The following is a 57,205-nucleotide window of genomic DNA, read 5'->3' on the forward strand; positions in this document are numbered from 1 at the left end:
GCAGACAACCGACGCGCACGCGAGCACGCTGACAACAGAACCACACGAACGGAACTTCACGGCGCTGCTCCTCGGAACGGAGTGACTCGGATGCCGCGACGCCCTCCGGGGGTGCGGCCTGTGCCGCCGCAATGTACAGGAAACACTGGCGGATTGGAAGGTCTGAGAACCGGAAAGTTGCGAAATTCTGGGTGCCACTGTCGGCTTGCCGACAGTGCTACCCCTTCTTCCCATTCCCGGTCTGCTGTTCGTGCATCAAACTCGAATGTGCATCACTGCACCTCGAGGCTTGGAGGACACGGAGCACTGTCGGCAAGCCGACAGTGGCACCCGGATCATCTCGCTCTCTCTCCGGTGCCACCACACAAAGTGTGGTGCTACACCTTCTTGGGGCTTCACTTTCCTTCTCCCTGTCTTTCTCAGATCGAGGAAAGGAGGAGGGGTAGGCACCACACTTGTGTGGTGGCGCCGGAGGGGGAGAGAGAAGATGAGAAGAGAAAGGCAGAGGGTGGGGAGGGAAGCCCGGAGTTCGGGTAGCCCCCACCTGGCCTCCCCCACGCTGCGCGTAGGGGAAGGAGCGGATCAGAGCCGGGGCCAGGGGGACGCGGGGCGCGAACATTCCCGCCCGCTCGCCCGATACCATCCGTCCATGCGCGCCGAGACCACCCTCCACGATCCGTCCGACGCTCTCCCCCCGCCGCCCAGGTGGGCGATGCTGCTCGCCGCCCTCGCGTGCGTGGGGCTGGCGTTGTTGTCGCTGCTGCGCGGGTTCCATGGGGTGACCGCCTCGCCCCCCCTGCCCTTCACGATCGCGTTCGACTCGCTGGGCGTGCTGGCGGCCGTCTTCGGCGTGCTGGCCGGGCTGGGGCGGTTCAATCTGGCGCCGGCGATGGCGCTGGCGTGCGTCGCCGGGGCGTCGGTGGTGGCGGCGGTGCTGGGCTATGACATCGCCGCGGGCGGCGGGCTCTCGGGCGCGCTGCGCGACCCCTTCGTGCTGGCGCGCGGCGCGATGAGCGCCGCGATCGTCGCCCTCGCCGGGGTGATCGTGCTGCTGCGCACGCCGGGTCAGTCGTTCAAGCGTCTGGGCGTGGGCGTCGTGCTGCTGATCGCGACCGCCGCGGTCTCGGCGGTCTGGGCCCTGCCCCCGATGCGCGCGTGGCTCGGGTCCGGCAATGTGATGGGGCTCGCCAGCGCCGTGGTCGCGCTGATCGCGACGGCGGTCGTCGGCGTCGGGCTGGTGTCGGCGGCGGGGCACAACCTCATCCGCGCGTTCGAGCTCGGCTCCGCCAAGGACGCCCCACGCCCACCGGTCATCAAGTGAGCGAACGCCCCCTCATCGCCAACGAGTTCTTCGCCGGCATGGGCCTGGTGCGCCTCGCGCTCGAGCGCGCCGGGGTGCGCGTCGCGTACGCCAACGACATCGACGCGCTCAAGGAGCGCCTCTACAACGCGGTGTTCGCGGATGGCGGGCCCTCGCACTTCGACCGGCGCGACATCGCGCAGGTGCGCGCCGAGGACCTGCCCCACGCCGACCTGTGGACCGCGTCGTTCCCGTGCACCGACCTCTCGCTCGCCGGTGGGCGCGCCGGCATCCACGCCGGGCAGTCGGGCGCGGTCTGGGAACTGCTGCGCCTGCTGGAAGAGACGCCGCTCGACAGGCGCCCGCGCCGGCTGCTGTTCGAGAATGTCATGGGGCTGCTCTCGTCCAACGGGGGCGGCGACCTGCGCGCGCTCGTGCTGGCGCTCAACCACCTCGGCTACGGCGTCGACGCGGTGAAGGCCGACGCCGCGTGGTTCACGGCGCAGAGCCGCCCCCGCCTGTTCCTCATCGCGTCGCCGATCGACGAACTCCCGCCCGCCGATCTCGACACGATCAGGGCCGACAAGGTGCGCCACCAGTCGATCCTTGACGCGATGCGCAAGCACGACGACCTGCGCTGGCACGCGCGCGAGACGCCCCCCCTGCCGCAACGCGCCGTCACGCTCGCGTTCATCGTCGAAGACCCCCCGGAGAGCGACCCGCTCTGGTGGGACGACGAGCGCACGGCGTACTTCCTCGCGCAGGTGCACCCCGGGCACGCGTCCGTGGTCGAGCGCATGCGCGAGGGCGACGCGTTCTCGTACGCGACCGCCTTCCGGCGCGTGCGCGCGATCGGCAAGGGCAAGGACGCCGAGAAGAAAAGTCTCGTCGAACTCCGCACCGATGGGCTTGCCGGCTGCCTGCGCCTGCCCAAGGGCGGCAGCGCGAAGCAGATGCTGCTGCGCGCCGGCAAGGGCGCGGCGAGGGTGCGCTATCTGACGCCGCGCGAGTGCGCGTCGCTGCAGGGCGTGCCCCTCGATCGCGTGCCGACCGGCTTTCGCGCCGCGGAGATCCTCACGGGCCTGGGCGACGCGGTGTGCGTGCCGGCGGTGGCGTGGGTGCTGCGCTCGTTCGTGCTCGACGCGAATCCGGCGCTCAGCGAGGGCGCGTCGCGGTGATGTTCACGCTCGTGATGTAGTCCGCAGCCGTGGCACCGGCGGGCAGCATCGCGATGATCTTCTGATACAGCGGGTCGCTGCTCGAGACGAGCGCGTCGACATAGCCGGGCTTTTCTTCCAGCGTGACATCGGTGAGACCGGCGGCCTTCGCGTCGCGCTCGAGTTCGCTGAGCAGGGACGCGCCGGAGACGCAGCCGATCCACGCCTCGACCATCTGCAGCACGCCCTCGGGCAGGGGCTTGCGCAGCGCGAGGTCGCTGATCGCGACGCGCCCGCCCGGCCTGAGCACGCGCGCGATCTCGTTCCACACCCGCCGCTTGTCGGGCGAGAGGTTGATCACGCAGTTGCTGATGACGACATCGGCGCTGGCGTCGGCGAGGGGGAGGTTCTCGATCTCGCCCAGGCGGAACTCGACGTTGTCGAGCCCGGTGCTCTGGCGGTAGTGCGCGAGGTTGGCGCGCGCCTTGTCAAGCATCTTGGGGGTCATGTCGACGCCGATGGCGCGTCCGATCGGGCCGACGCGAGGGCCGGCGAGGAAGCAGTCGAAGCCGGCGCCGCTGCCCAGGTCGACGACGACCTCCCCGGGGGTGAGGGAGGCGAGGGCGGTGGGGTTGCCGCAGGACAGCCCGAGGTTGGCGTCGGCCGGGAGTCCGGCGAGTTCGTCTTTGGAGTATCCGATCTGCTGGGCGAGTGAGTCGGCGTCGAGGGTGGTGACGCCGCAGCAGCCCCCGCCGCCGGAGGATGACGATGCTTCGGCGTCGGATCCGCCGCAGCAGGAGGAGACCTTGAGGGTGAGGCCCTTGCGCGGGGCGGGGGCGGGGGTGCAGCAGCCGGACTTGGCCTGAGTTTCGGGGGTGTTCTCGCCGAGCCAGACGCCGCGTTCGGCGATGGCGGCGTAGCCCTCGCGGACCTTCTCGCGAACGTCGTGCGCGGATTCCGGACGGTTGGGGGCGTCTGCCATAGCGGGGCTCCTTGGTGTTCGGCGACGCCTCATTATTTCGCTGATTGACGAAATGTCAACGCCCCGGAACGGTCGGTGCGAACCAAAGACTGGGCCGCCTGGACCATCCGAGGCGGCGCGAGACGGGCTGTCTCGGGCTCGGCGGTCGCGCTTCCAACGCCGCGGTCACGGGATGGTGATGGTCGTCAGGCGCGGGTGGCGGCGGTCACGCGCTCGCCGACCTCGACCTCGCGCGCCTCGCCGGTCTTGACGCTGGGAGACCAGCGGATCTCGACATCGACCTCGAAGAGCGACAGCAGCGAGGTCAGGTGCTTCTCGATGGCGCGCTGCGCCTCCTGCTGGTACTTCGCGTCGTAGCGCCGGTAGAGCTCGGCCGCCTGCTCCTGGGCGCGCTTGATCAGTTCTTTCTGCGTCGTCGCGTTCAACTGGATCACGTCGAGGAGCATGAGCATGCGACCCGCCTGGATGTCGTAGGGCTCCAGATCGGTCAGGCGCAGCGCGCCCTCGATCGGGGGGAGTTTGATCGCGAAGCGTCGGCGCCCGTTGGCGCTCGGGAGCTCCTCGACATCCTTCGCGTCCACGCGCGAGAGCTCGACGGCGTACTGCTTCTCGAAGTGGAAGATGAACGCGACCCGCGCCTGCGACATCAGGATCGGGGGCAGCCACCCCCACCCCTTGGTGCTCGTCGCGATCTCCTTGGCGTAGACCTCGAGCCCGACCAGCTTGCCCACGCTGCGCACCCGCTCGGCGATCGTGGTGAAGGTCGAGACCTCGGGGGCGCTCTTGCCGGCCCGCCGCAGGAGCAGGAACCCGCCCCCCACGAGCAGACCCCCGAGAACCAGCCCGAGCGAGATGAGGATCAGTTCGGTCATGTCCGTTCCATCGTAGAGAACCCGCGCCCGGGGCGTTGTTGGGGATCGCCCGGGGGGGATTCCTGCTCCCGCCTGGGCGTGGGGGCGGCGTGGGGGTCTTAATAGGCCCCGGTTCCCGTCCCCCCAGCGACGATCGCGACGCCCGACGAGCACCCCAGCCGGTCGGCGCCGGCGTCGAGCATGCGCAGCGCGTCGTCGCGCGTGCGGATGCCTCCGGACGCTTTGACCTTGAGCGCGCCCTCGCCCTGGCCGGCGTGTTTGCGCAGCAGGCGGACGGCGTCGACTGTGGCGCCGCCGGCGCTGTGGAAGCCGGTGGAGGTCTTGACGAAATCGCACCCGCTGCGTCGCGCGCCCTCGCAGCCGGCGGCGAGCATGGCTTCAAACTCGGCGTCGTTGCCGGCGAGGGCGCGCAGGGCGGCGGTCTCGAGGATGACCTTCACCACGATGGAGCGTGAAACGGCGCGCACCTGGCGCACGGTTTCGATGAGGTCGGACGCGAGGGAATCGGCGTCTTTGGCGAGCAGGTGCGGCAGGAAGGCGACGATGTCGATCTCCTGCGCGCCGAGCTTCGCGAGGTTGGTGCACTCGAGGGCGCGCCCGACGGGGGTCATCGCGCCGAGGGGGAAAGAGGCGACGACGCAGGCCTTGACGGCGTGCTTCTCGCCCTGCCGCTCGCCGGACAGAAGACCCTCCCCCTGCCCCCTCCCGCGAGCGGGAGGGGGGGATTCTGTCAGGCGCTGGACGACGCGTGGGAGGTAGTACCCGTTGACGCAGACGGAGGCGAAGCGGTGAGCGAGTGCCTCGTCGACGAGGCGGTCGATCTGGTCGGGGGTGGCTTCGGGCTTGAGGAGGGTGTGGTCGATGCGGGAAGCGAGGTCGTCGGGGATCGCGGCGTGGGGTTCTGGGGCCATGGCGCGATGGTAGAGCTGGGCGGATGGTTCGTGTCGGGCGACGCTTGCTTGTTGACCCGGGGGGTGAGGTCTACACTCACCGACTCACGGCGGAGCCGGGCGGGGAATCCGTCCGGGACCGCTGGCGGGCGCCATCGTAGCTCAGTGGTAGAGCACACCCTTGGTAAGGGTGAGGTCAAGGGTTCAAATCCCTTCGATGGCTTTGGCTGGTGTCGCCCCGCGAGGGCTCCCGGCGCGTCTTCGGAGAAGGCGCGTGGTCGGAGCAAACGCGGGGCGTATCATGCCGGCTCATTGACCCCGTGTCTGACGGACGGGCGTCGCGGTCGCTGCCTTTCGCGCTGGTGCGAGGCGGCGGGGCGCGGCGCCGGCCCGAGAGTCGCGAGGGTCGTCCGACACCAGCGGTGGGCGCTGGATCGGTATGAGCACATGGCGCCGTTCGCGGAGAGTTCCGCGTGCGCCGAGCCGCGTGAGAGGGGAGGCCCTCTCGCACGGAACGATGTCCGGTCCGACGCAGGTCGGGGCCGGGGTTTGAGTAGGTTGCGCGCCGGCGCATGCTAGAGACCGCCCGGACGCGACTCGCTGGAGGTTCAGCACCATGGCCAAGGGCGTCTTTGCGCGTACGAAACCCCACGTCAACGTCGGCACGATCGGTCACATCGACCACGGCAAGAGCACGCTGACCGCGGCGCTCTCCGCCCGTTCGGCGGTCCGTCACGGCGGCACCCCGAAGTCGTACGCCGACATCACCAAGGGCGGCACGGTCCGTGACGCCTCCAAGACCGTCACCATCCACTCGTCGCACACCGAGTACGAGACCGACGCGCGTCACTACGCGCACGTCGACTGCCCGGGCCACGCCGACTACGTCAAGAACATGATCACCGGCGCCGCCCAGATGGACGGCGCGATCCTCGTCGTCTCCGCCGCCGACGGCCCCATGCCCCAGACCCGCGAGCACGTCCTGCTCGCCCGTCAGGTCGGCGTGCCCTACATCGTCGTCTTCCTGAACAAGGTCGACCTCGTCGACGACCCCGAGCTCCTCGACCTGGTCGAGATGGAAGTCCGCGAGCTCCTCAACAAGTACGACTTCCCCGGCGACGACATCCCCGTCGTTCGCGGCCAGGCCAAGGCCTGCATCGAGAACCCGCACGACGACGCCGCCTCCAAGGGCGTTGACGAGCTCCTCGCCGCCCTCGACTCCTACATCCCCGAGCCCCAGCGCGAGGCCGACAAGCCCTTCCTCATGTCCGTCGAGGACGTGTTCTCGATCAAGGGTCGCGGCACGGTCGCCACCGGTCGTATCGAGCGCGGCATGATGAAGGTCGGCGACGAAGTCGAGATCGTCGGTCTGCGCGAGGACAAGAAGAAGACCGTCGTCACCGGCGTCGAGATGTTCAACAAGACCCTCGACTCGGGCATCGCGGGCGACAACGTCGGCGCGCTCCTGCGCGGCGTCGAGAAGGCGGACATCGAGCGCGGGCAGGTCCTCTGCAAGCCCGGCTCGATCACCCCCCACACCAAGTTCAAGGGCGAGGTCTACGTCCTCACCAAGGAAGAGGGCGGGCGTCACACCCCGTTCTTCTCCGGCTACAAGCCCCAGTTCTACTTCCGCACCACCGACGTGACCGGCTCGGTCACCCTGGCCGGCGGCGTCGAGATGTGCATGCCCGGCGACAACATCGAGGTCGAGGTCGACCTGGGCGAGAAGCCCATCGCCATGGAGAAGGGCCTCCGCTTCGCCGTCCGCGAGGGCGGGCGCACGGTCGGCTCGGGCGTCGTCACCGAAATCATCGCGTGATCGCCCCCACTGAATGAACCCCCACGCGTCGGGGTCTCCCGGCCCCGACGCGTCTTCTGATCTTGTTCGAGCCGCGTGAGTGCACCCCCGTCGGGCGTCGGGGGGCCCCCAGCGCGACTCCGAAACGCCCCTCACTCGTCGAACCCGACGCTCACGCCGGAAGAACCTCCCATGGCAAAGAAAAAAGGCGAAGCCCGCGAGTCCGTGTGGCTCCAGTGCACCGAGACCGGGGCGCTCAACTACCGAACCAGCGTCAACGTGAAGGGCGGCATGCCCGAGAAGCTCAAGGCGGGCATGAACAAGTACTGCCCCGAGCTGCGCAAGCACACGCTCCATAAGATCAAGCGCAAGTAAACCGCCGTCGAAGCGCCGGTCGGCCCTCAGGGCTTCCCGTCCGACGACGCCCGGAACGCCGGTAGCTCAATTGGCAGAGCAGCGGATTCCAAATCCGCAGGTTGAGGGTTCGATTCCTTCCCGGCGTGCTTCTTTCCCCTGTCGCCCCCGACGCCTGCGTCGCGCGACGACCCCCTACGCGGAGTTCACCCAAGCGACATGGCCATCGGCGTTTACAAACCCGGTCAGGGATACTGGACTCGCGTCGGCACCGCCGTGGGCATCGCGATCGTCGGGCTGACCGGCGCGTTCTGGCTGTGGGGCGAGCTCGAGACGGTCCGCCTTGGCAACCTCGAGCCGGTGATCACCCAGGCCATCGCCGCGGGCGTGATCACGCTCTTCACCGCCCTGATCACCTACTACCTGGTCGGCCTCAAGCCTAAGACCAACGAGTTCCTGATCAGCGTCGACCAGGAGATGAAGAAGGTCAACTGGTCGACCCGGCGCGAGATCATCGGCTCGACCTATGTCGTGATCTTCATCGCCGCCGCCCTCGCGGTGATCATCTACACGATCGACCTGCTGCTCGCCGCGTTCTTCAACGCGATCGATCTGCTCCAGCTGGGCTGACGCCCCGGCCCAGGCCCATGCCCACGCCGGGCGCGCCCGTTCCGGCGCGACCCGACACACACCCTCGAGACGCCCGGCGCCACCGGGAAAAAGGGCGCGCACCATGCCCGAAGACACGACCCACGAGCACGAGACCTCCACCCAGCCCGAAGCCCCGGCCGAGCGCTCCGGCGTGATCGCCGCCGGCGAGGAGGTCACGCAGGCAGGGATGAACTGGTTCGTCCTGCGCGTCGCGTCCAACAAAGAGAGCCACGTGCGCGACACCCTGCTCCGCAAGGTGCAGATCGAGGGCATGACCCACCTCGTCGGGCGCATCCTCGTGCCCACAGAGAAGACCAAGACCATCAAGGGCGGCAAGCAGCGCATCACCGAGACCAAGCTCTACCCGGGCTACATCTTCGTCGAGATGCAGCTCGAGGACGACGGGCGCATCCCCCAGGATGTGTTCTTCCTGATCAAAGAGACCACCGGCGTGGGCGACTTCGTCGGCACCTCGGGGCGCCCGGTCCCCATGCAGTCCCACGAGATCGAGAAGATGCTCCTCGACTCGCGCAAGCCCGAAGAGCTCCCGGTCGTCAAGATGGCCTGGAACAAGGGCGACCACGTGATGATCAAGGAAGGGCCCTTCGAGAACTACGAGGGCACCGTCGACGAGGTCTTCCCCGAGAAGGGAACCGTGCGCGTCCTGGTCACCATCTTCGGTCGTCAGGCGCCCATCGACCTCGAAGAGTGGCAGGTCGGCAAGGTGGATGAAGAGTAATTCACCGGCGGTTCGGGGTTTGCTTCATCTGCGCGCGGGATAGTTCGTTGTTCAACCACAACGGAGACTTTCCCATGTCTGCACGAATCATGAAACTTTGCTGCGTCTCGTTCGCCCTCGCCCTGTTCGCTGTCGCGTTCACCGGGTGCAACGCCGTCGACGGCGCCGGCAAGGACCTGCAGGAAGCCAGCGAGAACACCAAGAAGGCGTTCGACTAATCGCCCTCGCGCTCTTCGGGGCGCACCGATGACACTTTGACAGGCCGCGTGTTCTTCGTGAACGCGCGGCCTGTTGCGTTTTGACGGAAGAGAGATTTCAACGCGGAGGACGCAGAGGACGCGGAGGGGAGAGAGGGTGGGGGTGGCGTGGCACGGCGACGCCGTGCCACGCCACCCGTCTTCACTTTCTCTTCCTGCTCCCCACTCCCTGCTCCCTGCTCCCTATTCAAAAAGAAAACCGCCCTCGTTGCGAGGGCGGTCGGTGAATGCGTGGATGCGGGGTTGTCGATCAGCGCTTCGAGAACTGGAAGCGACGACGGGCGCCGGCCTGGCCGTACTTCTTACGCTCGACCTTGCGTGCGTCGCGGGTGAGGAAGCCCTCGTCGCGGAGCGCCTCGAAGGTGCTGGGGTCGTAGGCGACGAGCGCGCGGGCGATGGCGAGGCGGGCGGCCTGGGCCTGGCCCATGTAGCCGCCGCCGGCGAGGCGGAGCTTCACGTCCATCTTGGACTGCGTGCCGGTGATCTTGAGCGGGGCGACGATGTCGTTGCGATCGCGCTCTTCGGAGAACATCTCTTCGACCGGGCGGGCCTTCTTGCGCGAGACGATGATCTCGATGGTGCCGGTGCCGGGCTTGATGCGAGCGCGAGCGGTGGCGGTCTTGCGACGCCCGGTGCCGTGCCACCATCCCTGCGCGTCGGGCTCCTGGGCCTGACGGGCGGGGCGGGCCTCAACGACGGGCGTGCCGCTGGCGGCGGCGAGGGCAGCGGCCGCGGCGGTGGAGCCAAGCGAGCCGCCCAGTTCACCCGAGTTCATCTGAAAGTCAGCCATGATGCGTTGTCATCCTGCGGGAGAAGCGAGAGGCGGCGTTCTCGAAGGCGCCCATCGCGAGAGTGTTCGTTCGGTGGCGTGGAACCGGTGGAAGAGAATCAGACCTCGAGGGGCTGGGGCTGCTGCGCCTGGTGGGGGTGCTCGGCGCCCTTGTAGATCTTGAGCTTCTTGAGCATCTGACGCCCGAGGATGCCCTTGGGGAGCATGCGTCGGACGGCGTCCTCGACGAGCAGCTCGGGGCGACGGTCGCGGACCTGGTTGTAGGTCTCGGCCTTCAGCCCGCCGGGGTAGCGGCTGTAGCGCATCTTGAGACGCTGCTCGCCCTTGCGCCCGGTCATCTCCACCTTGTCGGCGTTCACGATGACGACGAAGTCGCCCGTGTCCACGTGCGCGGTGTAGGACGGCTTGTGCTTGCCCATGAGGACGGTCGCGACGCTGGAGGCCATGCGCCCGAGGCGCTGCCCGTCGGCGTCGACGATGTGCCAGCCCGCGGTGAGCTGGTCCTTGTTCGTGATGAATGTGGTCTGACGCATCGCGTCTGCCTTCCTGCGGTCAAATAGGTTCGGGCGCCGGGATCAGCCCCGAGCGCGAGAGCACAATTCGTCTCGCCTGTTCACCGGCGTCGTGCCGCATGAACCGCGATCTGAGGCGGCCTGAACAGGCGTCACACGCCTGCCCGCCTCGGCCCGTCGCCCTGTCCCTCTTCGCAGAGGGCGGCTCGACACGAGCGGTTGGTTTTGGATGTCGTCCGCCCCACCGACAGACCTCCCCTCAGGGGGCCCGCCAGGCGAACCGGGAAGAGTAGACCCCAGCCCCCGGATGTCAACGCCCGGAGCATCTCGCCCCGGCGCTGGCGACAACCGGCCCCCGAACGCCGAAGATAGGAGCGATGCCCACCGACCACGAGCGCCCGACCCCTTTCCAGCACCCAACCGCCCAGCCCGAGTCGCCCCTGGCCGGCTTCGACGCGACCAAACCCCTGGGCGTCCCTCGCGACCCCGGCACCGGGCTGTCGCGACTCGTCGCGACGCTGGCCGCCCTCGCGCTCATCGTGGGCGTGGTCGCGATGCAGCGCCTGGGGGCAGAGCAGAGCGCCGCGACGGCGTCGGTGGTCGAAACGGTGCCAGAGCCCGACCTGCAGGTGCTCCTGATGGGGCGCATGGCGATGGGCGTGCGCTGGCTCAGCGTCACGGGCGGGCAGCCCGTCGGGCCCAACGGCGTCGGCGTCGTGTCGCAGCTGGACGAGCTGGCGAAGTCGTCGGTGCGCGACCGGCTTCGGGCCGCGATCATCGCCGGCGAGATCCTCGGCGCGGACGAGGCCCTCTCGCGCCTCGACAACGCGTCGATCGCCGCCGACGAGATCGACCGGGACATCATCCTGCGCGCCGCGCTGCCCGAGACCGACGCGACCGAGCGCGAGCGCCGGCGCGACGAGGTCAACCTCAAGCGACTGCCCCTGCTGCGCGCCGACATCGCGGCGCTGCGCGCGATCTATTCGTCCGACTCCGCCGCCGATGCGCCCCTGACCCCCCAGCAGCGCGAGGCGCTGCGCGATCACCACGCGTGGTTCGCCGACGTCGCCTTCGCCTGGAACCTGCCCGATGCGGAGCCCGCGCGCTCGTCGGTGCTCTCCGACGGAGCGCGCACCCTTGTCACGCTCGTGAGCGCGTTCAGCGTGGGCGTGCTCGCGCTCCTCGCCGGGTTCGTGCTCTTCATCATCGCCCTCGTCAGGATCATGACCCGGGGATTCCGTCGCGCGTACGCGCCGGCGTCGCCGGGGGGCAGCGTGTACCTCGAGACGCTCGCGCTCTTTCTCATGGGGTTCATCGTCATCAGTCTCAGCGCGGGCGCGCTCCAGCGCCTCACCGGCGCGGACCTGTCCTTCGCGCTGGTCTGGCTGCTGCTGCTCGTGCCCTTCTGGCCGCTCCTGCGCGGGCAGCCCTGGACGCACCACCGCTTCGCGCTGGGCTGGACGAGCGGTCGCGGCGTCGTTCGCGAGGTCGGCGCGGGCGTCGTCGGGTATCTCGCATGCCTGCCCATCTTCATCACGGGCGTCCTGTGCACGCTCGTGCTCAGTCTCGTGATCTCGCAGGTCCAGTCCATGCTCGGGGGCGACCCCGATGGTTCGCCCATGAGCCACCCCATCATGGACCAGCTCGCCGGCGGATCGGTCGTCACGCTCGTCGTGCTGCTCGCGCTGGCCGCGATCTGGGCGCCGCTCGCCGAAGAGACCGTGTTCCGCGGCGCGTTCTACCACCACCTGCGCGGCGCCCGGGGCGTGATCCTCGCGTCGCTGCTGACGGGGTTCGTCTTCGCGGTGATCCACCCCCAGGGCTTCGCCGCCGTCCCGGCGCTGATGTCGCTGGGCGTCTCGTTCGCGCTGCTGCGCGAGTGGCGCGGCTCGCTGATCGCGCCCATCACGGCGCACGCGCTGCACAACGGCTTCCTCGTGACAATGCTCTGGCTGGCGCTGAGCTGATTCAGAGCCCCGGGCGGCATCACGGGGCTCGAACCGTCGGAGTCCATTGATCGTTGTTTCGCAGGCCTCTCACGGGGACGCGTGCGTGATCGGCATCGCCGTGCGCGCCGCGTCGCTGGCCCCGTGCTCCCGCCCGGGGCTCTGATCAGCGAGGCAACCCCTCCGGGTGCAGGAAGCTGAGGTGCATCGAGCAGTGCCCGAGTTGCAGTCGCAGCCACTCGTCGTGCGTCAGCGGGCCGAAGAGCGGGCTGGCGTGGGTGAACCGCTCGCCCGAACGGACGCGCCCCACCGCCGCGCGCATCGCGCTCATTCCCTCGTCGAACGACGCGCCGATCTTCGGGCCGAACGCGTCTTCCAGTCCCTTGGGGAACTTGATCCCGATGGGCGCCGGCTTGCCCGACACCGCCATCTTCTTGAAGAAGGTCTTGACGACAAACTTCACGATGGCGGGCGGCTTCGCGTCGGGCGGGAAGCCGTCGATCGAGAGCAGCCAGGTCTTGGCGCAGTGGTGCAGGTTCTCGCCGGGCGTCCAGTTGCCGCTGGTGACGAGCGTGCCGGCGCGATGCCCGGCCTCGATGGCGTCGAGGTCGCGCGAGAGGTCGTCGAGGGAGTCGTACCGCAGCGCCCGCCGAGGCGCCGCCTTGAGTTCCTTCGGGGTCTTCTGCGCCGCCATGGTGGCACGCTCCTTTCGGGGAAGCGTATCGCGTGCGAACGCAACGGTTGACTCCTGAGAGCACGCTCAACAAATGCGCACTTCCGGATAGAAAAAACCCCCGCTCATCGCGGGGGCTGTAAATCTCTTTCCTGCTGCCTGCTGCCTCTTCCCTGCTGCCTTCTTCGATCAGCCCTTCGCCATGCGCTCGGCCTTGGCCTTCGCATCGTCGAGGGTGCCGACGTACATGAAGGCGCCTTCGGGGAGGTCGTCGCCCTCGCCGGCGACCAGGCGCTCGAAGGAGTCGATCATCGCGTCGAGCGAGGTGTAGACGCCGGGGAAGCCGGTGAAGACTTCGGCGACGTAGAAGGGCTGGGAAAGGAAGCGCTCGATCTTGCGGGCGCGAGAGACGGTGAGCTTGTCGTCCTCGCTGAGTTCATCGACGCCGAGGATGGCGATGATGTCCTGGAGGTCCTTGTAGCGTTGCAGGATCTGCTGCACGCGCCGGGCGACCTTGTAGTGGCGCTCGCCGATGATGCCGGGGTCGAGGATTCGCGAGGTGGACGCGAGGGGGTCGACCGCCGGGAAGATGCCCTTCTCGGCGATGCCGCGGGCCAGCACGACGAACGCGTCGAGGTGGCTGAACGCCGTGGCCGGCGCCGGGTCGGTGAGGTCGTCGGCCGGCACATAGATGGCCTGCACCGAGGTGATCGCGCCGCGGCTGGTGGAGGTGATGCGCTCCTGGAGTTCGCCCATTTCCGTCGACAGGGTGGGCTGGTAACCGACGGCGCTGGGCATGCGCCCCAGCAGCGCCGACACCTCGGAGCCCGCCTGCGTGAAGCGGAAGATGTTGTCGACGAAGATCATGGTTTCCTTGCCGGACTCGTCGCGGAACTCCTCGGCCATGGTGAGGCCCGAGAGCGCGACGCGCAGACGAGAGCCCGGGGGCTCGTTCATCTGGCCGAACACCATGGCCACCTTGTCGATGACATGGGCGGTCTTGCCGTTCTCGTCGGTGTACTCGGCGTGCTGCATTTCCAGCCAGAGGTCGTTGCCCTCGCGGGTGCGCTCGCCGACGCCGCAGAACACGGAGTAGCCGCCGAACTCGCGGGCGACGCGCGCGATCATCTCCTGGATGATGACGGTCTTGCCGACGCCCGCGCCGCCGAAGAGGCCGATCTTGCCGCCTCGGACGAAGGGGCAGAGGAGGTCGATGACCTTGATGCCGGTGACGAGGATCTCGGTGCGCGGGTTGAGCTGCTCGAGGGGCGGCGCGCCGCGGTGGATCGATCGCTTGTGGGGCGTGGAAACGGGCCCGCGCTTGTCGATGGGCTCGCCCAGCAGGTTGAACACGCGACCGAGGACGTTCTCGCCGACGGGGACCTGGACGGAGTCGCCGGTGTCGCGGCAGGCCATGCCGCGGGAGACGCCGTCGGTCGAGCCCAGCGCGACGGCGCGGACGCGCCCGCCGCCGAGGTGCTGCGCGACCTCGCCGAAGAGGTTGATCGCGCCCGCCTTGGTTTCGCCCTCGATCTGGACCGCGTTATAGATCGACGGGATGTCGTCCTCGGGGAACTGCGCGTCGAAGGTCGAACCGATGACCTGGGTGACCACGCCGGTGGAAGCCATCGCGTGTCCTCTTCTAAAGGGGGGGCGCGGCAGGGGCCGTCGCCGCCGAGTGAATGGATGGATGCGTCGCCCGCCCGTTCCCGACCCACGCCGACGCCGCGACGGGGACCGAGAGTTCGAACAGGGCGAGGAGCATAGCCCCGTGCCGGGCGAGGGGCTATCGCGGGAGAGGGAGGAGGGAGCAGGGAATAGGGAGCGGGGAGATGGGGTGGCGTGGGCGCCGCCGCGAATCCCGCCCCCTCGCCCCGCTTGCGGGGAGAGGGCTGGGGTGAGGGGCGGAGATGACTGCAGCGCACTTTCCCCTTCCATTCCCCGGACAACCCTGCTATTTGTAGAAACCATGGCAACATCCAAAGACAAACCGGGGAGGTTCGTCGTCCGCGCCCTGAAATGGCTCGGCGCCGGCGTCGTCACCCTCGCCCTCCTCGCCGGCGCCGGGTGGGGATACCTCGAATGGCGCTTCGGCATCCCCGAGGAGCCCGACGCCGTGGCCGCCCTCCTGCGACTGCAGGACGAGGCCGTCCCCCCGGGAGACGACGCCTGGCCCCTCTACCGCCAGATCATCCTCGAGGAGTACGCCATCCTCGATCTCGAGCCCAGATGGCAGCAGCGCGCCGGCGATCTCTACCAGCGCACCGAAGGGTTGATGAATACGCACCGCATCAACTTCGCAGGCGGCGAGTGGAGCGACCCAAGTTTCGAGCCGCTCCGCGAAGTGCTCGCCGATTCCCAGCGACTCCTCGCCTTGTTCGACGAGGCCGCCGCGCGCCCGGCCTGCCGCTTCCCGATCCACACCGAGGGTGACGAGCTCCACGGCACGCGCATCCCGGGCGTCACGAAGCCCTACTCCTCTTTCGCCATGTTCGGGCCGGCCGCCGCGCTGCTGCGAATCCAGACGATCGCGATGGCGTCGATGCGCGACCACGCGTCGCGGGGCGAGTGGGACACGGTGCGCCGACGCCTCGGTTCGCTCATCGCCTTCACGCATCACCTCCGGATGAACCGCGGCATTCTCGGAACGCTCTCGCTCAATCAGGAATCCGAGGTCCACCTGTGGGTCTGGCGTCTCGCGCACGAGTTCCAAGCCGACGCCGCCGAGGTCGACCGCCTGATCGCCTTCCTCGAAGACCTCGACCCGCCCGGCGCCATCACGCACCTGCTCAAAGAACAATCGCTGCTCGTGCCCGGGATCGTGTACATCTACACGCCAGAGTTCATCCTGACCGACCGCGAGACCTGGGCGGACGCGTGGGAAGCGCCGCGCGCGCGCAAGGTCACGAAACAACTGCGCCGCGCGCTGCGCCAGACCTACGCCGAGTTCGAGAAGCCCCGCCACGAGCGCACGCCGGTCGCGCACGAGATCCCCGAGGGGCTCGACCTGCCGCTGACCGCGTGCCAGATCCTGATCGACGACTGGGACTTCCTCGCGATGAACCGTCGCGCCGCGCTCGTGGGGCTGCATATCGAGCGCTTCCATCGCGAGCACGGGCGCTGGCCCGACACGCTCGACGAGGCGTTGCCCGACACGGCGCTCGCGCAGATCGGCCCGGGGATGACGCTGGAGTACGACCCCACGCCCTCTGCCTGGTGGCCCTACCAACTCTCCGGGCCCGAGGGGATGCCCTACCGGCGGATCCAATTACGGCTCCTCACCCGCGACCCGGGCCCGGCGATCATGCCGAAGTTCAAATGGGACGACGACGAGCCGCAGCCCGGGGCCCCGGCGAGCGATTAGACCGCAGCGATGACCACACCTCCCCCTACGCTCAAAGCACTCAACGCGCGCCGCGTGGTGCTGCTCGCGCTGGGCGCATCGGCGGCGTTAGGGCTGCTGATCGTCGTGAGCGTTGCTGTGTTCGCGTACGCGAAGGTGCGCGCGCCTCGCGACCAGCCCGACCGGTACGCGTTGTTTCTCGCGTTGATGGACGAGCGCCACCCGGGCGGCGACGACGCGCTCCGCTTCTACGAGTCGTTCCTGAGCGACGCGTCCAGCCCCCTCCTCCAACTCGGCGCCCCCGGCCAGACCGGCGACGAGATCATCAAGCACCTCCGGCACGCGACGCAGATGCTGGCGTACACCGGCTGGGACGACCCGACGCACGCGAGCGCGAGAGCGGCGCTCACAGGCGCCCTGCCCATGCTCGACGCGCTCTCGCCCCTCGTTGGCATGCCGCGTCTGCGCCCGCTCGACGAGCGTCGTGGCGACCCACAACCGGGCATGCTCGAGGCCCTGCACTACGGCAACCCATGGATAGAGACCGTGTCGGCGGTGTGGCGCCTCGCGGATATCAACACCTTCGCGATCGCGGACGCGGCGGAACGCGCCGACTGGGACGAGACACTCTCGCGCCTGCGCGTGTCGCGCGCGATCGCGGGGCACCTGGGGGGCGTGCCGCACTCCTCCACATCGATCACCGGCACGCACATCGAGATTCTCGCCGGTGTGGAGGCGGTCCGCGCCGCGCGAAACCCCAACGCCGACCTGCGCGCCGTCGAGGCGCTGATCCGCGAGATGGAGACCCCGCCGCGCTTCGACCCCGACGCCCAGCGGCTGTTCGAGGGCGAGACGCTCGTGATCCTCGACATCGCGCACGCGCGATACACGGGGCGCGCCATCTCCGTCGCGGCGGTGCTGCAGCCCGGGTTTGACGACTTCCGCGCGCGCGTCGAGCGATTCCGTGCCGCGACGGAAGCGTGGATGCGCCTCCCCCCGGCCAGCCGCGGCGAGGGCCCGGCGTTCGACGACTACTTCGAGAAACACGATCCCCACGCCTTCCCGCCGCCGGTGGTGGAGCACTGGATGGCGCCGGGCTTCCCGATGCTGGCCCGCCGGATGTGGAGCGTCGAGACATACCACGCCGCCACGCTCGCGAACCTGCGCCTCGAACGCTTCCGGCGAACGCACGGGCGCCTGCCCGCCACGCTCGAGGAAGCCATGACGCGCGACCAGACCCTCGACCCCGTCAGCGACGAACCGTTCGAGTACGAGATCAACTCCGACGGCAAGACCTATCGCCTGCTCGCCCCGCCCGGCGCGACGCACCTCAACGAGTCCGAACGCGATCTCTCGTTTGTCAGGCCCGAGATCCCCGCGTACATCACGGGCGTGCGCCCCGACCCGCTCGCGATCCCGGGTGAGCAGCCGCAGCCATGACGACGCGCGGGCGGCGTGCCGTGTGCGAGGCGACCGCCCTCACCCCCGCCCCATCCGCTCCGCGATCCGGAACGCCAACTCCATCGCCTGGTGGTAGTTGAGGCGCGGGTCGCAGGGGGACGCGTAGTTGCGCGTGAGGTCGGCTTCGGTCATGCCGCCGGCGCCGCCGACGCACTCGGTGACATCGTCGCCGGTGAGTTCGAAGTGGACGCCGGCCAGGGGGACGCCCGCGCCGTGGTGCAGGTCGAAGGACTGGTCGAGTTCGGCGCAGATGTCGTCGAACGAGCGGGTCTTCACGCCGCTGGCGGTGGTCATGGTGTTCGCGTGCATGGGGTCGCAGAGCCACAGCGCGCTCACGCCCGCGTCGCGGACCGCGGCGAGCAGGCCGGGCAGCGCGCCGGCGATGCGCGACGCGCCCATGCGCGCGATGAACGCGAGGCGCCCCGGCTCGTTGCGCGGGTTGAGGGCGCGGGCGAGCGCCAGCACCTCGTCGGGCGTCGTCTTGGGGCCGACCTTCACCCCCACGGGGTTGGCGATGCCGCGGAAGAACTCGATGTGGGCGCCGTCGAGGGCGCGGGTGCGTTCGCCGATCCAGGGCATGTGGGTGGAGAGGTCGTAGTAGCCCTCGCGCCGGGGCACGCGCCGGGTCTGTGCGCTCTCGTAGGGCAGGTGGAGCCCCTCGTGGCTGGTGAAGAACTCGACGCGCGACAACTCGTGGACGCTGTTCTCGCCGATGGCCTCCATGAAGCGGAGGGCGTTGGCGAGGTCGTCGCGCATCTTGACATACTTCGTGCGCAGCTCGGGGGTGAGGGCGGCGTGCGAGAAGAAGGAAAGGTCCCAGTATTCCGGGTGGTGGGCGTCGGCGAAGCCGCCGTCGACGAGGGAGCGGATGAAGTTGAGGGTGAGGGCGGCGTGCTGGTAGCCGGCGACGAGGAGCGCCGGGTCGGGGCGCCGGTCGTTCTCCGTGAAGGCCGCGTGGTTGATGAGGTCGCCGAAGTAGCTCGGGAGCGTTTCGGACCCTGCCGGGGTCATGCGGGTCTCGGTGAGACTGCTGCGCGGCTTGGCGTACTGGCCCGCGATGCGCCCGATGCGGACGACGGGCTTCTTGCCGCCGTGGACGAGGACGAGGGACATCTGCAGGAGGATCTTGAGCTTGTTGGTGATGACCGAGGGGGTGCAGTCGGCGAAGGTCTCGGCGCAGTCGCCCCCCATAAGAACGAATCTCCGGCCCTGCTGGGCCTGAGCGAGCTCGCTCTTGAGGCGCTCGATCTCCCACGAGGTGACCAGAGGCGGCAGGCGGCGCAGCGTCTCGACGGCTGCGTCGAACGCGCGCTCGTCGTCGTAGCGGGGGCCGGCGGGGGCGGGCGCGTTGCGCCACGACTCTGGCGTCCACGAGTGCGCCGGGTCGTCGTGATGGTGCTGGTCGCTGTCGTTCACGGGTGTTTCAGAGGGGTGAAGGCGCACGGCTCGCGTCGTGATCTCGGGGCAATCGGGCGGACAGGGCGGGAACTGTATGTTGTTCGGCGCGGCGGGCGCGCAGAGGGCGGCGCCGGGGGAGCGACGGGGTCGAACATGAGCAGAAAGTGAAGAAAATTCGTGCGCGGCGCTTCAGCGATTTATGTTGGACCTGGGACAAGCCGATGGGCATCGTCGGACGGGCGTTATTCGGCGGTGAGTAGGCCGGCGCCCCCAACTCGACCCGAGCACAGACGGGCCGAGGGCACCGCATTGTGGCTGTCGCTGCGCACTGAATATGCAGCCGGCCCCTCACCCAGACACGGAGCATCCCATGCCCACGACTTCTCGCAGATCGTCCAAGACCCGCTCGACCCGCAAATCGACCGCCCGCAAGACCACCAAGCGCAAGACCGCTTCGAAGACCGGCGCCCGCAAGAACACCGCCAAGAAGACCGCCAAGCGCAGCACCGCTCGCAAGACCGCGAAGCGCTCCACCGCCAAGCGCAGCACCGCGAAGCGCTCGACCGCCAAGAAGAGCACCCGCAAGCCCGCCCGCAAGACGGCCTCCAAGACCGGCGCCCGCAAGAGCACCGCCCGGAAGACCGCCAAGCGCACGACCGCGAAGCGCAGCACCGCGAAGCGCTCGACCGCCAAGCGCACGACCGCTCGCAAGAGCGCCCCGCGCACCAGCGCGACGAAGCGCACCACGACCACCAAGTCGTCGCGCCCGGCCGCCAAGCGCACCAGCGCGAAGCGCTCGACCGCCCGCAAGACCACGAGCCCGAACCTGCGCCTCGTCGGCTCGACCCGCTTCGGCGCGTCGCGCACGACCCGCTCGCGCACCTGGGCCCGTCGCGCCGCCTGATCGGCCAGCGACCCCTCTCTCACGAAACACCGGCCGCGTCGGAGAGCATCCGACGCGGCCTGTTTTTTCGCCCACGGGTGGCCGGGGGCTGATACGCTTGCGTCATGGCCCGCGCCGCGTCCAAACCAGCGTCTTCCGAGGTGGGCGCCCACACGCGCATCGCGGTGTACCACGGCTCCGACCCCTTCCTGCAGGGCGAGCGGGTGCGCCAGCTGCGTGAGGCGCTGCAGGCCGCCCACGGGCCCGACGGGGTGGATGTGTTCGGCTTCGACGCGCAGTCGGCGCAGATCGCGGACGTGCTGGACGAGTGCCGCTCGTTCGACCTGATGCAGCGCCAGAAGCTGGTGGTCGTCGAGAACGCGGACAAGCTGGTGGCGGGCGACAACCGCCCCCTGATGGAGCGCTACGCCGCGGCGCCGGCCGAGCACTCGACGCTGGCGCTGAAGGCCGGGAAGTGGAACCGGGGCAACCTCGACAAACTCATCGAGAAGGTGGGCGTGATCATCAAGTGCGAGCCCCCCACGGCGGCTGACGCGGCGAAGTGGGCGTATTTCCGCGCGCAGAAGCGTCACAGGGCGGAGCTCGATCGCGACGCGGCGGTGGCGCTCGTGGAGCGCGTGGGCGCGGACCTGGGGCGGATCGACACGGAGATCGCGAAGCTGGCGTCGGCGGCGAGCGGGGACGACGCCACGCCTCGGATCACGCTGGCGCTGGTGCACGAGCTGGTGGGGCGCACGCGCGAGGACGAGGTGTGGTCGATCCAGTCGGCGATCGCGACCGGGGACGCGTCGGTGGCGCTGGGGGCTGTCCGGGACGCGATCCGGATCGCGCGCCACCCAGAGACGCTGGTGGCCTTCGCGTGCGTGGACCTGGTGAAGAAGCTGCACTCGCTGGCGTGCCTGATGGAGCAGGGCGTGCCGGCGATGCCGGCGACGAAGCGCGCCGGGTTCTGGAAGGACGGCGACGCGTTCGTGCCCCTGGCGCGCCGGGCGGGCCCGGAGCGTCTCGCGGCGCTGCTGTCGGCGGTGGTCGAGGTGGACAGGCGGAGCAAGACGGGCCTGACGGACCCGGAGATCGGCTGCGAGGTGATGGCGGTGCGCATCGCGAGTTCGGGGGCGCGCGCCGGGGCGTGAGCCGGGCGGGCGGGGTCGATTTCTGCGCTGCGTCTGGGATTTCCGGGCGTTTTCTGCCGATGATGCGAGGAGACCACGGCGCGCGCGTTCCGCCGCGCCCCGACGACGAGGTGTGCCCGTGACGAGACTGCTCGGAATCGACGCTGACCGGACGACCCTGACGCGCGTGGGCGCTCTGGCGCTGTGCGCCGGGCTGACGCTGTCCCTGGTGGGCTGCGCGTCGGGCGGGGGCGATCTCGAGAGCCCCACGGTCGCGACGCCTTCGCGCGAGGGCGCGCCGCCCGACGACGACCTGGAGGCCCAGCTCGCGGAAGACGCGTCGATGCTGGAGCAGTGGTTCGAGCAGGGCTCGCGCGAGGCGCAGTCGCGCCGCGACGCGGAGCTTTTCAACGACGAGACCGCGCGGACGATCACGCGTGCGCCGGTCGACCCGGTGATCGACGACGCGCCGCCGCCCTCGGTGAACGCCGGGGTCGCGATCGCGGAGGACGAGGCCGAAGAGATGGAGATCAGCGTCCCGTCGCTGGAGCCCGAGCCGACGCTGGACCAGCGGATCGAGCGCCTGACGCTGGAGCTTGCGACGCGCCTGCGCGAGCGTGCCGACGCCGGAGAGCAGCCCCTTCGCACGCTGGCCTCGCTGGCTGCGCTGGAGCTGATCCGCCCCGGCGCGTTCGACAACCCGGCGGCGGCATCGCTGCTGACCACGCGCGAGCGCGACGCGCTGGCCCTGTGGCGCGACATGCTGCGCTACGCGGGTCGCACGCTGGAGGAACACGACTCGGCGACCTCGATCCTGCGCGCGCTGCGCGTCGCGAGCGAGCAGGCGCGCGAGTTCGCGACGCTCGAACTGCCGCGCGTCGCGCTGTGCTCGCGCGTCGACGGGTTCGGGCAGTTCACGCCGATCCAGAACCGGGCCCTGCTCGCGAACGCGCGCCACCGGCTCGGGCTGTACGTCGAGGTCGACGGCTTCGGCGCGCGCCAGACGCTCGACGTCGCGGGCGAGCCGGCCTTCTCGGTCGAGCTGTCGCGCGAGCTGTCGCTCTACCACGACGCCGACGGGCTGCTGGCCTGGCGTCGCCCGGCGAGCGACATCACCGATGTCTCGCGCAACCGGCGGCGCGACTTCTTCCTCTCCGAGGTCATCGAGCTTCCCCAGACGCTCACCGTCGGGTCGTACCGGCTGAAGATCACCGTCACGGACCGCGTGACGGGGGCGATCGCCGAAACGATCGTGCCGATCGACGTGGTCGCGGATGTCGCGCTGACCCGCGGCACGCGCTGATCGCGCCCGCCGGCGCGAACACAGTCCGAACAGGCCCGGGCCGATTGGAACCCGCGAAGGGTTCGGGCCGTTTACTATCGGGAAGGGAGCGCTCGCCCCGTGTCGGGGAGGGCGCGTCCAGGGCGTGCTGACGCCGGAGGGACGGGCCATGCGCGAGATTGAAACCGTGCTGCGAGGGGCCGCGTGGCGCCTGTTCACGACGCGCCTTCTGGCGTCGCTCGTGTGGGGCGCGACGGTAGCGTGCGCGGCGCTCGCGTTGCTGCTGGCGGCGCAGCGCGTGTTCGCGTTCACGGTTGACTGGTCAGTCGCGTGGGCGGCGACGGCGGCGGGCGTGCTGGTGTATGCGCTGGCGTCGGCGACGCTGCGCCGGCCCGACAAGCAGGGCGTGGCGCGTGTGGTCGACGAGGCCGCCGGCCTGCGTGAGTCGCTCTCGACGGCGCTGTGCGTCGCGGGTCGCGACGACGCGTGGAGCCGCTCGGCGGTCGAAGCGGCGGACGAGCGCGCGAAGACGGTCCGTCTGGACCGCGCGCTGCCGGTGCGTGCGCCGCGTTCGTGGTGGTCGCCGGTTGCGCCGCTGGGCGTGTTCGCGCTGGCGTGGTTCCTGCTGCCGCAGTGGGACCTGATGGGCGCGCTGGCGGCCAGGCAGGCCGAGCAGCAGCGCGAGGTCGAGCTCGTGAGCGCCGTGACCGAGTCTCGCGAAGCGGAGCGCAAGGTCGAGGCGGCGCTGCGCCAGCTCGGTCGCGAGGACCTGATCCCCGAGGACGGCGCTCATTCGGAGCGTCCGACGCCCAAGACGCCCGACGAGGTGCGTCGCGCGTCGATCCGGCGTCTGTCGAGCGTGGCGGAGAAGCTGGCCGAGCTGCAGAACACGCCGCAGGCGATGAGTCTGGAGCAGATGAAAAACCGCATGGCGGAGCTGCGCCAGCCGGGCCCGGGGCCGATGAACGAGATGATCGAGGCGCTGCAGCGCGGCGACTTCCAGGCGGCGCAGCGCGCGCTCGACCAGATGCAGGCGAAGATGGACGCCGGGCAGATGTCCCCCGAGGAGATGGCCGCCGCCCAGAAGCAGATGGAGGACCTGGCGAAGCAACTCGAGCGGCTCGCGAAGGACGCGCAGGAGCTGGCCGAGGCGCTCGAGAAGGCCGGGCTGGACCCCGACCTCGCGAAGGACCTGGCGGCGCTCGACGAGATGCTGAAGAAGGACGGCGCCGGGCTGACCAGGGAACAACTCGAACAACTCCAGAAGATGCTCGAAGCGACGCGCCTGTCGCAGGACCAGCTGCAGGGCATGTGCGAGAACATGACCATGGGCGGCATGGACGGGCTCGCGGGGATGATGGGCGGGCTCGCCGGGCAGCAGGGCAACGGCGCCGCGAACCGGGAGGCCCTCGGCGAGGCGCTGGCGCAGCTCGACGCGCTCGCGAAGCAGGGCGCGCTCGACGAGTTGCAGAAGATGCTCGAGCAGTGCGAGGAGTGCGGCGGCTCGTGCGACGCGGAGGGGAACTGCACGAACGGGATGTGCCCCCACGGGAAGATGGCGAAGCGTCCCGGGGGCGGCGCCGGGGTGGGGCATCGCATCGGTGATCCCGAGCAGCACGACAAGACCTTCACGACCAAGCTCGAGCAGGCGGCCGGGCAGGGCAAGGACGGCCCGGTGATCGCGCGGACCTTCATCGAGGGCGTGCAGATCCGGGGCGAGTCGCGCGCGTCGTTCGAAGCGGTCGCGGTGGCGGCGGAATCGGCGGCGGCGGAAGCCATCGACGACCGGCGCGTGCCGCGCGAGCACCACGACGCCGTCAAGCGGTACTTCGGTCGCCTGAAGAGCGCCGTCTCGGGCGCGCCGGCGCCTGCCCCGACCCCCGCCCCGGCCCCCGCGCCGGCCCCCGGGGACGCGGCGCAGGGCAGCGCGGGCGCCGGGAACTGAGCGGGGGTTCGCGCATCGGAAGCGTTCGCGGCGTGAGGGGGCTACTCTCGCGTCCGAGAATCGCCGATAGTTCGTGCCGCGCTGGGGTCGATGACGCCCCGGGCCGATGAATGGCCGAACGCCTCAGTGGAGACCCGCCTTGTCGCTACCTCGCCGCCGAATCGTGCTCGGGATTGCCGCCCTTCTCGCGTCTGTCGCGCTGACCGGGGCGTCGCCCGAGTCGGTCGCGCTGGCGTCGAGCGATGATGGGCTCGTGGTGTATCTGGCGGCGGACGAGCGGCTCGCGCGTCCGGTGATCGAGGCGTTCGAGCGCCGGGCGGGCGTGAAGGTGCGCGTGGTCGCGCACGACCCGACCTCGGTTGAGCCCCTCGCGGCCCGCGTGAAGGCGGCAAAGGCCGACGCGATCTGGTCGAGCGAGCCGTTGCGCGCCATCGCGCTGGCGCACGAGGGCGTGCTGGCCCGTCACGACACGGCGACCGCCCGGGCGCGCGACGCGCAGTGGATCGGTCGCGAGTCGCGCTGGCACGGGTTCGCGGCCAGTCTGGGCGGCTTCGCGATCAACTCGGCCGATGTGCTCGAAGCCCCCAAGGACGAGTTCTCCGAGGGTCGCTGGCAGTTCCGGCACGCGTCGTCGCCGGTGTTCTCCTACGGCATGTTCGTGATCGGTCGCCCGGAGACGAGCGATTCGATCGCGCACCTTGCGATGGTCCACTCGCTGTGGGGGACCCCCCACTTCCAGACATGGTGCTTCCAGAGTCGGCGCCAGGAGATGCGCGTGCTGCCCGACGACGCGGAGGTCGCCAGGGCGGTCGCGCGCCGCGAGGCGGGCGCCGGTCTGCTCGATTCCGCCAACGCGGCGATGCACGCGAGCGAGGGATCCCCGATGCGCTTCGTCGCTGTGGACCACGAGATCCCCGTCCCCGGGACGATGGAGGTCCAGCACAGCGGGCTGATGGTGATCCCCCAGGTGGTCGGCGTGGTCGAGAGCGGCGCGAACCGCGCCACCGGGGCCCGGTTCGTCGATTTCGTGCTCTCTCCCGACGCGGAGCGCCTCCTGATCGCCGGCGAGCGCGGGCTGGCGCCCCTGCATCGCGATCTCGCGACGGAGTTCAAGGCGAAGGTCCCCGGGCTGGTGTCGACGGTGAACCTCGACGGCGCGGCCGAGATGGTCCCCGAGACGCTGCGCATCTTCCGTCGCGCCTTCCCCGAGTGAGCGCCGGGCCTCTCGCGTGGCCCCCCTCTTTGCTGTAGTCTGACGCTGAGCCCGCCCGTCGGCGGCCTGCGCGTTGGCGCGCCGAACCGGCGGGGCCCTCCGGGCGAATCAGTCTTCGAAGGGCCCGGCGTAGGGTTCGCGCAGGGGGGACTCGTCCCGAGCAGACCACCGTGACACTGGGGCCCTTTCAGTTCGACTCGCCTTGGTGGCTCGCGCTCGCGCCGGCGTTGTGGCTGGTCGCGTGGTGGATGAGCCGGCGCGCGATCGCCGGCCTGTCGCCCGGGCTGCGACGGGTCGCGCTGGGCATCCGGCTCGCGCTCATCGCGGCGCTGGTGATGGCGCTGGCGAGGCCCCACTGGCGCACGCGCGTGGACGATCTCGCGGTCGTCGCGGTGCTGGACATGAGCGACTCGATGCCCCCCGGCAGCGCCGCGAGGGCCGCGACCTATCTCCGCGGGGGCGCGGAGCGCGCCGACGCGAACGACCGGCTCGGGCTCGTGCTGACGGCGGGGCGCCCGCTGGTCAGCGCGCTGCCCGGCGCGCAGGTGCGCGCCGTGGAGCCCTCGTACGAGTACGACACGGGCTCGACGGACCTGGCGGCGGCGGTGCGCCTGGCGACGGCGGTGCTGCCCGAGGACGCGGCGTCGCGGATCGTGCTGATCACCGACGGCAACGAGACCGAGGGCGGGCTGCTCTCGGCTGTCGAGGCGGCGCGGGCCGCCGGCGCGACGGTCGACGTGCTGCCGGTGCGCTACGACATCCGGCGCGAGGTGATCGTGGATCAGATCATCGCGCCGGCCAACGCGCGCCAGGGGCAGACGGTGAACCTGCGCTTCGTGATGACCTCGACTGCGCCCACGCGCGGGCTGCTGACCCTCTTCGCGGGCGACGCGCCCGTCGATCTCGACCCCGGCTCGCCCGGCGTGTCGGTCGCGGTCTCGCTGCGCGAGGGCGTGAACATCGAGAGCGTGCCGGTGACGCTGCCGGCGCAGGGGGCACAGCGCTTCCGCGCGGTGTTCGAGCCGTTCGATCCGGCCGACGACGCGATCGCCGAGAACAACGCCGCCGAGTCGGTGACTTTCGTCAGCGGCGAGGGTCGCGTGCTGGTGCTCGCGGATGCGCCCGACGAGCACGGCGCGCTCGTCGACGCGCTGGAGCGGGGCGGGATGGGCGTGGTGCTCGAGCAGACGCCGGCGTCGTTCGGCTCGCTGGTGGATCTGGCGGCCTACGACGCGATCGTGCTGGCCGGGACCGGGGCGTACGGCTTCTCGCTGAAGCAGCAGGAAGAGCTGCGCGCGTACGTGCACGACATCGGGGGCGGGCTGTTCGTGCTGGGCGGGCCGGGCGCGCTGGGCGCGGGCGGGTGGATCGGCTCTCCCCTGGCCGACGCGCTGCCGCTGAAGCTCGACCCGCCGCAGGAGCAGCGGACGCTCAAGGGCGCGCTGGCGATCGTGCTCGACGCGTCGGGGTCGATGAGCATCCCGGTGGGGAGCGTGTCGCAGCAGACCATCGCGAACGAGGCGGCGGCGGCGGCGGTGAAGACGCTGACGCGCTCGGACGAGGTGCTGGTGCTCGCGTTCGACTCGGTGACCAGGACAATCGTGCCGCTGGGCCCCAATGTCGACCCGGACGGGATCTCGCGGGCGATCCGGGGCATCGGGCCGGGCGGAGGCACGAACATGTTCCCCGCGCTGGCGCGTGCGGCGATCGAGCTGGAGAAATCGGACGCGGCGTCCAAGCACATCGTCGTGCTCTCGGACGGGCAGACGATGGGCAACCCCGAGGACGGGCGGCGCGCGGCGCTGCGCATCCGGCAGTTGGGCGGGACGCTCACCGGCATCGCGGTCGGGCCGGGCGCGGATGTGCGCCTGCTCGAGGACCTCTCGAAGGCCGGGGGCGGGCGGTTCTTCGCGCTCACGACCGAGCGCCTGGCGCAGACGCTGCCGGCGGTGTTCGTGCGCGATGTCCAGACCGCCCTGCGCACGCTCATCTGGGAGGGAGAGCAGGCGAACCCGACGATCACCGCGATCTCCGAGGCGCTGCGCGGCATCCCGGGGCTGCCCCCCTATCGCGGCTATGTCGTCACCACCGAGCGCGAGGGGCTGTCGCTCGTCACCGCGAAGACGCACCAGGGCGACCCGCTGCTGGCGCAGTGGCAGCACGGGCTTGGGCGCGTCGTGGTGTTCACCTCGGACGGGACCTCGCGCTGGACTCCCTCATGGGGCGCGTGGGACGGGTATCGCTCGTTCGTCGAGCAGCACGTGCGATGGGCGATGCGCCCGACGGGCAGCGCGAACCTCAATGTCGTCACGCAGCAGCAGGGCGACTCGACGCGCGTCATCGTCGAGGCGCTCGACGCGAGCGGCGAGCCGCTGAACTTCGCGCGGTTCCAGGGGCGCATCGTCGCGCCCGACGGGGTGAGCGCCGAGGTCGACCTGCGCATGACCTCGCCCGGGCGCTACGAGGGGCGCGCGCCCACGCCGGGCGAGGGCGTGTTCACGCTCAACCTGCGCTACGACACGACCGGATCGCCGGTCGATGCTGCGCCGGGCTCGCGCGAGCAGCTCGCGGATCGGGGGTCGGTGCAGGCCGCGATCGTCAAGCCCGCCGCCGCCGAACGGCGGACACTCACGAGCAACGACGCGCTGCTCGAGCGCGCGGCGATGCTGGGGGGCGGGCGCGTGCTCAGCGGCAACCCAGAGACCGACAACCTCTTCTCGCGCGAGGGCATGCCCCGCGCGTTCTCGGCGCGCTCGATCTGGCTGCCGCTGACGCTGCTGGCGCTGGTGGTGTTCCTGACCGATGTCGCGGTGCGGCGCGTGCGCATCGATCTGGAGACGATCCGCGCGCTGGCGGCGAAACTCTCGCGCAAAGAGGCGAAGGCCAGCGAGCAGCCCGTCGGCGCGCTGCGCACGGCGCGCGAGAAGGCCAAAGAGCGCATCGCGACGAAAGAGGCGGCGGCCGCCGCGGCGACCAAGTTCGAGGCGCGGCCTGCCCCGGTCGCGAAGCGCGCGAATACCACGGACGACGACGACCTCATCCCCCTCGACACCAACCCCGGCGCGCGCGAGCAGGTTCTCGCGCAATCCACCAAGGCCCGGGCCGACGACGCCGAGCAGGGGGGCATGTCGCGCCTCATGCAGGCCAAGAAACGCGCCCAGCAGGCGCGCCAGAACCCCGACCACCGATCCCTGGGCCCCGACGACACGAACTGAGCAGAGAGCGATCCACGGAGCACCACGATGGCCATGCCCGATCAGACCAACACGACGCGACCCGACGCCACCCCCGAGGAGGTGCGCGCCCGGTGCGAGCAGTTCCGCCAGACCTTCCAGCGACTCTCCGACGAGATCGGCAAGGTCATCGTGGGCCACCGCGAGATCGTCGACGGCGTGCTCACCGTGCTCTTCACCGGGGGCAATGTGCTCCTCGAGGGCGTCCCCGGGCTGGGCAAGACGCTCCTCGTGAAGACGCTCGCCGACACGCTGAGTCTGCCCTTCTCGCGCATCCAGTTCACGCCCGACCTGATGCCGGCCGACATCATCGGCGCGAACATCGTGAGCGAGGACGCCGCCACCGGCAAACGATCGTTCGAGTTCCAGAAGGGGCCGATTTTCGCGCAGATCGTCCTCGCCGACGAGATCAACCGCGCCACGCCCAAAACCCAGTCCGCGCTCCTCGAAGCGATGCAGGAGAAGTCCGTCACCGTGGGCGGCGTGCGCCACGCGCTCAACGCGCCCTTCCTCGTGCTCGCCACCCAGAACCCCATCGAGCAGGAAGGCACCTACCCCCTCCCCGAAGCGCAACTCGACCGCTTCACCTTCAAGCTCGAGGTCGGCTACGGCACGCTCGACGAACTCATGACCATCCTCGACCGCACCACCGGCGCGCTGACCCCCGATGTCTCGCCCCAGATCGACGGGCCGGGCATCCTCGAGATGCAGTCGCTCGTGCGCAATGTCATCGTCGCCCCCCATGTGAAGCAGTTCGCGGCCCGCCTCGCGATGGCCACCCACCCCGGGGGCGAGTTCGCGACCAAGGCCGTCAACCAGTACATCCGCTGCGGCAGTTCGCCCCGCGGCGCCCAGGCGCTCCTGCTCGCGGCCAAGGTCCACGCGCTGCGCGACGGGCGCTTCCATGTCGCCTACAGCGACATCAAGGCCATCGCGCTGCCCGCGCTGCGCCACCGCGTGATCCTGAACTTCGAAGCCGAGGCCGACCGCGTGAACCACGACGCGCTGGTGAAGGACATCCTGGAGAGGACGCCGACGGAGCCGGTCGCGGCGGGGGTGGGGGCGTGACGGTGGGCAATACCCAGCGATTGCTGCAGAGTCTGGCGATAAGCTGCGGCCTTGCCCTCGGCTGTTCTGCGTCGGCGCACTTTCTGGAACCGAGTCAGGTTCCTGTCGACAGACTGGTCGATCGCCTCAACGAATACCTTGCGGCAAACCCGAGTGATGCGGTGGCTCATTACCGACTGGCGAGAGTGCATTACCTCGCGTTCTCGATCGGGCAAGGCACGGTTGCTGTGCTGGGGGAATCGACGCCCGCGCCTGAACCAGCGAGTGACGACCGCCAGGCGTGGCAGGGATTGCGAGAGGACGGCAACCCCCAGCCAACCGCGCCTCCCAGAACACCCGATCAGCAGATCGAGCATCTCAACGCCGCGATCGTGCACTTCAACCGCGCGATTCGGCTTGATGGTGACAACGGCCTGTACAAACTTGGGCTCGCGTGCCTCATGGAGGAGGCGGCAGAGCGCCTCGACACGGTGACGCAGATCCCGCTCGATCCTGCCGTGTTGCGCGAGGGAAGGGGCGTCGACCACGAGGAGTTCTCTCGCATCCGATCGGTGGAGCAAGTCCGAGGAGAACTCCTGAAAGACAAGGTGCGCGAACTGTTCGACTGTGACGACGCATTTTCGAAGGTGCTCAATCGCGACTCGACCATAACCGCGATGTATCACCTTCGGAACGACCCGGACACACGCGTGAACTCCGTGGCCCGACGGCTCGTTCGCGTTGACTGGCGTGACCAGACATCGGCGCTGTACTTCGCCGCGTTTACGGATGCCGCTGGGTTTGCGTCCGTACACGCGATGCAACCGATCGGGGGCTTTCGATCGCTCGTGGCCTATCAGGCCGGCACATCCTATCTCCGTTACGCCGACTCCTTCGGCGAGCGCAACCGTGTGCGCAGGGACACAGTCGAAGCGGCGCTCGAGGCAATGCGGGCGCTCCCGCAATCAACCACGGTCACTCCCATCGTCTTCTCTCTCGACGAGCCACTCCCCCTCGCCGAACTCCTCTCCCCCGAGACGGTCGTGCGTTTCGACCTCGACGGCACGGGGCGTGGTCAGGCGTGGTCATGGGTCAGGCCCACCACCGGCATCCTCGTCTGGGACCCCACGCGCAGCGGCGTCGTCACAAGCGGACGCCAACTCTTCGGCAGCGTCACCTGGTGGATCTTCTTCGACGACGGCTTCCAGGCGATGCGCATGCTCGACGACGACGCCGACGGCGTGCTCTCGGGCGAGGAACTCGCCGGGCTGTCTGTCTGGTTCGATCTCAACGCCGACGGCGTGTCGCAGCCCGGCGAGGTCGTCCCCATCGAACGACTTCCTATCCGCTCCATCGCGACGACCTACGACTCGCGCCAGGGCGAGTCGTTCGTCAGCCACGCGGGGCTCACGCTCACCGATGGGCGCTCCCTGCCGGTGTACGACTGGGTGACGGCGCCGGTGGACGACGACGCCACGACCGACGAGAGAAGCGGAGCGAACGACTAACGAAGACCCTCCCCCTGCCCCCTCCCGCGAGCGGGAGGGGGGAAGAACAGCATGCTCAGAACCACTGCTCCATCCCGGCCAAAGTCTCTCGACGAACTGCTCGACGCGCGGCTCGTGGCGCAGTTGTCGCAGTTGGATGTCGCGTCGCGAAAGGTGTTTTCGGGGAAGTTGCAGGGCGAGCGCCGCAGCAAGCGGAAGGGGCAGTCGGTGGAGTTCGCGGATCACCGGCAGTACGCCGCGGGAGATGATCTGCGCCGGCTGGACTGGAACATCTACGCGCGCCTGGACCGGCTGTTCACCAAGTTGTTCCTCGAAGAGGAGGACCTGTCGCTGCACCTGGTGCTCGACGCGAGCGCGAGCATGGACTGCGGCGAGCCGTCGAAGTACCTGTACGCGCAGCGGCTGGCCGCGGCGCTGGGGTACATCGGTCTGGCGAACCTGAACCGCGTCGCGATCAGCGCGATGGCGGGCGAGACGGCGACGGCGAAGGACGACTCGGGCGCGTCGCCGGAGGATGCGCCCGGCGCAGCGCTGCGCGTTCTCCGCGATCTTCGCGGAAAGAGACGCATCCACGACCTCGGGCAGTTCCTCGTGAACCTCGAGCCGGCGGGGGGCGCGAACTTCCCCGACGCGGCGCGGCGCATCGCGCTCTCTCGGCGCGGGCGCGGCGTGATGGTCGTCCTCGCCGACTTCTTCTTCAAAGAGGGCTACGAGGAGGGGCTTCGCCTGCTCAAGGGGCGCGGGTACGACCTGTTCGTCATCCAGATCCTCAGCCCGCAGGAAGTGAGCCCCGAACTCGGCGGCGACCTGCGCCTCCGCGACACGGAGGACCGTGATCTGACGGAGGTGACGATCTCGGCGCCGCTGCTCAAGAAATACAAGCAGAACCTGGGCGCGTACATCGAGCAACTCCGGATGTTCTGCGCGCGGCGGGAGATCACCTTCCTCAGCGTGACGACCGACACGCCGGTCGAGTCGCTGCTGGTCGACTACCTGCGCACGAGGGGGCTGCTGTCGTGACCTGGCTGACGCCCATCCTGGCCGGGGCGGCGGCGGCGATCGCGATCCCGGCGCTGCTGATCCTGTATTTCCTGAAACTGCGCCGACGCGAGGTGGAGATCAGCACCACGCTCCTGTGGAAGAAAGCGATCGAGGACCTGCGCGCCAACGCGCCGTTCCAGCGTCTGCGCCGGAACATTCTTCTGTTCCTGCAGATGCTCGCGCTGATCGCGGCGCTGCTCGCGATCGCGCAGCCCGAACTCCGCGCGAGCCTGACCGGGGGCGAGCGCTTCGTGCTGATGATCGACCGCTCGGCGAGCATGTCGGCACGCGACGGCGCGCAGCCGGGCGAGACGCGCCTGGACCAGTCGAAGCGCGAGGCGCGTGCGTTCGTCGAGTCGATGCGCGAGCCGGGGCTGATCCGCTCGCTGGGCGCGCTGGGCGGGCCGAGCGCGTCGGACGAGGCGATGGTGGTCGCGTTCGACACCGGCGCGCAGGTGGCGCACCCGTTCAGCGGGAACAAGCGTGCGCTGCTGGCGGCGATCGACGCGATCACGCCGACGGACGCGCCGGCGCGGATCGAGGAGGCGCTGCGCCTGGCGGGGGCGTACGCGTTGCCTTCGAGCGCTGATGAGAGCGTGCCGCGCGCGTCTTCGGTTGCGGGGATTCAGCTGTGGTCGGACGGGCGGATCGCCGACGCGCCGGGTGCGCGGGTCGGGCCGGAGTTGCCGATCACGTATCGCGCGATGGGCGGGGCGGAGGCGTCGAACATCGCGGTGGTCTCGCTGGGTGCGGAGCGTCAGTTCGACGACCCTGCGCGCGTGAGCGTGTTCGTGGGGCTGCAGTCTTCGTCGGCGCGCGAGGCGACGGTGGACGTGGAGCTGTCGGTGGACGGGGTGGTGGCGTCGGTGCGTTCGATCGCGCTGCCGGCGCGCGACGGTGCGGGGCCTTCGGACTCGGGGATGGTGTTCACGATGAGCCAGCCGGGCGCGGCGCTGCTGCGTGTGCGCGTGGTGACGCCCGACGCGCTGCGCGGGGAGGACCTGCTCGAATCGGACAACACGGCGCACCTGTGGCTGCCCCCGGCGCGTCGTGCGAGCGTGCTGCTGGTGTCGAACGGGTCGCTGTATCTGCAGCTGGCGCTGGAGGGGCAGAACCTGGCGCGTCTGGACACGATGCGCCCGGAGGAGTTCGAGCGCGAGTCGCGCCGGCCCTCGGGCGTGCTGGCGAACTACGACGCGATCGTGCTCGACGGCGAGGCGTCGACGCGCGGGCTGACGGCGCTGCCGCCGGGCCGGTACCTGTCGCTGGGTGCGTCGCTGCCCTTCGAGGGCGTGTCGTTCTCGGAGGACGCGGGCCCGACGATCGTGGTGGACTATCAGCGCGACCACCCGGCGCTGCGCCACGCGGGTCTGGATCGCGTGGTGATCGCGCGGGCGCACGCGCTGGGGCTGCCGCCTTCGGCGCGCGCGCTGGCGAGGGGCGAGCGCGGCGCGCTGATCGCGGAACTGGCGGACGCGACGGGCGAGGCGCTGCTGCTGGCGTTCGACCCGGCGCAGTCGGACTGGCCCTTCGACGTGGGGTTCGTGGTGTTCCTGGGCGAGGCGATCAAGCGTCTGGCGCAGGGCGGCGCCGAAGCGCAGGGGATGCTTCGCCCGGGCGTGGTCGGGCGGGCGACGCTGCCGGGCGACGCGTCGGGGGTGTCGCTGGTGGAGCCGGGCGGCGCGACGAGCCCGGTGGTGATGAACGACGCCGGGGTGGCGCTGTTCGGACCGCTGCGCCGGGCGGGCCTGTACGCGCTGCGCTGGGACGGGACGGCGGGCGCGACGGACATGCGCGTGGGCGGGCGGGCCCAGCGACCGATCGCGGTGAACCTGCTCGACGCGTTCGAGAGCGATGTTCGCGCGAGCGCGACGCTGGAGCTGGGCGCACGCTCCGTGCAGGCGACGAGCGCGCGCGATTCGGGCGCCGGGCGCCGGGCGCTGTGGCCCTGGCTGATCCTGGCGTGTCTGGCGGTTCTGATGGTTGAGTGGTGGGTCTACAACCGCAAGGTGATGCTCTGACGCGGGTTGGCGTGGATGAGCGGGGATTCATCGCGGGTTCAGCGTGTCGTCACCGTGGTGTGCGAATGTTTCTGAAGGCGGCGACAGGCCCGGGATGGCCGGGTCGCCCCCTTGAAAGGAGACTTCCATGACCACTTCGGCTTCGCAGACTTCACTCTCTCCCCACACGCAGCCGGGCGATGAGACGCACCCGGTGGACTTCATCGTCGAGGGCAAGGACATGACCTCGGGCGTGTGGAGGCGCCTGTTCGTGCACGCGGACGGGAAGAACGCGGCGATGCAGGTCGCGTCGGCCCGCGGCGTGGAGGCGCACACCGTGCGTGAGGCGCACCCGGAGGACCGCCCGGAGACAGGCCCCGACGCGCCGCAGCGCGAGTTCGGCGTCGCGGGCTTCCTATCGGTGATCGTGGGTCTGCTGGGGGCGCTGACGATCCCCTTCGCGTTGACGATGCGTGCGGAGATGCCGACCTTTGCGCTGGTGACGGGGATTGCCGGGGTGTTGCTGCTGGTGTACGGGCTGGTGGGGACGGGGGTGTTCTACGCGATGCACCTGCGGAACCGTCGGCGGCGCGCCGGGGTCGCGTGAGGTCGGGCGTGGTATCGTGTGACGATGCCGCGACTTGACTACTCGACCGCTGGTGAATCGCACGGGCCGGCGATGCTGGCGCTGGTTCAGGGCCTGCCTTCGGGGCTGGCGCTGGACATGGGCCTGATCAACGGGGAGCTTGCGCGCCGGCAGGGCGGGTATGGTCGCGGCGGGCGTCAGCGGATCGAGACGGACCGTGCGGAGTTCCTGTCGGGGGTGCGGCTTGGGAAGACGATCGGGGCGCCGCTGGTCGTGCAGGTGGTGAACAAGGATTCGCGTCTGGACGATCTGGTGAAGACGCCGGCGATTTCGCGCCCTCGCCCGGGGCACGCGGACTTCGCTGGGAGCGTGAAGTGGCTGACGACCGACTGCCGCGAGACGCTGGAGCGTGCGAGCGCGCGCGAGACGGCGGCGCGGGTGGCGGCGGGGGCGATCGCGAAGTGTCTGCTGCGCGAGCTGGGGATCGAGGTGTTCGGGTTTGTGCGCCGGATCTACGACGCGGAGACGCCGATCGACCCGACGCCGGAGAACTGGCGAGAGTTGATGGCGAAGCGAGACGCGAGCGAGGTGTATTGCTACGACGAGGGGGTGGGCGCGCGGATGATCGCGGCGATCCGGCAGGCGAAGATCGACAAGGACACGGTGGGCGGGCTGGTGGAGGCGCACGTGTTCGGGTGCCCGCCCGGGCTGGGGTCGTGCGCCGACTGGCGCGACAAGCTGGACGCGCGCCTGGCGTTCGCGGTGATGGGCATCCAGGCATTCAAGAGCGTGGAGATCGGTTTGGGGAAGGAGTGCGCGTCGCGCGTGGGCAGCGCCGTGCACGACCCGATCGGGTACGACCGCTCGGCGCGCGGGACGACGACGCTGGGGTACACGCGGTCGAGCAACAACGCCGGGGGGCTGGAGGGCGGGATGACCAACGGGCAGCCGGTGGTGGTGCGAGGGGCGATGAAGCCGATCGCGACACTGCTTCGGGGGATGCCCAGCGTGGATCTGAACACCAAGCAGCCCGAGCAGAGCCAGTACGAACGGAGCGATGTGTGCGCCGTGTCGGCGGCGAGCGTGGTGATGGAGAACGTGGTGGCGTTCGAGATCGCGCGGGCGGCGCTGGAGAAGTTCGGGGGCGACTCGATGACCGAACTTCGGGCGAACCACGCGTCGTTTCTGGAGTTCGCGCAGGCGCTGCCCCTGGACCCTCCGACAGCGACGCTGGCGTGATTGGGCGCTGGCGATGAGCAACCGGCCGGGCGGGCGGGGCGTAGGTTCGTGGGCGTTGGTTTGACGCCCGGAGGGCCCGGGGGTACAAGCCACGGGCGGGAGCGCGGCTGGCCTTGGGCGTCCGGTCGCCTACCCTGACAGACTAATCCGAGACCGGCGACGCCGGTCCGTTCCCTGGAGTGCGTTTCAGATGCGGAAGAACAATCGCGGCATGGTGTTCGGGAGCGTCACCCTTCTGGGCGTCGCTGTGGTGGCGCTGGGCGGATGCCGCGCCGATCCGACCCCGGAGCTTCAGACGCTGTCGCAGCGTCCGGCGGATGTGAACAATCGCATCAACATCGTCGAGGACACGAACTGGCGCATGTTCAACCAGGACCTTGGCCGGGCGTTCTTCTATGACCGTCCGAGCCGCCTGACGCCGGGGCCTGTCCCCTACTGAACCGGCTTCGCGCCGGGGCGTGGGATTCATCGAATGTGATCCAGGGCCGCGTCGCGAGGCGCGGCCCTGTTCGTTGATGGGCGACGGGCTATCCTGCCAGCCCCATGACAGGGATAGGCGCCTTTCTGACTCGGACCGTCGGGTCGTTCCATCCCAGGACGATCCCGCTGATGAGTCGGGAGTCGTACCGGTGGGAGATGCGCGGGGCGGCGTTTTTCCCGATGGCGATCCCGTGCGTGGAGGCGGGCGTTCTGGGGATCATCGCGCAGAAGGTGTACGGCGCGCCGCCGTGGGTGGTGGCGACGATCAGCGCCGTGCCTCTGGTGGCGAACCTGACGAGTCTGCTGTGGGCGCGCCTGCTGCGTGGGCGGGACCGGGTGCGGTTCGTCAATACGCTGCAGATGGCGACGGTGGCGTGCGTGCTGCTGGCGGCGCTGGCGCCTGCGAGCCCGATCGGGCTGGCGATGCTGGTGGGGCTGATGGCGGTCGCGCGGTCGTGCCTGACGGGGATCATCACCGGGCGGAGCGATGTGTGGCGCGAGAATTACTCGCGCGGGGTGCGCGCGAGGGTGACGGGGAAGCTGACGACGGTGGCGACGCTGGCGGCGAGCGCGACGACGATCGCGCTCGCGCTGGCGATGCGCGGGTACGAGCCGGGCGACCCCTCGCCGCATCGCGTGGTGTTCGTGGGCGCGGCGCTGCTGGCGCTGATCGGCGCGTGGTGCTACTCGCATGTGCGCTGGCGCAGGCGATCGGGCGCGATGCTGTCGGAGCGCCGGGCGGACGAGGGCCTGCCGGGGTTCGGTCGCGGCACGCGCCAGATGCTCGACGTGCTGCGCACGGACCGGGACTATCGGAGGTTCATGGTCGCGCAGTTCGTGCTGGGCGTGCCGAACCTGGCGGCGCAGCCGGCGTTCCTGATCGCGCTGGACGAGCAGACGGATCTGGGGGCGGGACAGTCGATCGTGCTGGCGCAGGTGCTGCCCTTCCTGATCCCGGTGCTGACGATCCCGCTGTGGGCGAAGATGCTCGACCGGATGCACGTGGTGCGGTTCCGGACCTACCACGCGTGGACCTTCGTGGTGAGCAACGGGCTGATGGCGCTGGGGTTCTTCGTCGACAGTCTGACGGTGCTGTATATGTCGCGGATCGCGCTGGGGCTTGGCAACGCCGGGGCGATGATCGCGTGGAACATCGGGCACCACGACTTCGCGAAGCGCGACCTGGCGACGATCTACATGGGCGTGCATGTCACGCTGACGGGCGTGCGAGGGGCGATCGCGCCGTTCGTCGGGGCGGCCCTCTACACCGGCGTCGCGGTGTCGGCGATGGGCCTGGACTTCGGCCTGCCGGCGCTGAACGAGTGGACCTTCGTCGTGCTGACGCTGGGGAGTCTGGCGGCGGTGTTCGTGTTCGTGTGGCTGGACCGCACGATGGGGCTGAGGGGAAAGCCGGTCAAAGATGCTTGAAGAAGGCATTGGGCACGGGGCACGGGGCACGAGGGGGGAGGGAGCAGGGAGCAGGGAGTGGGGAGCAGGGAAGAGAGAGAGAGAGAGAGAGAGAGAGCGAGAAGGGAGAGGTGAGTATGGGACGGGCGTTTCGGTCGGACAACAACGCGGGGATCACGGACGAGGCGATGCGTGCGATGGTGGGGGCGAACGCCGCGCACGCGCCGGGGTATGGGGGCGACGAGTGGACGGAGCGCGCGGAGGCGGCGTTCCGCGACTTGTTCGGCGACGCGTTGCGCGGGGTGTTCTTCGTCGCGACGGGGACGGCGGCGAACGTGCTGGCGGTCTCGGCGCTGACGAGGCCGTGGCAGCGGGTGCTGTGCCACTCGCACGCGCACTGGAACGACGACGAGTCGACGGCGCCCGAGATGTACACGGGCTGCCGCACGACGACGATCGAGCCGAGCGCGCCGCCCCCGGGCGAGTGCGACGCGCGGTTCGCGCGACCCATCGCGAGCAAGCTGACGCCGGAGGATGTGGAGCGTGCGGCGATGGCGGCGAATCGTGGCGATGTGCACCAGCCGGCGCCGGGCGCGCTGACGGTCTCGACCTCGACGGAGTTCGGGGAGGTGTACACGCCCGAGGTGCTGCGCGAGGTGTGCGGCGTGGCGCACCGTCTGGGGTATCGGGCGCACGTGGACGGCGCGCGGTTCGCGAACGCGGTCGCGTCGGTGATGCGTCGTCTGGGGATGTCGTGGGACGATCGCGCGTCGGCGAGGCGTGTCTGCCGCGCGATGATCTCGGAGGCGGGCGTGGACGCGCTGAGTTTCGGGGGCACGAAGAACGGGCTGGCGCTCGGTGAAGCGGTGCTGCTGTTCGGCGACGCGGGCGTGCGGGCGAGCGAGGACCTGCCCTGGCTGCGCAAGCGGTCGGCGCACCTGCTGAGCAAGCACCGGTTCGTGAGCGCGCCGTTCGCGGCGACGCTGGAGAGCGGTTCGTGGCTGGCGTCGGCGTTCCACGCGAACGCGATGGCCCGGGAGCTGGCGTCGGGGCTGTCGGCGCTGGGGCTGAAGACCCCCTACTCGGTGGACGCGAACGGCGTGTTCATCCAGATGGACGCGGCGCTCGAAGAGTCTCTGCGGCGGCGCGGGTTCGGGTTCTATCTGTTCGGCGACCCGTCGTGGCGTCTGGCGAGGCTGATGTGCTCGTTCGACACGGAGCGGGGCGATGTGGACGCGCTTCTGGGCGCGGTGAAGGAGTCGATGGCGTGACGCTGATCCTGTTCGATATCGACGCGACGATGCTGACGACCAAGCGGGCCGGGATCGAGGCGATCGAGGAGGTCGGGCGCGAGCTGTTCGGCACGCGGTTCGCGATCGACGGCGTGTCGTTCGCCGGGTCGCTGGACCCGGTGATCATCGCGGAGCTGATCGCGCGTCACGGGGGCGAGCCCAGCGACGAGGCGATCCACGACTTTCGCGTGCGGTACACGGGGGCGTTCGAGCGTGCGCTCGCGTCGGAGCCGGGGCGCGTGCGTGCGCTGCCGGGCGTGCGCGACGCGATCGATTCGCTGCTCGCGCTGCGCGACAAAGAGGGGCTGACGCTGGGTGTGCTGACGGGGAACTATCCCGAGACGGGCGCGATGAAGATCGCGGGCGCCGGCATCGATCCCGCGATCTTCGAGGTGTGCGTGTGGGGGAGCGACTCGCCGCACAGGCCGCCGCGGCGCGAGCATCTTCCGCCGGTGGCGTTCGAGCGGTACCACGCGCGTCGGAGCGTGCGGATCGCGCCCGAGCGTGTGACGATCATCGGCGACACGCCGCACGACGTGTCGTGCGCGTTGCTCAACGGGTGTCGTTGTCTGGGGGTCGGGACGGGGATGTTCAGCGCGGCGCAGCTGCTGGAGTCGGGCGCGCAGCACGCGGTGGACGATCTTTCGGACACGCGTGGCGTGGTGGACTGGCTGCTGCGATGAGCGCGGGCTGGCGGGGCGTCAGGGGCGTCCGTTCTCGCCGTTGACGACGGCGGCGGGGTCGCGTCCGTGCTCGATCTCGGCGAGTTTGCGCAGGCGTTTGGCGTGTCTGCCTCCCGAGAAGGGCGTGGAGAGGCAGATCTCGATGATTTTCTCGATGAGGCGCATGCCGAGGAGGTCGGCGGAGACGCAGACGATGTTGGCGTCGTTGTGGGAGCGCGACATCTGGGCGGTGATCTCGTCGTGGACGAGGGCGGCGCGGACGCCGGGGATCTTGTTGGCGGCGATGCAGGTGCCGATTCCCGTGCCGCAGACGAGGATGCCCATCTGCGCGTCGCCCCTGGCGATGGCGCTGCCGACGGCCCATGCGGCGTCGGTGTAGTCGCAGGATTCGCGGGTGCAGGGGCCCATGACCTTGACCTCGTGGCCGCGTGATGTGAGGTGCTCGGTGATGCGCTGGATGGCGTCGTAGCCCCGGTGATCGCCTCCGACGGCGAGTTTCATTCGTGGTCTCCTGTGGACTTCGCGGGCGTGGCGGCGGGCTCGTCCCATTCGGCGGCGCGTCGCTCGATGAGTTCGCGCAGGCGCCGGGCGGTCTCGACATAGACCTCGAAGGGGTGTCCGATCGGGTCGGGGATGGCGGCGCCCTCGGCGTCGAGGAGCTCGATCTTGTCGGCGTCCCAGGGGGCGAGTTCGACGGCGGCGCGCCGGTGCTGGGGCGTCATGACATAGACGCGTTCGGCGTCTTCGATGAGTTCGCGGGTGAGTGGCTGGCTCTGGTGGGGCCCGGGCGCGACGCCGATGGTTTCGAGGGCGCGGATGCCCTCGGGCGTCTGCGGGGCGCCGCGCATCGCGCCGGTCCCGGCGGATTCGGCGACGAGGGGCGCGTCGGTGGGGTCGGCGCCGGTCTGGGCGCGTCGCTTCTCGATGATGTCGTTGGCGATGGCGGCGGCCATGGGGCTGCGGCAGGTGTTGCCGGAGCAGACGAAGAGGATGGAGCGGAAGAGGCGTGCGCGGATGCGGCGCTCGTCGACGGCGCCCTCGCGCAGGACGGCGAGCGTGCCGTCGAGCGAGAGTTTGACGAGTGAGGACGGTCGCTGGAGGCGCGTGGGCCCGTCGTTGAGGACGAGGGCGAGTCGCGCGAGGGCGTCAGCGTCGAAGGCGAGTCGCGCGTCGACCGGGGGCGCGCTGCCGCGGGGGGCGGCGCCGGCGATGACGACGGGGTCGGCGACGGCGCGCAGGGCGTCGCGCAGGGTCTCGTGGGCCGGGATGCGCAGGAGGATGGAGGAGGCGTCGTCGATCGCGCCGGGGCGGACGCCCAGCGCGGCGCGGGCGCGCTCGAGCTCGTCGGGCCGGAGTTCAACGAGGAAGGTGACGGGGCCGGGTGCGAGGCGCTCGAGGGCGCGCCGGTGCAGGGCGGAGCGGAGCGGGACGACGGCGGCGACGGCGTCGGGGTCCGCGGCGTGCCAGGCGAGGGGGGCGGCGTCGGGCAGGCCGGTGAGGGCGCGCAGGGCGGCGAGTGGCGCGTCGGAGGACGCGAGGGCCGCGATGCCGTAGACGGTTTCGGTCGGGACGACGACGAGGCCGCCCTCTCGGAGAGTCTGGGCGGCGCGCCTGGCGGCGGCGGCGCGCTCCTGGGGGGGCGCGGCGCGGAGGTCGAGGACGGTCGTCGTCACGGATCGAGTGTATCGGAGGGAGCGGGCGCGTTCCCGATCGGGTGTCTGGGGGTCTCAGGCCGGTTTTCGGGGTGGTGGGGTTGCACGCGTGGTGAAACAGGGTAAATTCGTCGTCGTCCAGCCCCCGAAGGGGCGCGTCGGTGCGTCACCGGCTCCGAAGGGAAAGGCGTGGAGTTCCTGAGCGCGAAAGAGCTGTTTCCCGACCTTCGCGCCGCTGGCGTGGTGGAGGTCGCGTCCGAGGGTCTGGTGCGCTTCGACCTGGAGCCCTCGAGCAAGCCGGTCCGCGAGGTGCACCGGGGCGTGGTGGGCTCGGAGCGCGCGCTGACGCGGGCCGGGCTCGACGGCACGCGCGTCGCGGACGCGAGCGAGCGCCTGCCCGCGCTCGTGGAGGACCTGCTGCACAAGCATCGCGTGGCGGAGGTCTACATCGTGCCGGTGGGGCTGTGGCGCAATGTGTGCGACACGCTGTCGTTCGAGTTGTCGAGCGACGAATCGTGGCTGGAGATCGACGCGGACGCGGCCCTGCACCTGAACACGCGCGACCCGCTGGCGCTGTCGACGAGAGACTTTCACGTGCTGCCCACGATGCTCGGCGCGCTCTGCCGCGCCGCGTCGGACGACAGTTCGGGCGCGCACGACATGACGATCATCGCGCCGGGCGTGGGGATGGTGCTGGAGTTCTCGCCCTCGGGCCTGCTGCGCATGGCGGCGGTCAACGCGGTGTTCTGCGAGGAACTCGCGGAGATGGCTTGAGGGGAAGGCACGGGGGCCAGGCAATCGGCAATCGGCAATGGGCAATCGGCAATGGGCAATCGGGGGAGAGTGGGAATGCGCGTGTGATCGCGCAACATGTCTTCTCTCTCTCTCTTCCTCTTGCCTCGTGCCTTGTGCCTCGTGCCTCGTGCCTCGTGCCTGCTTCCCATCACAGCCCGTAGATGGGCTTGAGTTTGCGCTCGAGGTAGTTGCAGAGGGCTTCGTGGCCCAGGGGCTTGCCGGTGATGCGCTGGCAGAGGTCGAGCGCCGGGTAGCGTCGGCCGTGGGCGTGGATCTTCTCGCGCGTCCAGTCGAGGAGCGGCGCGAACTCGCCCTTCGTGATCTTCGCGTCGAGGTCGGGGATGTCGCGGTTGATGGTTTCCCAGAACTGCGCGCCGAAGAGGTTGCCCAGCGTGTAGGTCGAGAAGTACCCGATCGCGCCCATCGACCAGTGGACGTCCTGGAGGCAGCCGATGCGGTCTTCCTTGACCTCGAGGCCCAGGTCCTTGCGCATGCGCTCGTTCCAGACCGCCGGGACGTCCTTGACGGCGAGCTCGCCCGCGATGAGGGCGCGCTCGATGTCGAAGCGCAGCATGATGTGCAGGTTGTAGGTGCACTCGTCGGATTCGACGCGGATGTAGTGGGGCTTGACGGCGTTGACGGCGCGGAACAGGTCGTCGGGCTTGTGCTGGGCGAAGGCGCCGCCCAGGCGGGCGTTCATCTCGGGCGCGCACCACTTCCAGAAGGCGAGCGAGCGTCCGACCATGTTCTCCCACATGCGGCTCTGACTCTCGTGGATGCCCAGCGAGATGTAGGACGCGAGGGGCTGGCCGAACTTCTCGCGCTTGGGCAGGCCCTGCTCGTAGAGCGAGTGGCCGGATTCGTGGAGGGTGGTGAGCAGGGCCTCGGGCACGCCGTCGTCGCGGTAGCGCGTGGTCATGCGCGTGTCGCCGGGGCCGACGGTCTCGCTGAAGGGGTGGGTCGAGACATCGAGGCGTCCCCCGGAGAGGTCGAAGCCGACGGAGGCGGCGACGAACTTGTTGAATTCCTTCTGGAGCGTGACGGGGACTTTGACCTTGAGGGGCGCGTCGGAGGGGTGCTTGCCGCTGGTGCGGATCGCCTCGATGAAGGGGACAAGCCGGGCGCGAAGGGGCGCGAAGAGCGCGTCGACCTTGGCGGCGGTCATGCCGGGCTCGAAGTCCTCCATGAGGGCGTCGTAGAGATCGACGCCGCTGGCGCTGGTCCCGGCGTAGCACATGGCCTTCTTGCGGTTGAGGTCGACGACCTTGGAGAGCCAGGGGGCGAAGGCGGCGAAGTCGGACTTGGCGCGCGCGTCCTTCCAGGCGTCCATGGACTGGCTGAAGGTCTTGGCCATCTCGGCGACGAGGGCGGTGGGCAGGCGCGTAGCGCGGTCGTAGTCGTGGCGCACCCAGCGGAGGTTGGCCTGCGCGTCGGGGTCGGACTTGAGGGACGCGTCCTGCTCGCACTGGGCGAGGAGGTCGCCCAGGCGGGGGTGGGTGTGCTTCTCGTGGGCGATGGAGGAGAGGGCGGCCAGCTGGTCGGAGCGGAGCTCGGCCCCGGCCGGGGGCATCATCGTCTCCTGATCCCACCCCAGGAGGGAGCGGACCGAGTCGAGGACGGCGGCGTCGCGCAGGTGGGCGAGGAGCTCGCGGTAGGGCGCGCAGGCGGCGGCGGCCTCGGAGAGCGACGACTGGGGTGCTGAACCGGTGGCGAGGGTGCTCATGGTGGGATGGTACAACCCCTTGGCGGGGGCTGGCGCGCGCCGGGGCGGGAAAGAGGTTCACTGCGGGGGGTGCGGGAAAGGGGGTTGAATTAAGACAATTCAAAGTTTGATTTTGAGTTGTCTTGAAGAATGACGATAGTCTTGGGGCGATGATTGAGCGTGATCTGGCCCCCAGACTGGTCGCGGCGGCGAAGGCGTTCCCGGCGGTGACGCTGACGGGGCCTCGCCAAAGCGGGAAATCGACGCTTTGCCGGGCCCTGTTTCCGGGCCATGCCTATGTGAATCTGGAAGCGCCTGACACGCGGGACTTTGCGCAGAACGACCCGCGCGGCTTTCTGTCTGGTTTGCGTGGCGGGGCGATTCTGGACGAGATCCAGCGCGTTCCGGAACTGCCCTCGTATCTGCAGCCGCTGATGGACGAGGATCCGACGCCGGGGAGGTGGATCCTGACGGGTTCGCAGAACTTCGCGCTGCTGGGTTCGGTGAGCCAGTCGCTGGCGGGTCGTTCGGCGGTGCTGCACCTGCTGCCTTTGTCGTACCCGGAGGTGACGCGGTTCGACGATCCGCCGCGGACACCAGACGGCGCGATGTTCACGGGTGGTTACCCGAGGATCTATGACCGGGAGATTCCCCCTTCGGACTGGCTGTCGGCGTATGTGGCGACCTACATCGAGCGCGATGTGCGGACGGTTTCGAATGTCGGGGACCTGACGGCGTTTCAGCGGTTCGTTGAGTTGTGCGCGGGGCGGACCGGGCAGTTGATCAACTACTCGTCGCTCGCGTCGGACGCGGGCGTGTCTCAGCCCACGGCGAAGGCGTGGCTGTCGATCCTAGAGGCAAGTTTCCTCGTGTTCCGGCTTCCGCCGTGGAGCGGGAACATCGGCAAGCGCCTGACGAGGATGCCGAAGCTGCATTTCTACGACACCGGGCTGGTGTGCTGGCTGCTGGGGATCCGCGAGCCGGAGCAACTGCGGGCGCACCCGCTGCGCGGCGCGATCTTCGAGTCGTGGGTGGTTTCGGAGGTGGTGAAGGCCAGGACCAACCGGGGCGAGCGCGGCGGGGTGTACTTCTATCGCGATCAGAACGGCGTGGAAGCGGACCTGCTCGTGGAGAACGCCGGGCGGTTGCGCATTGTGGAGGTGAAGGCGGGGCAGACCTTGGCGGGGGATGTCGCGTCAACGGCGTTTCGGGTGCGCTCGGCGCTGGGCGACCGGGCCGCCCCTCGCCCGGTGGTGGTCTACGCCGGGGATGAGGGGCAGACCCGGAGCGATATCGGCGTGCTGGCGTGGCCGAGGGCTGGCGAGGCGGGCGCGGGGCCTGCATAAGAGGATTGCGGGCTCGCCCGGGCGTGACGCCGACTCTCGTGGGTCCCCCCCGCTACCATCCCGCCCCATGGAGCACCTTCTCTCGGCCCAGAACTTCGTGAGCATCATCACGCTCGTGATCGTGGTGCATGTGATCCTCGGGAACATCACGCTCCTGATCTATCTGGAGCGCAAGATCTCGGCGTACATCCAGGACCGCCTGGGCCCCAACCGCACGGGGTTCTCGTTCGGGGTGCTCCCCATCAAGTTCGGGTTCTGGGGTCTGGGCCAGTCGCTGGCGGACGGCATGAAGTTCTTCCTCAAGGAGGACTACGCCCCCAGCCGCGTCGACAAGGCGCTGTTCACGCTCGCGCCCATCGCGATCGTCATCCCGGCGCTCATCGGTTTCGCGATCATCCCCTGGGGCGGGTACCTCGAGGTCCCCGACATCCGCTCGCCGATCGGCGACTTCCTGCTGGTCAAGGGCGGGACGGCGCAGGTCATCGGCGCGAGCATCAACATCGGGTTCCTCTACCTGCTGGCGGTCGCGTCGCTGGGCGTCTACGGCATCACGCTGGGCGGGTGGGCGAGCAACAACAAGTACTCGTTCCTGGGCGGGCTCCGCGCGACGGCGGGCATGATCTCGTACGAGATCCCCCTGGGCGCGAGCATCCTCGCGGTGGTCCTGCTCTCGGGCACGGTGCGCACCGACGAGATGGTCGAGCAGCAGATCGGCGGCATGGGCTGGTTCGTGCTGTCGCAGCCCCTGGCGGCGCTGCTGTTCTTCGTCTGCATCCTCGCCGAAGCGAACCGCGCGCCGTTCGACAACGCGGAAGCGGAGCAGGAGCTCGTGGGCGGGTACCACACCGAGTACTCCTCGATGCGCTTCGCGCTGTTCTTCCTGGCCGAGTACGCCCACATGATCACGAGCAGCGCGATCCTCGTCGTGCTGTTCTTCGGCGGGTACCACCTGCCCTTCATCCCCTTCACCAGCCCCGAGTCCGTCGGCCTGCTGCCGGCGCTGGGCAAGTTCGCGGTGCTGTTCACCAAGGTGATGATGGTCGTGTGCCTGATGATGCTCATCCGCTGGACGATCCCGCGCGTGCGCTTCGACCAGGTGATGAAACTCGCCTGGGGCGGGATGATCCCGGTGTCGATCGGGCTGGTCGTCGCGACGGCGGTGTGGGTCGCCTTCGGGTGGACCGCGATCTGGCAGCTGCTGATCCTCAACATCCTCGTGGTCGCCGCCGCGATGGCTGCCATGCCCTTCATGCCCAAGGACAACGTCAACCGGCGCATCCCCATCGCCGGCTCGCGCTTCAGCCCGCTGCGCCTGGACGATGTGACCACCGCGCCGACGACGGCGGCGGCGCTGCGCGAAGGCGCCTGACGCGCGTATGGCCTTCGCCCCTCGCGCACGGCGCTGGCTCGCGCTCGACCTGGGCGATAAACGCACCGGCGTCGCGGTCGGCGACGAGGGCTCGCGCATCGCGTCGCCCGTCGATGTCATCGAGCTGCCCATGAGCGAGGGCGCGCGCGGCGAGGCCCTGCTGCGCGCCATCGCGAAGGCGACCGACGATCACCGGCCCGACGGGATCGTGATCGGGCTGCCCCTGAACATGGAAGACGCCAGCGAGGGCGCGCAGGCGAAGAAGGTCCGCGCGTTCGGCGAGCGCGTGGCGCAGGCGACGGGGCTGGAGGTTCGCTACCAGGACGAGCGTCTGACGAGCGCGCAGGCCGACTGGCGGATGGCGCAGTCGGGTCTGACGCACAAGCAGAAGAAGGGCCGGCGCGACGCGCTGGCCGCGGCGGTGGTGCTGGAGGAGTTCCTCAACGCGATGGGTCGCGACGGGTCGTCATGACCCGGGCCCGGAGGCGGTGCGCGGGTCTTTCCGGAAGACCTCGCCCACGATGCCCATCGCCGCGAAGAGCATCACCAGCAGCGCCGGGCCGGCGAGGGTGAGGAGACTCACGGCGTCGCGGCCCGCGCCGGCCGGGAGCAGGCCGAGCATGAAGCGGTTGGGGATCTCTTCCATCGCGCCGGTGTTGTCTTCGAGGCCGGTGCCCTCGAAGAGGTCGGCGAGACTCTCTTCCTTCGCGTCGCGCTGCTGCTGGGCGCGGGCCTGGTCGTAGTAGCGCGTGAAGGTGTAGCCCTCGATGCGGGTCTCGCGCCAGAGCGTGTAGGACTGCAGGGCGATCGCGCCGGCGCAGACCACGACGATCAGGCGCGTGAAGATGCGGAGCGTGCGCATGCGGGATGCCTTACTCGCGGTTGGTCGGACGGCCGGGACGCTCGCCGCCGGCGCCCGGCGCGGCGCGCTGGGCGGGGTCGAAGGTGGTGAGCAGGAGGAAAGTGTCGAGCCCGAGCTCGTTCGAGACCATGCCGGACTCGATGGCCTGATCGCCCACGGCGACGCCGAAGTCGCTGAGCGTGATGGAGTACTGGGCGCGGATCGCGAGCAGATCGCCCGGGGCGCGGGCCTTGGTCCGGTCGCTCTCGGGCATGAAGGTCAGGCGCGCCGGGATCTTCATCTCGCGCGTGACGCCCTTGACGGTCATGTCGCCGACCAGCGTCGCGTCGTAGGTGCGGAACCACGAATCCTCTCTGGCGAGGGTGACGCCCTCGGAGCCCTTGATGACGAAGGTGATGTTCGGGTGTTCCGCGGCGCCGAGCCAGCGGTCGCCCTTCATGTGCTCGTTGCGCATCGGGATGCCGGTGTCCATCGACGCGACGGGCAGCTCGAACCTGCCGACCAGCAGCTCGCCCTCGGGCTTGTCGGCGCTGGACGAGGAGGGGTTGGGCGCGACGGCGTAGCCGCTGACGCGGTTGCTGATGCCCTTGATGTGCTCGAGGGCCGCGTCGGAGGTGAAGGTGACCTGCGCGTCCTTCACCGGGTGCACGCGGTAGACCTTGCCCTTCGCGGCGTGCTCGGCGGGGACCTCGACACGGGCCTGCTGCGCGCCCTGTTGCGCGAGGGCGAACGGCGCGAGGAAGAGGCACGAGGAGGACGCGAGGGCGAGCAGGACGCTGGCTGGGCGCATGAGGGGTCTCCGTGTGACGATCCGGGATCGGTGGGTTCAACCGTCCCGGCGGGAGTCGGTTCGACGCCGGGTCAGGATATGGATTCCCGGCGTCGGGAGTTTGTTCCCTCGCTCGCGCAGGGGGGGGAGCGAACAAAGCGGGGCGGCGGCGCGTCGGAAGTGAAGGTTGCGGCGAACATCGCCCAACCCTCGATCGGCGCCGAGCCGATGAATGGATCGGCCCGGGCGATTTGGTCCCGGAGTCGGGCAACGATGGTGCAAGGAGCCGGCCAGTGAGAGAGCGGACGATTCGAACGGGCGTGCTGATCGCGGGCATCGTGATGACCGGGACTGTCGCGTGCGCGCAGATGGGGCGCCCAGCGCCCAGCAAGCCCGGCGACGAGCGCCAACCCGCCCCGGCCCCCGCCCCCGCCCCCGGCGGCTCCCCCACTTCCGAATCGCAGGCGCAGCGCGCCGACGGGGAGTTCCGCACGGCGCGCGATCTGCTCGTGGCGCTGGAGCGCGCCGGCGACACGATGCGCACGCTCGAAGCGCCGGTGGTGTACGACCGGCGCTTCAAGCTGCAGGGCGACCGGCACATCCGTCGGGGCACGCTGTACTTCAGCAACCAGTTGAACAACGCTGGCCAGCGTTCGCGCGCGTTCGCGATCGTGTTCTCGTCGCTGCAGGTGGCGGGGCGGTACGAGGACGACCCGCAGACCTGGGTGTTCGACGGTCGCTGGCTGGTGGAGATGCGTCCTGCGCAGAAGCAGTTCGTGAAGCGCGAGGTGTCGCGCCCCGGGCAGCCGTTCGACCCGCTGAAGATCGGCGAAGGTCCGATGCCGATCCCGATCGGGCAGGACGCGAACGAGATCCTGGCGCGCTACGACGCGCAGCTGCTGCCGGCGCGCGAGGGCCTGCCGGAGAGTTGGGGCGTGCCGGACTGGCTGCTGGGGACGTATCAGCTGCTGTTGACGCCGCGACCGGGCGTGAACGAGGACGACGAGTTCCGGACGATCCGGCTGTGGTACGAGAAGGGCACGCTGCTTCCCCGGATGGCGATCACGGTGAACCGTGGAGGCGATGAGTCGATCGTGTACCTCGAATCGCCCAAGGCGAACGCGCCGCTGCCCGAGGGGATGCTGAACGTGAAGGAGCCCCCGGCGGGGGCCGGCTGGCAGGTGCAGATCGAGGAGTTGCCCGCGCTCGAGGAGATGGAGATCGATGCGCCCTCGCGCTGACCGTTGCCGCGGACGCGGCGCGCTGGCGGCGGCGTTGGTCGCGCTGGCGGGCGTGTGCGCGCCGGCGTGGTCGCACGCGCCCGAGCAGGCCGAGCCCCGGCCGGCCGCGATCGCGGTGGCGCCGGCGGTGCAGCGTCTGATCGACGCGCCGTACACCACCGACGAGGAGCGCGGCGCGCTGCGCGTGTTCCACGGCGTGTGGACGGCGGCGGAGCTGCGCGACCCGGACCGGCGCGCGACGGCGGCGCTGCTGTCGGGCGTGTGGGACGACCCGTCGCTGCGCCGTGTCGAGGCGCCGACCGCGCTGCGCGCCGAGGCGGCGCTGCGCCGGGGCGAGCCCGAGGCGGCGATCGCGCTGCTCGAGGGCGACGCGTCGCTGGCTGCGGCGCGGGTCCGCACGCAGGCGCTGACCGATCTGGGCCGGTTCGACGACGCGCTGGTCGAGGCGGCTGCTGCTGAGGGCGCGCTGCGCGCCGACCGTTCGCTGACGGCGCCCGAGATCGTGGACGCGGTGCGCATGCTGCGCGTGCGCGCGCGCCTGCGCGGCGAGCCGGCGAGCGGGTATCAGGCGATGCTGGACCTGCTGGCGCAGGCGCGCCGGCTCGACCGGCTGTACTGGCCCGCGGCGCTGGCGGAGGCTGAGCTTCTCTACGAGAAAGACGCGCGCGACGACGCGGCCAAAGCGCTGCAGGAGGTTCTCTCGCTGAACCCGCGGGCCGCCGACGCGTGGGCGCTGCTTGGCCGGCTGCACGTGGACGGCTTCAACATGGACGCGGCGAGGACCGTGGCCGGCACGCTCGACGACATGGCGTGCGATGTCTCGGGCGACCCGACCGATTCGTCGTTCCAGGGCGCGCTGATCCGTGCGCGCTCGTGGCTTCGTCAGAACGAGCCCGAGGTCGCGGACGAGGCGCTCGCGCCGTGGGCGGAGCGTCACCCGTTCCAGCGCGAGGGGCTGGCGATGCGGGCCGCGATCGCGGCGGTGCGGTATCAGCCGGGCAGACTCGAAGACCTGCTCGCGCTGTCGGACGAGTTGTCGCCCGGCGCGCCGGACACGCTGTTCGCGGTCGGCGCGGCGCTGTCGGAGGCGCGCCAGTACGAGCCGGCGGCGGAGTACCTGCGTCTGTCGAGCGATCGCCTGCCCAACTGGCCGGCGCCGCTGATCGAACTGGGTCTTTTGGAGTTGCAGTCCGGACGCGACGCGAACGCGCTGGACGCGCTGCGGCGCGTGGCGAAGCTCGACCCGTACAACACGCGCGCGCGGAACAGTCTGACGCTGCTCGAAGAGCTGGTGACCTATTCGACGCTCGAGGGCGATCATTTCATCGTGCGCTACAAGCCGGGCGTGGACGAGGTGCTGGCGCGCGAGATGCTGCCGATCCTCGACGAGATCCACGGGGTGGTCGCGACGGCGATCGACCACGAGCCGGCGGTGAAGACGACGCTCGAGCTGATGCCCAACCACAGCTGGTTCGCGGTGCGGATCACGGGCATGCCGGCGATCCACACGATCGCGGCGGCGACGGGGCCGGTGATCGCGATGGAGACGCCGCGCCTGGGCCCGAACCATTCGGGCGTGTACGACTGGGTGCGCGTGGTTCGTCACGAGTACGTGCACACGGTGACGCTGTCGCGCACGAGGAACCGCATCCCCCACTGGTTCACCGAGGCGGCGGCGGTGTGGCTGGAGCTGGCGCCCCGGGATTACGACACCTGCGTGCTGCTGGCGACGGCGCTGGAGCGCCGCGAGTTGTTCAACCTTCGCGACATCAACACGGCGTTCGTGCGTCCGAAGAAGCCGACGGACCGCGCGCAGGCGTACGCGCAGGGCCACTGGATGTACGAGTTCATGGTGGAGCGTTTCGGGGAGCGCGCGCCGCTGGAGCTGATGGACCTGTACGCACAGGGCGTGCGCGAGGAGGAGGCGTTCCGGCGCGTGCTCGGCATGGGCGGGGATGAGTTCTTCGCGCTGTTCCTGCCCTGGGCCGGCGAGCAGGTGATGGCGTGGGGCCTCTCGCCCGAGCCGGACCTGCGCGTGGTGCGTTTCGAGAGCTTCCTCGCGAGCGAGGAGGGCGCCGAGATCGTTCGCGCCCGTCTGCGCGACGCGGCGCGCGCCGGCGCGATGCGCGTCGCCGGGCTGGCGGCGCAGCGGGTGGAGCCGATCGAGCTGCCCCGGCCGACGATCGAGCAGGCGCAGGCGTGGGTTGCGCTCTACCCGGATCACCCCGGCGCGCTGGAGGCGCTGATCCAGCTCTCGCTGCGCGAGCGCGAGGGCGTCGCGACGCCCGACATGATCGAGACGCTCGAGCGCTACGCGAGGGCGCGCCCGGTGGACCCGACCCCCCACCGCCTGCTGGCGCAGCTGTACCTGGCCGGGGCGGACCCGGACGCGGCGATCCCCCACCTGGAATTCCTGGACGCGCGCGAGCAGCGCACCGCCGCGTACGCCGCCGCTTTGGCGCAGCGGTACGAGGCGATCGACGACCTGTCGCGTGCCGCGGCCAAGGCGGATCGCGCGACGACGATCGCGCCGTACAACGCCGAGCTGCGCGAGCTGGCGGCGCGTATCGCGCTCGTGGGCGGCGACCTCGCGTCGGCGGAGCGTCATGTGTGGGCGCTGACGAAGCTGGAGCCCCAGCGCGAGCTGCACCGGCAGCGCCTCGATCGCGTGCGCGAGCTGCGCGCGTCGGCCGGGGAGTGAGCCGGTCCCTCAGCGGATGAAGCGGACGCGCCCGGCGTCGGGCACGAGCGGCTTGCGCTCGCCGGCGATGCGCAGCGCGTGGGGCGCCGGGAAGTAGACCATGAACGCGCGCCCGGACACGAGCGAGCGCGGGACGACGCCGATGGTGGGGTCGATCTGCGCCGCGACGCGCGTGTCGACCGTGTCCCACAGGCGACCGTCGCGGCTGGCGGCGGAGTTGTCGCCCAGCACCAGCATCTGCAGGTCGTTCAGGCGCGCCGGGCGCATGGGGTGCGAGGCGAAGGCCATTTCTCCCGAGAACCGCCCCGCCTCGCGGTAGGCGGGCTGGAACGAGACATCGCGGTCGAGCCCGACGCGCGACAGCGTGAAGGCGGAACCCTCGAACGACGCGCGCACGCGCGCCTCGGCGTGTCGGTAGGTGGCCGGCTCGGCGAGGGCGCGCGAGTTGGCGTCGGCGAGGACCTGGGCCAGGCGCGTCTCGGTCATGCCCGTCGCGAAGCGCAGGCGATCGAGGGGTGACCAGTCGAGTTCGTGGCGCAGGACTGCGCGGCCGTCGAGCGAGACCTCGACGCGCTGGTCGGCGTGCGAGAGCTGGAGGTCGTGCCAGCGCCCGGCGCGCAGGCCTGGGAAGGGTCGCTCGTCGAGCACGGTCCATCGCTCGCTGGCGCCCTCGCCCTCGGCGCGGCGCATCGAGAGGCGGAGAGCGCCGGGAGCGATGTCGACGAGGAACTCGTGCGCGCGAGCGCCGAGGACGATCGAGACCGCGAGGGAGTCGTCGTCGGGGCGCACGCCGGCGCGAAAGCGAGCATCGCCGGTGCGGAAGACGGGGAGGCCGCGGAGCGAGGGCGAGTCGTTGTACGGGTTGGCGTCGTCGACGGCGCGGAGCGCGTTGTCCCATCGCAGCGTGGCGCGAGCCGGCGTGTCGACGCGGACCGTGCGCCCCGAGGTGTCGATACGGGAGTTGTCGTCGAGGGTGAGCAGCCAGGGCGAGCGCCAGCGCAGCGAGGGGTCGCCGGCGTCGAGGGGCGCGTGCTCGGTGGAGTAGAGCGTGCGCCACAGGGTGCGCTGAACGCGATCGGGCTTGCGCGCGATGCGCCATTCTTCGTGGTCGCCGGCGCGGGTGAAGACATCGCCGTCGACGAGCCAGACCTGCTCGCCGGGGAGGCCGACGAGGCGCTTGATGTAGTTCTCGTCGGGGTTCTCGGGGTTCTTGAAGACGACGACGGACCAGCGGTCGGGGTCGCGGAAGAAGGAGAGCGGCTTGAAGACGAAGATGCGATCGCCGGAGCGGACTGGGGCGTCGTCGTCGATGGTGCGCAGGGCGGTGTAGGGGTCGTCGGCGTCGGCGCGCATCGCGGCGCCGGCGCGAGGGGCGGCGCCGATGGTCCAGGTCGCGCCGGTCTGGGGCGAATGGAGGCGCGCGTGGCGTCCGAGGAGGGTGGGCGCCATGGAGCCGGTAGGGATGATGAACGCCTCGACGACGAAGGCGCGGAAGACGAGGACGCAGACGAACGCGATGAGCATCGCGGTGATCGTGCCGCGGATGGAGCCGTGCTCAGGATGGGGTGCTCGAGACGGCTCGTCGTGCATCGTTGGTCATCGTAGAGCGTGGCGACGAGTGCGCGTCACGCGCCGGGGGCGGGGCCGGGCGAGTCGCCGCGGCCGTCGCGCCGCCTGCGCCCCCGCTTGCTGCGCCGGTTGCGACCGGGGCGCGAGGAGGAGGCCCGCTCGTCGCCGGGCGCGCGATCGCCGGCGCGTGGCTCGCGGGGTTGTCGCGGCTGCGCGTCGGGCGGGGCGCTGGGCGCGGGCGGGCCGGCCTGCGCGTCGCCCGGGGCGGCGGGCTTTTTCTTGCGGCGGCGCTTGCGCTTTTTGGGCGCGGGGCCCTGCCCCGGCTCGCCGGGGGTTGCGCCGGGTGGCGCGTCGGCGTCGAGGCCCGACATGATCTCGTCGATTTCGCTGGCGGGCCCGCGGGGCTTGGGGCCTCGCTGCTGGCGCGCGTCGTCGCGCTGGGCGCGTTCGCGATAGGCGTCCTGCTGGGCGTCCTTGGCGTCGGGGGACGGTGCGACGCGGCGCTCGACCTTGGCCTGGCGCATGCCGCGGAAGGGGTCGCTGGCGCGCTTGGGCGCGTCGGCGGGGTCGACGAGGTCTTCGACGGGGACGGCGACCTGCTTGCGCTGTGGGTTGGGGTCGCCCTCGGGTGGGTCGAGATCGACGAGGACGAGCTGGGTGAGGATCTGGGTGTCGATGACGACGCCGACGCCCTCGGGCGTGCCGACGCGCGTGCCTCGCCTGGGGAGGTTCTTTTTGAGGGAGTCGTAGGTCTCGTCCTCGTAGCGGAGGCAGCACATGAGCCGGCCGCAGCGTCCGCTGATTTTGAGCGGGTCGAGGGTGGCCTTCTGGACCTTGGCGGACTTCATGGAGACGGGCTTGAGGACTTTGAGGAAGTTCTTGCAGCAACAGTGCTGGCCGCAGCGTTCGTAATCGGCGATGAGGCGTGCCTCGTCGCGTGCGCCGACCTGGCGGAGCTCGATGCGCGCGTGGAACTCGCGTGCCATGGCGCGGACGAGCTCTCGGAAGTCGATGCGGTGTTCGGAAGTGAAGAAGAGGGTGAGGACCTCGCCCCCGAGGATGGGCTCGGCGTCGACGATCTTCATGGGCAGGTCGTGCTCGTCGACGAGGGCCCGGGCCTTGCGGACGATGTCCGGGCGGGTCGCGTCGAGGGCGCTCTGGCGGTTGAGGTCGTCGATGGTGGCGATGCGGATGACCCGGCCCTCGGTGGTGAAGGGGTAGTCGGGCCCGCCGGAGTTCTCGATGTACTCGAGCATCTGCTGGCGCGTGACGCTCTTGGAGCAGCCTGAGTTGGGGCAGGTGCTGGTGAGCATCTCGCCGACTTCGACGCCTCGATGGGTCTTGACGACGAGTTTGGAGCCGCAGCCGGGCTTGGCGTCCCCGTCGTAGGGGAACTCTCCGACCATTTTCATCGATCCGAAGCGGACGACGATGGAGGTGGGCGGCTTGAGGCGTTCGTAGGCCTCGCGGTCGGCCTCGGCGAGGTCTGCCTCGAACTGCTGGAGGGGGAAGATGGACATGGGGTGCTCGCGCGTTGGGAAAGCGTGCGCGGAAGAGCCGCGCGTGGGGGAGGAGGCGTTTGTCGTCGGTCTGGAGGTTTCGGCCCCCTGCGTCGGCCGACGGGCGCAGGGGTGTTCACGCGAGCAAAGGCCCGGCGCGCTCGGAGCGTGCGCGGCGGGCCGAGGGAGTGTATCGGCTCAGCGACCGGGGCGGGTGAAGCCGCCGGGTGCGCGCTGGTTGCGCGCCTGGGTGAAGAATTCGGTGAGCTTGATGTTCTGGTAGAGCTCGACGCGGTTGCGGTTCTCGACGCCGTAGATGAGGAGCGCGTCGGAGCGGGCGTCCATGACGAAGACGATGTCCTCGCGGTTGCCGGTGTCGGAGGTGAGGATGGTGAGCTCGCCGACGCTGGAGACATCGGCCCTGGCCTGGGCGCCTGCGCCGAGGCGTCCGGCCTGGACGACGACGAGGGCGGCGAGGACGAAGGCGCTGGCCCAGAGGGCGCCGACGCCGGGCTGCACGCGGTGTCGCGCGGTGGTGTTCATGGCGTGGTCTCCGTGCGTCATCGCGGGCGCGTCTGGGTGTTGCGGATATCGGCGTTGAGGTCGCGGAAGCCGATGAAGTCGAGGGAGCGTCGTGAGATGTCCCAGGAGCTGACGATGAGCTCCATGTTGGCGGCGTCGACGATGTAGACGCCTCGCGGGTTGAGGCCCTGGATCTGGCCCGAGACCATGGTGTATTGGCCGCGGACGCGCTGGGCGGGCTGCTGGGCGTCGGCGCTGGGCGCAAAGGTGGTCGCGGCGAGGGCGGCGAGCAGGGCGGCGTTGAGGAGGATGAGCGAGCGGTACGGGCGGTGTGATCGAGCGCGCTGCATGGGTGCGCCTCCGACGGGGTGGTGGGTCAGTCGAGGTGGCCGCGCTTGCTGGGGAGGAGACTCGCGCCGACGGTGGCGGCGACGAGGAGCCCGACGATGATGAAGTAGAGCCAGGTCGGTGGCTCGTCGGCGGCCTGCGGGAGCGGGGGTCCCGAGCCGCTCTGCGCGAAGGCCTGCGACGCGGCGAAGAGCGCGAGCGCGGAGGCGGCGGCGAGGGGTCGCGCGGCGCGGGCGGGGGCGTGGGTGTCGGCGTCGTTGGTCATCGTCTTCACGGTACGAGGGAGTCGAGGGGGTGTAAAGCGTGGTTCGCGTGCGGGGCGGTGTCGGTTCCAGCCGGGCAGAAGGGCGTGCTGACGCGCTGGAAGGCGCTGGCTCCCAGGTGGACGGTGCCCCATCGCGGCGAGCGTGGGCGCATGTTCGCTTCGTATTCGGGCAGCGAGACGCATCGGACGGAGTACCAGCGGTCGCGATGGGTGAAGACCTCGTGGAAGAGCCCGTCGGGGGGCTGCTCGTCGCACCAGTAGACGAAGACGAAGCATGCCTCGAACCCCTCGCCGAAGAGGGTGCGCCAGGCGCGCAGGGAGTCGATGTCGTCGAGGGTGACCCAGTTCTGCAGGGCGCTCCACGCGCCCGAGCCGGACCGGCGCGCGATTTTGCGTCCCTTGATGTCGAGGAGGAGGTTGTCGCGCCGGCCGTAGACAACGAAGTCGAAGGACTTGAGTGCCTGGGCGGG

General features: G+C 70.1%; 51 protein-coding genes and 2 tRNA genes (1 of these 53 cut by a window edge). 34 read left to right on the forward strand and 19 right to left on the reverse strand.

Annotated features, from left to right (window positions below; translation table 11 throughout):
• Positions 1-649 precede the first annotated feature (649 nt).
• Both KF684_10285 and dcm read left to right on the forward strand, forming a co-directional pair.
• Positions 650-1,321, forward strand: a complete 672-nt coding sequence (locus tag KF684_10285; protein MBX3353307.1) for a hypothetical protein — start codon at positions 650-652, stop codon at positions 1,319-1,321.
• Positions 1,318-2,478 carry a DNA (cytosine-5-)-methyltransferase gene (gene dcm / locus KF684_10290; protein ID MBX3353308.1) on the forward strand — a complete coding sequence of 387 codons (1,161 nt, stop codon included), beginning with the start codon at positions 1,318-1,320 and terminating at the stop codon, positions 2,476-2,478. Before KF684_10285 ends, dcm begins: the two co-directional genes overlap by 4 nt.
• On the opposite strand, the gene arsM is transcribed toward dcm, so the two are convergent.
• From arsM to deoC, 3 genes are all read right to left on the reverse strand, one after another.
• Positions 2,456-3,439, reverse strand: a complete 984-nt coding sequence (gene arsM, locus KF684_10295) for an arsenite methyltransferase (GenBank protein ID MBX3353309.1) — start codon at positions 3,437-3,439, stop codon at positions 2,456-2,458. The genes dcm and arsM overlap by 23 nt on opposite strands.
• Positions 3,440-3,624: 185 nt before the next feature.
• Entirely contained in the window at positions 3,625-4,311 is a 687-nt protein-coding gene (locus tag KF684_10300) for a DUF4230 domain-containing protein (GenBank protein ID MBX3353310.1), read from the reverse strand.
• A gap of 98 nt (positions 4,312-4,409) precedes the next feature.
• The gene (gene deoC / locus KF684_10305; protein ID MBX3353311.1) at positions 4,410-5,222 is read right to left on the reverse strand and encodes a deoxyribose-phosphate aldolase; all 813 of its coding nucleotides are present in this window, start codon (positions 5,220-5,222) and stop codon (positions 4,410-4,412) included.
• A 130-nt stretch (positions 5,223-5,352) separates the two neighbouring features.
• On the opposite strand from deoC, the gene KF684_10310 reads away from it, so the two are divergent.
• The 7 genes from KF684_10310 (at position 5,353) to KF684_10340 (ending at position 8,961) form a co-directional block, all read left to right on the forward strand.
• Positions 5,353-5,424, forward strand: a tRNA-Thr gene (locus KF684_10310).
• 393 nt (positions 5,425-5,817) lie between these two features.
• Positions 5,818-7,020 carry an elongation factor Tu gene (gene tuf, locus KF684_10315; protein MBX3353312.1) on the forward strand — a complete coding sequence of 401 codons (1,203 nt, stop codon included), beginning with the start codon at positions 5,818-5,820 and terminating at the stop codon, positions 7,018-7,020.
• Between the two features lie 171 nt (positions 7,021-7,191).
• A complete protein-coding gene (gene rpmG, locus KF684_10320; GenBank protein ID MBX3353313.1) occupies positions 7,192-7,374 on the forward strand; it encodes a 50S ribosomal protein L33 in 183 nt (60 codons plus the stop codon).
• A 55-nt stretch (positions 7,375-7,429) separates the two neighbouring features.
• Positions 7,430-7,502, forward strand: a tRNA-Trp gene (locus tag KF684_10325).
• Between the two features lie 70 nt (positions 7,503-7,572).
• Entirely contained in the window at positions 7,573-7,983 is a 411-nt protein-coding gene (secE, locus tag KF684_10330) for a preprotein translocase subunit SecE (GenBank protein ID MBX3353314.1), read from the forward strand.
• A gap of 103 nt (positions 7,984-8,086) precedes the next feature.
• A complete protein-coding gene (gene nusG, locus KF684_10335; GenBank protein ID MBX3353315.1) occupies positions 8,087-8,743 on the forward strand; it encodes a transcription termination/antitermination factor NusG in 657 nt (218 codons plus the stop codon).
• 74 nt (positions 8,744-8,817) lie between these two features.
• Positions 8,818-8,961, forward strand: a complete 144-nt coding sequence (locus KF684_10340) for a hypothetical protein (protein ID MBX3353316.1) — start codon at positions 8,818-8,820, stop codon at positions 8,959-8,961.
• A 289-nt stretch (positions 8,962-9,250) separates the two neighbouring features.
• Here KF684_10340 and rpsI read toward each other — a convergent pair whose 3' ends face one another.
• Positions 9,251-9,790: a 30S ribosomal protein S9 gene (gene rpsI / locus KF684_10345; GenBank protein ID MBX3353317.1), complete on the reverse strand. Its 540-nt coding sequence runs from the start codon at positions 9,788-9,790 to the stop codon at positions 9,251-9,253.
• A gap of 98 nt (positions 9,791-9,888) precedes the next feature.
• Positions 9,889-10,323 (reverse strand): 50S ribosomal protein L13, encoded by a 435-nt coding sequence (rplM, locus tag KF684_10350; protein MBX3353318.1) that lies wholly within the window; start codon positions 10,321-10,323, stop codon positions 9,889-9,891.
• A 356-nt stretch (positions 10,324-10,679) separates the two neighbouring features.
• Here rplM and KF684_10355 point away from each other — a divergent pair, with 356 nt between their 5' ends.
• The gene (locus tag KF684_10355; protein ID MBX3353319.1) at positions 10,680-12,269 is read left to right on the forward strand and encodes a CPBP family intramembrane metalloprotease; all 1,590 of its coding nucleotides are present in this window, start codon (positions 10,680-10,682) and stop codon (positions 12,267-12,269) included.
• A 145-nt stretch (positions 12,270-12,414) separates the two neighbouring features.
• Here KF684_10355 and KF684_10360 read toward each other — a convergent pair whose 3' ends face one another.
• Entirely contained in the window at positions 12,415-12,942 is a 528-nt protein-coding gene (locus tag KF684_10360; GenBank protein MBX3353320.1) for a DUF1569 domain-containing protein, read from the reverse strand.
• Between the two features lie 168 nt (positions 12,943-13,110).
• On the reverse strand, positions 13,111-14,550 hold the full coding sequence (atpD, locus tag KF684_10365; protein ID MBX3353321.1) for a F0F1 ATP synthase subunit beta: 1,440 nt from the start codon (positions 14,548-14,550) through the stop codon (positions 13,111-13,113).
• A gap of 340 nt (positions 14,551-14,890) precedes the next feature.
• Between atpD and KF684_10370 the strand changes: the two genes are divergently transcribed.
• Together KF684_10370 and KF684_10375 are read left to right on the forward strand one after the other, a co-directional pair.
• Complete coding sequence (locus tag KF684_10370; GenBank protein ID MBX3353322.1) at positions 14,891-16,285, forward strand: hypothetical protein; 1,395 nt, start codon at positions 14,891-14,893, stop codon at positions 16,283-16,285.
• Between the two features lie 9 nt (positions 16,286-16,294).
• On the forward strand, positions 16,295-17,704 hold the full coding sequence (locus tag KF684_10375; protein ID MBX3353323.1) for a hypothetical protein: 1,410 nt from the start codon (positions 16,295-16,297) through the stop codon (positions 17,702-17,704).
• Between the two features lie 39 nt (positions 17,705-17,743).
• Here KF684_10375 and KF684_10380 read toward each other — a convergent pair whose 3' ends face one another.
• Positions 17,744-19,141: a 3-deoxy-7-phosphoheptulonate synthase gene (locus KF684_10380; protein ID MBX3353324.1), complete on the reverse strand. Its 1,398-nt coding sequence runs from the start codon at positions 19,139-19,141 to the stop codon at positions 17,744-17,746.
• Between the two features lie 352 nt (positions 19,142-19,493).
• On the opposite strand from KF684_10380, the gene KF684_10385 reads away from it, so the two are divergent.
• The 16 genes from KF684_10385 to KF684_10460 all read left to right on the forward strand — a co-directional run bounded on the left by KF684_10385 (position 19,494) and on the right by KF684_10460 (position 40,095).
• On the forward strand, positions 19,494-20,027 hold the full coding sequence (locus tag KF684_10385) for a hypothetical protein (protein MBX3353325.1): 534 nt from the start codon (positions 19,494-19,496) through the stop codon (positions 20,025-20,027).
• A 104-nt stretch (positions 20,028-20,131) separates the two neighbouring features.
• Positions 20,132-21,160, forward strand: coding sequence for a DNA polymerase III subunit delta (gene holA / locus KF684_10390; GenBank protein ID MBX3353326.1), 1,029 nt, complete (start codon positions 20,132-20,134; stop codon positions 21,158-21,160).
• A 118-nt stretch (positions 21,161-21,278) separates the two neighbouring features.
• Entirely contained in the window at positions 21,279-22,442 is a 1,164-nt protein-coding gene (locus tag KF684_10395; protein MBX3353327.1) for a hypothetical protein, read from the forward strand.
• Between the two features lie 148 nt (positions 22,443-22,590).
• The gene (locus tag KF684_10400; GenBank protein MBX3353328.1) at positions 22,591-24,366 is read left to right on the forward strand and encodes a hypothetical protein; all 1,776 of its coding nucleotides are present in this window, start codon (positions 22,591-22,593) and stop codon (positions 24,364-24,366) included.
• A gap of 139 nt (positions 24,367-24,505) precedes the next feature.
• A complete protein-coding gene (locus tag KF684_10405) occupies positions 24,506-25,579 on the forward strand; it encodes a substrate-binding domain-containing protein (protein MBX3353329.1) in 1,074 nt (357 codons plus the stop codon).
• A 170-nt stretch (positions 25,580-25,749) separates the two neighbouring features.
• Entirely contained in the window at positions 25,750-28,794 is a 3,045-nt protein-coding gene (locus KF684_10410; GenBank protein MBX3353330.1) for a VWA domain-containing protein, read from the forward strand.
• 33 nt (positions 28,795-28,827) lie between these two features.
• A complete protein-coding gene (locus KF684_10415) occupies positions 28,828-29,880 on the forward strand; it encodes a MoxR family ATPase (protein MBX3353331.1) in 1,053 nt (350 codons plus the stop codon).
• Positions 29,881-30,041: 161 nt separating this feature from the next.
• Positions 30,042-31,367 carry a hypothetical protein gene (locus KF684_10420; GenBank protein ID MBX3353332.1) on the forward strand — a complete coding sequence of 442 codons (1,326 nt, stop codon included), beginning with the start codon at positions 30,042-30,044 and terminating at the stop codon, positions 31,365-31,367.
• A gap of 51 nt (positions 31,368-31,418) precedes the next feature.
• Positions 31,419-32,387 (forward strand): DUF58 domain-containing protein, encoded by a 969-nt coding sequence (locus KF684_10425; GenBank protein ID MBX3353333.1) that lies wholly within the window; start codon positions 31,419-31,421, stop codon positions 32,385-32,387.
• Positions 32,384-34,429: a BatA and WFA domain-containing protein gene (locus tag KF684_10430; GenBank protein MBX3353334.1), complete on the forward strand. Its 2,046-nt coding sequence runs from the start codon at positions 32,384-32,386 to the stop codon at positions 34,427-34,429. Before KF684_10425 ends, KF684_10430 begins: the two co-directional genes overlap by 4 nt.
• Before the next feature lie 127 nt (positions 34,430-34,556).
• Complete coding sequence (locus KF684_10435) at positions 34,557-35,015, forward strand: hypothetical protein (GenBank protein MBX3353335.1); 459 nt, start codon at positions 34,557-34,559, stop codon at positions 35,013-35,015.
• Positions 35,016-35,039: 24 nt separating this feature from the next.
• Positions 35,040-36,233, forward strand: a complete 1,194-nt coding sequence (gene aroC / locus KF684_10440) for a chorismate synthase (protein MBX3353336.1) — start codon at positions 35,040-35,042, stop codon at positions 36,231-36,233.
• A gap of 190 nt (positions 36,234-36,423) precedes the next feature.
• Positions 36,424-36,672 (forward strand): hypothetical protein, encoded by a 249-nt coding sequence (locus tag KF684_10445; GenBank protein ID MBX3353337.1) that lies wholly within the window; start codon positions 36,424-36,426, stop codon positions 36,670-36,672.
• A 170-nt stretch (positions 36,673-36,842) separates the two neighbouring features.
• The gene (locus tag KF684_10450; GenBank protein ID MBX3353338.1) at positions 36,843-38,141 is read left to right on the forward strand and encodes a hypothetical protein; all 1,299 of its coding nucleotides are present in this window, start codon (positions 36,843-36,845) and stop codon (positions 38,139-38,141) included.
• A 116-nt stretch (positions 38,142-38,257) separates the two neighbouring features.
• A complete protein-coding gene (locus KF684_10455; GenBank protein MBX3353339.1) occupies positions 38,258-39,391 on the forward strand; it encodes a hypothetical protein in 1,134 nt (377 codons plus the stop codon).
• Positions 39,388-40,095 (forward strand): HAD hydrolase-like protein, encoded by a 708-nt coding sequence (locus KF684_10460; protein ID MBX3353340.1) that lies wholly within the window; start codon positions 39,388-39,390, stop codon positions 40,093-40,095. The genes KF684_10455 and KF684_10460 overlap by 4 nt, the downstream gene beginning before the upstream one ends.
• Before the next feature lie 18 nt (positions 40,096-40,113).
• On the opposite strand, the gene rpiB is transcribed toward KF684_10460, so the two are convergent.
• The gene (gene rpiB / locus KF684_10465) at positions 40,114-40,596 is read right to left on the reverse strand and encodes a ribose 5-phosphate isomerase B (protein MBX3353341.1); all 483 of its coding nucleotides are present in this window, start codon (positions 40,594-40,596) and stop codon (positions 40,114-40,116) included.
• On the reverse strand, positions 40,593-41,768 hold the full coding sequence (locus tag KF684_10470) for a Sua5/YciO/YrdC/YwlC family protein (protein MBX3353342.1): 1,176 nt from the start codon (positions 41,766-41,768) through the stop codon (positions 40,593-40,595). Before KF684_10470 ends, rpiB begins: the two co-directional genes overlap by 4 nt.
• Before the next feature lie 168 nt (positions 41,769-41,936).
• Here KF684_10470 and KF684_10475 point away from each other — a divergent pair, with 168 nt between their 5' ends.
• Positions 41,937-42,521: a hypothetical protein gene (locus KF684_10475; GenBank protein ID MBX3353343.1), complete on the forward strand. Its 585-nt coding sequence runs from the start codon at positions 41,937-41,939 to the stop codon at positions 42,519-42,521.
• A gap of 169 nt (positions 42,522-42,690) precedes the next feature.
• On the opposite strand, the gene KF684_10480 is transcribed toward KF684_10475, so the two are convergent.
• Positions 42,691-44,265, reverse strand: a complete 1,575-nt coding sequence (locus KF684_10480) for a carboxypeptidase M32 (GenBank protein ID MBX3353344.1) — start codon at positions 44,263-44,265, stop codon at positions 42,691-42,693.
• Positions 44,266-44,414: 149 nt separating this feature from the next.
• Between KF684_10480 and KF684_10485 the strand changes: the two genes are divergently transcribed.
• The 3 genes from KF684_10485 to ruvX all read left to right on the forward strand — a co-directional run bounded on the left by KF684_10485 (position 44,415) and on the right by ruvX (position 47,431).
• On the forward strand, positions 44,415-45,590 hold the full coding sequence (locus KF684_10485; protein ID MBX3353345.1) for an ATP-binding protein: 1,176 nt from the start codon (positions 44,415-44,417) through the stop codon (positions 45,588-45,590).
• A gap of 67 nt (positions 45,591-45,657) precedes the next feature.
• A complete protein-coding gene (gene nuoH / locus KF684_10490; GenBank protein MBX3353346.1) occupies positions 45,658-46,959 on the forward strand; it encodes an NADH-quinone oxidoreductase subunit NuoH in 1,302 nt (433 codons plus the stop codon).
• Between the two features lie 7 nt (positions 46,960-46,966).
• Positions 46,967-47,431 carry a Holliday junction resolvase RuvX gene (gene ruvX / locus KF684_10495; protein ID MBX3353347.1) on the forward strand — a complete coding sequence of 155 codons (465 nt, stop codon included), beginning with the start codon at positions 46,967-46,969 and terminating at the stop codon, positions 47,429-47,431.
• On the opposite strand, the gene KF684_10500 is transcribed toward ruvX, so the two are convergent.
• Together KF684_10500 and KF684_10505 are read right to left on the reverse strand one after the other, a co-directional pair.
• On the reverse strand, positions 47,426-47,821 hold the full coding sequence (locus tag KF684_10500) for a hypothetical protein (protein MBX3353348.1): 396 nt from the start codon (positions 47,819-47,821) through the stop codon (positions 47,426-47,428). The two genes, ruvX and KF684_10500, sit on opposite strands and share 6 nt — an antisense overlap.
• A gap of 10 nt (positions 47,822-47,831) precedes the next feature.
• Positions 47,832-48,611 (reverse strand): YceI family protein, encoded by a 780-nt coding sequence (locus KF684_10505; GenBank protein ID MBX3353349.1) that lies wholly within the window; start codon positions 48,609-48,611, stop codon positions 47,832-47,834.
• A gap of 272 nt (positions 48,612-48,883) precedes the next feature.
• Between KF684_10505 and KF684_10510 the strand changes: the two genes are divergently transcribed.
• Both KF684_10510 and KF684_10515 read left to right on the forward strand, forming a co-directional pair.
• Positions 48,884-49,831, forward strand: coding sequence for a hypothetical protein (locus tag KF684_10510; protein MBX3353350.1), 948 nt, complete (start codon positions 48,884-48,886; stop codon positions 49,829-49,831).
• Positions 49,815-52,532: a hypothetical protein gene (locus KF684_10515; protein ID MBX3353351.1), complete on the forward strand. Its 2,718-nt coding sequence runs from the start codon at positions 49,815-49,817 to the stop codon at positions 52,530-52,532. Before KF684_10510 ends, KF684_10515 begins: the two co-directional genes overlap by 17 nt.
• A 9-nt stretch (positions 52,533-52,541) precedes the next feature.
• On the opposite strand, the gene KF684_10520 is transcribed toward KF684_10515, so the two are convergent.
• The 6 genes from KF684_10520 to KF684_10545 form a co-directional block, all read right to left on the reverse strand.
• Entirely contained in the window at positions 52,542-54,122 is a 1,581-nt protein-coding gene (locus KF684_10520; GenBank protein ID MBX3353352.1) for a hypothetical protein, read from the reverse strand.
• Positions 54,123-54,157: 35 nt separating this feature from the next.
• Complete coding sequence (locus tag KF684_10525) at positions 54,158-55,621, reverse strand: hypothetical protein (GenBank protein MBX3353353.1); 1,464 nt, start codon at positions 55,619-55,621, stop codon at positions 54,158-54,160.
• Between the two features lie 177 nt (positions 55,622-55,798).
• Complete coding sequence (locus tag KF684_10530; protein ID MBX3353354.1) at positions 55,799-56,143, reverse strand: hypothetical protein; 345 nt, start codon at positions 56,141-56,143, stop codon at positions 55,799-55,801.
• Positions 56,144-56,160: 17 nt separating this feature from the next.
• The gene (locus KF684_10535) at positions 56,161-56,472 is read right to left on the reverse strand and encodes a hypothetical protein (GenBank protein MBX3353355.1); all 312 of its coding nucleotides are present in this window, start codon (positions 56,470-56,472) and stop codon (positions 56,161-56,163) included.
• A gap of 26 nt (positions 56,473-56,498) precedes the next feature.
• On the reverse strand, positions 56,499-56,735 hold the full coding sequence (locus KF684_10540; protein MBX3353356.1) for a hypothetical protein: 237 nt from the start codon (positions 56,733-56,735) through the stop codon (positions 56,499-56,501).
• A 5-nt stretch (positions 56,736-56,740) separates the two neighbouring features.
• Positions 56,741-57,205, reverse strand: the 3' portion of a protein-coding gene (locus tag KF684_10545; protein MBX3353357.1) for an HYExAFE family protein. 120 nt of this gene lie beyond the right edge of the window; 465 of the gene's 585 nt are visible here — the last part of the coding sequence; its start codon lies beyond the right edge, outside the window; it ends in the stop codon at positions 56,741-56,743.

Source organism: Phycisphaeraceae bacterium (assembly GCA_019636675.1).
Classification (GTDB): Bacteria; Planctomycetota; Phycisphaerae; order Phycisphaerales; family UBA1924; genus JAHBXC01.

Coding starts and splice junctions, on each gene's coding strand:
- KF684_10285 (MBX3353307.1), top strand. CDS start 650: ATGCGCGCCGAGACCACCCTCCACGATCCGTCCGACGCTCTCCCCCCG.
- arsM (MBX3353309.1), bottom strand. CDS start 3,439: ATGGCAGACGCCCCCAACCGTCCGGAATCCGCGCACGACGTTCGCGAG.
- KF684_10300 (MBX3353310.1), bottom strand. CDS start 4,311: ATGACCGAACTGATCCTCATCTCGCTCGGGCTGGTTCTCGGGGGTCTG.
- deoC (MBX3353311.1), bottom strand. CDS start 5,222: ATGGCCCCAGAACCCCACGCCGCGATCCCCGACGACCTCGCTTCCCGC.
- tuf (MBX3353312.1), top strand. CDS start 5,818: ATGGCCAAGGGCGTCTTTGCGCGTACGAAACCCCACGTCAACGTCGGC.
- rpmG (MBX3353313.1), top strand. CDS start 7,192: ATGGCAAAGAAAAAAGGCGAAGCCCGCGAGTCCGTGTGGCTCCAGTGC.
- secE (MBX3353314.1), top strand. CDS start 7,573: ATGGCCATCGGCGTTTACAAACCCGGTCAGGGATACTGGACTCGCGTC.
- nusG (MBX3353315.1), top strand. CDS start 8,087: ATGCCCGAAGACACGACCCACGAGCACGAGACCTCCACCCAGCCCGAA.
- KF684_10340 (MBX3353316.1), top strand. CDS start 8,818: ATGTCTGCACGAATCATGAAACTTTGCTGCGTCTCGTTCGCCCTCGCC.
- rpsI (MBX3353317.1), bottom strand. CDS start 9,790: ATGGCTGACTTTCAGATGAACTCGGGTGAACTGGGCGGCTCGCTTGGC.
- rplM (MBX3353318.1), bottom strand. CDS start 10,323: ATGCGTCAGACCACATTCATCACGAACAAGGACCAGCTCACCGCGGGC.
- KF684_10355 (MBX3353319.1), top strand. CDS start 10,680: ATGCCCACCGACCACGAGCGCCCGACCCCTTTCCAGCACCCAACCGCC.
- KF684_10360 (MBX3353320.1), bottom strand. CDS start 12,942: ATGGCGGCGCAGAAGACCCCGAAGGAACTCAAGGCGGCGCCTCGGCGG.
- atpD (MBX3353321.1), bottom strand. CDS start 14,550: ATGGCTTCCACCGGCGTGGTCACCCAGGTCATCGGTTCGACCTTCGAC.
- KF684_10370 (MBX3353322.1), top strand. CDS start 14,891: ATGGCAACATCCAAAGACAAACCGGGGAGGTTCGTCGTCCGCGCCCTG.
- KF684_10375 (MBX3353323.1), top strand. CDS start 16,295: ATGACCACACCTCCCCCTACGCTCAAAGCACTCAACGCGCGCCGCGTG.
- KF684_10385 (MBX3353325.1), top strand. CDS start 19,494: ATGCCCACGACTTCTCGCAGATCGTCCAAGACCCGCTCGACCCGCAAA.
- holA (MBX3353326.1), top strand. CDS start 20,132: ATGGCCCGCGCCGCGTCCAAACCAGCGTCTTCCGAGGTGGGCGCCCAC.
- KF684_10400 (MBX3353328.1), top strand. CDS start 22,591: ATGCGCGAGATTGAAACCGTGCTGCGAGGGGCCGCGTGGCGCCTGTTC.
- KF684_10415 (MBX3353331.1), top strand. CDS start 28,828: ATGCCCGATCAGACCAACACGACGCGACCCGACGCCACCCCCGAGGAG.
- KF684_10425 (MBX3353333.1), top strand. CDS start 31,419: ATGCTCAGAACCACTGCTCCATCCCGGCCAAAGTCTCTCGACGAACTG.
- KF684_10435 (MBX3353335.1), top strand. CDS start 34,557: ATGACCACTTCGGCTTCGCAGACTTCACTCTCTCCCCACACGCAGCCG.
- aroC (MBX3353336.1), top strand. CDS start 35,040: ATGCCGCGACTTGACTACTCGACCGCTGGTGAATCGCACGGGCCGGCG.
- KF684_10445 (MBX3353337.1), top strand. CDS start 36,424: ATGCGGAAGAACAATCGCGGCATGGTGTTCGGGAGCGTCACCCTTCTG.
- KF684_10450 (MBX3353338.1), top strand. CDS start 36,843: ATGAGTCGGGAGTCGTACCGGTGGGAGATGCGCGGGGCGGCGTTTTTC.
- KF684_10455 (MBX3353339.1), top strand. CDS start 38,258: ATGGGACGGGCGTTTCGGTCGGACAACAACGCGGGGATCACGGACGAG.
- rpiB (MBX3353341.1), bottom strand. CDS start 40,596: ATGAAACTCGCCGTCGGAGGCGATCACCGGGGCTACGACGCCATCCAG.
- KF684_10480 (MBX3353344.1), bottom strand. CDS start 44,265: ATGAGCACCCTCGCCACCGGTTCAGCACCCCAGTCGTCGCTCTCCGAG.
- KF684_10485 (MBX3353345.1), top strand. CDS start 44,415: ATGATTGAGCGTGATCTGGCCCCCAGACTGGTCGCGGCGGCGAAGGCG.
- nuoH (MBX3353346.1), top strand. CDS start 45,658: ATGGAGCACCTTCTCTCGGCCCAGAACTTCGTGAGCATCATCACGCTC.
- ruvX (MBX3353347.1), top strand. CDS start 46,967: ATGGCCTTCGCCCCTCGCGCACGGCGCTGGCTCGCGCTCGACCTGGGC.
- KF684_10500 (MBX3353348.1), bottom strand. CDS start 47,821: ATGCGCACGCTCCGCATCTTCACGCGCCTGATCGTCGTGGTCTGCGCC.
- KF684_10505 (MBX3353349.1), bottom strand. CDS start 48,611: ATGCGCCCAGCCAGCGTCCTGCTCGCCCTCGCGTCCTCCTCGTGCCTC.
- KF684_10515 (MBX3353351.1), top strand. CDS start 49,815: ATGCGCCCTCGCGCTGACCGTTGCCGCGGACGCGGCGCGCTGGCGGCG.
- KF684_10520 (MBX3353352.1), bottom strand. CDS start 54,122: ATGCACGACGAGCCGTCTCGAGCACCCCATCCTGAGCACGGCTCCATC.
- KF684_10525 (MBX3353353.1), bottom strand. CDS start 55,621: ATGTCCATCTTCCCCCTCCAGCAGTTCGAGGCAGACCTCGCCGAGGCC.
- KF684_10530 (MBX3353354.1), bottom strand. CDS start 56,143: ATGAACACCACCGCGCGACACCGCGTGCAGCCCGGCGTCGGCGCCCTC.
- KF684_10535 (MBX3353355.1), bottom strand. CDS start 56,472: ATGCAGCGCGCTCGATCACACCGCCCGTACCGCTCGCTCATCCTCCTC.
- KF684_10540 (MBX3353356.1), bottom strand. CDS start 56,735: ATGACCAACGACGCCGACACCCACGCCCCCGCCCGCGCCGCGCGACCC.